This window comes from Proteus vulgaris, from assembly GCF_016239305.1.
GTDB lineage: Bacteria > Pseudomonadota > Gammaproteobacteria > Enterobacterales > Enterobacteriaceae > Proteus > Proteus vulgaris_C.
In genome coordinates, this window is sequence record NZ_JAEHOQ010000009.1 from 1 (window position 1) to 57671 (window position 57671).

The 57671-nt window shown below is 39.3% G+C and carries 49 protein-coding genes, 1 tRNA gene and 1 pseudogene (1 of these 51 running past the window's edge); 29 read left to right on the top strand and 22 right to left on the bottom strand.

What is annotated here, in order from left to right:
• Positions 1-64: 64 nt before the first annotated feature.
• From dppF to JEP40_RS08435, 6 genes are all read right to left on the bottom strand, one after another.
• Positions 65-1066, bottom strand: coding sequence for a dipeptide ABC transporter ATP-binding subunit DppF (dppF, locus tag JEP40_RS08410; RefSeq protein ID WP_198623186.1), 1002 nt, complete (start codon positions 1064-1066; stop codon positions 65-67).
• A complete protein-coding gene (gene dppD, locus JEP40_RS08415) occupies positions 1059-2042 on the bottom strand; it encodes a dipeptide ABC transporter ATP-binding protein (RefSeq protein WP_198623187.1) in 984 nt (327 codons plus the stop codon). The genes dppF and dppD overlap by 8 nt, the downstream gene beginning before the upstream one ends.
• Positions 2043-2054: 12 nt before the next feature.
• The gene (dppC, locus tag JEP40_RS08420; protein ID WP_072068807.1) at positions 2055-2957 is read right to left on the bottom strand and encodes a dipeptide ABC transporter permease DppC; all 903 of its coding nucleotides are present in this window, start codon (positions 2955-2957) and stop codon (positions 2055-2057) included.
• 10 nt (positions 2958-2967) lie between these two features.
• Positions 2968-3987, bottom strand: a complete 1020-nt coding sequence (dppB, locus tag JEP40_RS08425) for a dipeptide ABC transporter permease DppB (protein ID WP_198623188.1) — start codon at positions 3985-3987, stop codon at positions 2968-2970.
• A gap of 153 nt (positions 3988-4140) precedes the next feature.
• Entirely contained in the window at positions 4141-5748 is a 1608-nt protein-coding gene (gene dppA, locus JEP40_RS08430; RefSeq protein WP_198623189.1) for a dipeptide ABC transporter periplasmic-binding protein DppA, read from the bottom strand.
• A gap of 871 nt (positions 5749-6619) precedes the next feature.
• Positions 6620-6696, bottom strand: a tRNA-Pro gene (locus tag JEP40_RS08435).
• A 299-nt stretch (positions 6697-6995) separates the two neighbouring features.
• Here JEP40_RS08435 and JEP40_RS08440 point away from each other — a divergent pair.
• Positions 6996-7301: a DUF5339 family protein gene (locus JEP40_RS08440; protein WP_198623190.1), complete on the top strand. Its 306-nt coding sequence runs from the start codon at positions 6996-6998 to the stop codon at positions 7299-7301.
• 74 nt (positions 7302-7375) lie between these two features.
• Here the strand turns inward: JEP40_RS08440 and JEP40_RS08445 are convergent, their stop codons facing one another.
• Positions 7376-7711 (bottom strand): YceK/YidQ family lipoprotein, encoded by a 336-nt coding sequence (locus JEP40_RS08445; RefSeq protein ID WP_198623191.1) that lies wholly within the window; start codon positions 7709-7711, stop codon positions 7376-7378.
• Between the two features lie 388 nt (positions 7712-8099).
• Between JEP40_RS08445 and JEP40_RS08450 the strand changes: the two genes are divergently transcribed.
• A complete protein-coding gene (locus JEP40_RS08450; protein WP_198623192.1) occupies positions 8100-9758 on the top strand; it encodes a putative transporter in 1659 nt (552 codons plus the stop codon).
• A 265-nt stretch (positions 9759-10023) separates the two neighbouring features.
• Here JEP40_RS08450 and JEP40_RS08455 read toward each other — a convergent pair whose 3' ends face one another.
• Both JEP40_RS08455 and JEP40_RS08460 read right to left on the bottom strand, forming a co-directional pair.
• Positions 10024-11283 (bottom strand): valine--pyruvate transaminase, encoded by a 1260-nt coding sequence (locus tag JEP40_RS08455; RefSeq protein WP_198623193.1) that lies wholly within the window; start codon positions 11281-11283, stop codon positions 10024-10026.
• A gap of 170 nt (positions 11284-11453) precedes the next feature.
• Positions 11454-12038, bottom strand: coding sequence for a DNA-3-methyladenine glycosylase I (locus tag JEP40_RS08460; protein ID WP_198623194.1), 585 nt, complete (start codon positions 12036-12038; stop codon positions 11454-11456).
• Positions 12039-12275: 237 nt separating this feature from the next.
• Here JEP40_RS08460 and glyQ point away from each other — a divergent pair, with 237 nt between their 5' ends.
• Together glyQ and glyS are read left to right on the top strand one after the other, a co-directional pair.
• Positions 12276-13181, top strand: a complete 906-nt coding sequence (gene glyQ, locus JEP40_RS08465; RefSeq protein ID WP_004246832.1) for a glycine--tRNA ligase subunit alpha — start codon at positions 12276-12278, stop codon at positions 13179-13181.
• A 9-nt stretch (positions 13182-13190) separates the two neighbouring features.
• Positions 13191-15263: a glycine--tRNA ligase subunit beta gene (gene glyS, locus JEP40_RS08470; protein ID WP_198623195.1), complete on the top strand. Its 2073-nt coding sequence runs from the start codon at positions 13191-13193 to the stop codon at positions 15261-15263.
• A 296-nt stretch (positions 15264-15559) separates the two neighbouring features.
• Here glyS and JEP40_RS08475 read toward each other — a convergent pair whose 3' ends face one another.
• On the bottom strand, positions 15560-16846 hold the full coding sequence (locus JEP40_RS08475; protein WP_198623196.1) for a DUF3748 domain-containing protein: 1287 nt from the start codon (positions 16844-16846) through the stop codon (positions 15560-15562).
• Between the two features lie 136 nt (positions 16847-16982).
• Between JEP40_RS08475 and JEP40_RS08480 the strand changes: the two genes are divergently transcribed.
• The 6 genes from JEP40_RS08480 to recG all read left to right on the top strand — a co-directional run bounded on the left by JEP40_RS08480 (position 16983) and on the right by recG (position 23830).
• The gene (locus JEP40_RS08480) at positions 16983-17600 is read left to right on the top strand and encodes a trimeric intracellular cation channel family protein (protein WP_072068818.1); all 618 of its coding nucleotides are present in this window, start codon (positions 16983-16985) and stop codon (positions 17598-17600) included.
• Positions 17601-17903: 303 nt separating this feature from the next.
• The gene (gene gmk, locus JEP40_RS08485) at positions 17904-18527 is read left to right on the top strand and encodes a guanylate kinase (RefSeq protein ID WP_198623197.1); all 624 of its coding nucleotides are present in this window, start codon (positions 17904-17906) and stop codon (positions 18525-18527) included.
• A gap of 54 nt (positions 18528-18581) precedes the next feature.
• Positions 18582-18857, top strand: a complete 276-nt coding sequence (rpoZ, locus tag JEP40_RS08490; RefSeq protein WP_006534607.1) for a DNA-directed RNA polymerase subunit omega — start codon at positions 18582-18584, stop codon at positions 18855-18857.
• A 29-nt stretch (positions 18858-18886) separates the two neighbouring features.
• Positions 18887-21013, top strand: coding sequence for a bifunctional GTP diphosphokinase/guanosine-3',5'-bis pyrophosphate 3'-pyrophosphohydrolase (spoT, locus tag JEP40_RS08495; protein ID WP_198623198.1), 2127 nt, complete (start codon positions 18887-18889; stop codon positions 21011-21013).
• A gap of 2 nt (positions 21014-21015) precedes the next feature.
• Positions 21016-21738 carry a tRNA (guanosine(18)-2'-O)-methyltransferase TrmH gene (gene trmH, locus JEP40_RS08500; protein WP_198623199.1) on the top strand — a complete coding sequence of 241 codons (723 nt, stop codon included), beginning with the start codon at positions 21016-21018 and terminating at the stop codon, positions 21736-21738.
• 4 nt (positions 21739-21742) lie between these two features.
• Entirely contained in the window at positions 21743-23830 is a 2088-nt protein-coding gene (recG, locus tag JEP40_RS08505) for an ATP-dependent DNA helicase RecG (RefSeq protein WP_198623200.1), read from the top strand.
• Between the two features lie 150 nt (positions 23831-23980).
• Here recG and gltS read toward each other — a convergent pair whose 3' ends face one another.
• Positions 23981-25195, bottom strand: a complete 1215-nt coding sequence (gene gltS, locus JEP40_RS08510) for a sodium/glutamate symporter (RefSeq protein WP_198623201.1) — start codon at positions 25193-25195, stop codon at positions 23981-23983.
• 241 nt (positions 25196-25436) lie between these two features.
• Here gltS and JEP40_RS08515 point away from each other — a divergent pair, with 241 nt between their 5' ends.
• The 3 genes from JEP40_RS08515 (at position 25437) to JEP40_RS08525 (ending at position 29031) form a co-directional block, all read left to right on the top strand.
• Entirely contained in the window at positions 25437-26828 is a 1392-nt protein-coding gene (locus JEP40_RS08515; RefSeq protein ID WP_198623202.1) for a uracil-xanthine permease family protein, read from the top strand.
• Positions 26829-27027: 199 nt separating this feature from the next.
• A complete protein-coding gene (locus tag JEP40_RS08520) occupies positions 27028-28704 on the top strand; it encodes an AsmA family protein (RefSeq protein ID WP_198623203.1) in 1677 nt (558 codons plus the stop codon).
• Between the two features lie 87 nt (positions 28705-28791).
• Positions 28792-29031, top strand: coding sequence for a hypothetical protein (locus JEP40_RS08525; RefSeq protein ID WP_198623204.1), 240 nt, complete (start codon positions 28792-28794; stop codon positions 29029-29031).
• Between the two features lie 81 nt (positions 29032-29112).
• On the opposite strand, the gene rluF is transcribed toward JEP40_RS08525, so the two are convergent.
• From rluF to typA, 6 genes are all read right to left on the bottom strand, one after another.
• Positions 29113-29994 carry a 23S rRNA pseudouridine(2604) synthase RluF gene (gene rluF / locus JEP40_RS08530; RefSeq protein ID WP_198623205.1) on the bottom strand — a complete coding sequence of 294 codons (882 nt, stop codon included), beginning with the start codon at positions 29992-29994 and terminating at the stop codon, positions 29113-29115.
• A 194-nt stretch (positions 29995-30188) separates the two neighbouring features.
• Positions 30189-31103: a fatty acid biosynthesis protein FabY gene (gene fabY, locus JEP40_RS08535; protein WP_198623206.1), complete on the bottom strand. Its 915-nt coding sequence runs from the start codon at positions 31101-31103 to the stop codon at positions 30189-30191.
• Between the two features lie 36 nt (positions 31104-31139).
• Positions 31140-31577, bottom strand: a complete 438-nt coding sequence (gene dtd / locus JEP40_RS08540) for a D-aminoacyl-tRNA deacylase (RefSeq protein WP_198623207.1) — start codon at positions 31575-31577, stop codon at positions 31140-31142.
• A 67-nt stretch (positions 31578-31644) separates the two neighbouring features.
• A complete protein-coding gene (gene yihX, locus JEP40_RS08545) occupies positions 31645-32262 on the bottom strand; it encodes a glucose-1-phosphatase (protein WP_198623208.1) in 618 nt (205 codons plus the stop codon).
• A 247-nt stretch (positions 32263-32509) separates the two neighbouring features.
• Positions 32510-32821 (bottom strand): helix-turn-helix domain-containing protein, encoded by a 312-nt coding sequence (locus JEP40_RS08550; RefSeq protein WP_198623209.1) that lies wholly within the window; start codon positions 32819-32821, stop codon positions 32510-32512.
• Between the two features lie 391 nt (positions 32822-33212).
• Entirely contained in the window at positions 33213-35048 is a 1836-nt protein-coding gene (gene typA, locus JEP40_RS08555; protein ID WP_166539122.1) for a ribosome-dependent GTPase TypA, read from the bottom strand.
• A gap of 359 nt (positions 35049-35407) precedes the next feature.
• Between typA and glnA the strand changes: the two genes are divergently transcribed.
• From glnA to glnG, 3 genes are all read left to right on the top strand, one after another.
• The gene (gene glnA / locus JEP40_RS08560) at positions 35408-36817 is read left to right on the top strand and encodes a glutamate--ammonia ligase (protein WP_072068833.1); all 1410 of its coding nucleotides are present in this window, start codon (positions 35408-35410) and stop codon (positions 36815-36817) included.
• Positions 36818-37001: 184 nt separating this feature from the next.
• Entirely contained in the window at positions 37002-38048 is a 1047-nt protein-coding gene (gene glnL / locus JEP40_RS08565; protein ID WP_198623210.1) for a nitrogen regulation protein NR(II), read from the top strand.
• Between the two features lie 10 nt (positions 38049-38058).
• On the top strand, positions 38059-39483 hold the full coding sequence (gene glnG, locus JEP40_RS08570; RefSeq protein ID WP_198623211.1) for a nitrogen regulation protein NR(I): 1425 nt from the start codon (positions 38059-38061) through the stop codon (positions 39481-39483).
• Positions 39484-39501: 18 nt separating this feature from the next.
• Here the strand turns inward: glnG and hemN are convergent, their stop codons facing one another.
• The 5 genes from hemN to JEP40_RS08595 form a co-directional block, all read right to left on the bottom strand.
• Positions 39502-40875, bottom strand: a complete 1374-nt coding sequence (hemN, locus tag JEP40_RS08575; RefSeq protein ID WP_198623212.1) for an oxygen-independent coproporphyrinogen III oxidase — start codon at positions 40873-40875, stop codon at positions 39502-39504.
• Positions 40876-41737: 862 nt separating this feature from the next.
• The gene (locus JEP40_RS08580) at positions 41738-42394 is read right to left on the bottom strand and encodes a DUF799 domain-containing protein (protein WP_198623213.1); all 657 of its coding nucleotides are present in this window, start codon (positions 42392-42394) and stop codon (positions 41738-41740) included.
• Positions 42391-42750, bottom strand: a complete 360-nt coding sequence (locus tag JEP40_RS08585; protein ID WP_332873077.1) for a DUF4810 domain-containing protein — start codon at positions 42748-42750, stop codon at positions 42391-42393. The genes JEP40_RS08580 and JEP40_RS08585 overlap by 4 nt, the downstream gene beginning before the upstream one ends.
• Positions 42751-42768: 18 nt before the next feature.
• Positions 42769-43443 (bottom strand): CsgG/HfaB family protein, encoded by a 675-nt coding sequence (locus JEP40_RS08590; protein WP_166539125.1) that lies wholly within the window; start codon positions 43441-43443, stop codon positions 42769-42771.
• Positions 43444-43925: 482 nt separating this feature from the next.
• Entirely contained in the window at positions 43926-46262 is a 2337-nt protein-coding gene (locus tag JEP40_RS08595; RefSeq protein ID WP_198623215.1) for a Tex family protein, read from the bottom strand.
• Between the two features lie 180 nt (positions 46263-46442).
• Between JEP40_RS08595 and greB the strand changes: the two genes are divergently transcribed.
• The 13 genes and pseudogenes from greB to JEP40_RS08660 all read left to right on the top strand — a co-directional run.
• Positions 46443-46922, top strand: coding sequence for a transcription elongation factor GreB (gene greB / locus JEP40_RS08600; RefSeq protein WP_006534574.1), 480 nt, complete (start codon positions 46443-46445; stop codon positions 46920-46922).
• A gap of 149 nt (positions 46923-47071) precedes the next feature.
• The gene (gene ompR / locus JEP40_RS08605) at positions 47072-47794 is read left to right on the top strand and encodes a two-component system response regulator OmpR (protein ID WP_036933800.1); all 723 of its coding nucleotides are present in this window, start codon (positions 47072-47074) and stop codon (positions 47792-47794) included.
• Positions 47791-49131 (top strand): two-component system sensor histidine kinase EnvZ, encoded by a 1341-nt coding sequence (gene envZ, locus JEP40_RS08610; RefSeq protein WP_198623216.1) that lies wholly within the window; start codon positions 47791-47793, stop codon positions 49129-49131. Before ompR ends, envZ begins: the two co-directional genes overlap by 4 nt.
• A 207-nt stretch (positions 49132-49338) precedes the next feature.
• Positions 49339-50379 (top strand): phosphate ABC transporter substrate-binding protein PstS, encoded by a 1041-nt coding sequence (gene pstS, locus JEP40_RS08615; RefSeq protein WP_198623217.1) that lies wholly within the window; start codon positions 49339-49341, stop codon positions 50377-50379.
• 76 nt (positions 50380-50455) lie between these two features.
• Positions 50456-51415, top strand: a complete 960-nt coding sequence (gene pstC / locus JEP40_RS08620) for a phosphate ABC transporter permease PstC (protein WP_098941662.1) — start codon at positions 50456-50458, stop codon at positions 51413-51415.
• A 1-nt stretch (position 51416) separates the two neighbouring features.
• Positions 51417-52319, top strand: coding sequence for a phosphate ABC transporter permease PstA (gene pstA / locus JEP40_RS08625; protein ID WP_198623218.1), 903 nt, complete (start codon positions 51417-51419; stop codon positions 52317-52319).
• Between the two features lie 30 nt (positions 52320-52349).
• Complete coding sequence (gene pstB / locus JEP40_RS08630) at positions 52350-53126, top strand: phosphate ABC transporter ATP-binding protein PstB (protein ID WP_088494316.1); 777 nt, start codon at positions 52350-52352, stop codon at positions 53124-53126.
• A 14-nt stretch (positions 53127-53140) separates the two neighbouring features.
• Positions 53141-53875 carry a phosphate signaling complex protein PhoU gene (phoU, locus tag JEP40_RS08635; RefSeq protein WP_198623219.1) on the top strand — a complete coding sequence of 245 codons (735 nt, stop codon included), beginning with the start codon at positions 53141-53143 and terminating at the stop codon, positions 53873-53875.
• 212 nt (positions 53876-54087) lie between these two features.
• Positions 54088-54927: an ABC transporter substrate-binding protein gene (locus JEP40_RS08640; protein WP_036933789.1), complete on the top strand. Its 840-nt coding sequence runs from the start codon at positions 54088-54090 to the stop codon at positions 54925-54927.
• Positions 54928-55033: 106 nt separating this feature from the next.
• Positions 55034-55771, top strand: coding sequence for an amino acid ABC transporter permease (locus tag JEP40_RS08645; RefSeq protein WP_198623220.1), 738 nt, complete (start codon positions 55034-55036; stop codon positions 55769-55771).
• A gap of 1 nt (position 55772) precedes the next feature.
• A complete protein-coding gene (locus JEP40_RS08650) occupies positions 55773-56525 on the top strand; it encodes an amino acid ABC transporter permease (protein WP_198623221.1) in 753 nt (250 codons plus the stop codon).
• 42 nt (positions 56526-56567) lie between these two features.
• Positions 56568-56759: pseudogene (locus JEP40_RS08655) on the top strand (Txe/YoeB family addiction module toxin); the annotation flags it as partial.
• Positions 56760-56915: 156 nt separating this feature from the next.
• On the top strand, positions 56916-57671 hold the 5' portion of the coding sequence (locus JEP40_RS08660) for an NCS2 family permease (protein WP_198623222.1). 603 nt of this gene lie beyond the right edge of the window; only the first 756 of its 1359 coding nucleotides appear in the window; it begins with the start codon at positions 56916-56918; the stop codon falls past the right edge of the window.

The window sequence follows — 57671 nt, forward strand, 5'->3', positions numbered from 1 at the left end:
ATTAAAAAAGGAACAATATATTTCAATCTATTGTTCCTTTTTAATTAAATATATTCTTTTTTATTTAAGGCACCATGTTATCTTGTTCAACAGCAAAACAAGCAATAAGTTGGCCATTATAATCTTTTAACGTTGGCTGTAATTGGCTACATGGGCCAAATGCACGACGGCAACGTGCTGCAAAAGCACATCCTGGTGGTGGATTTAACGGGCTTGGTAATTCTCCAGTTAACTTAATGCGTTCACGTCTTAATTCAGGTGTTAATCTTGGCGTTGCTGATAGCAAAGCTTGTGTATAAGGATGCTGAGGATTTTCAAAAATTTGTGCCTTAGTGCCTTTTTCTACACAACGGCCTAAATACATCACAATAACTTCATCTGCAATATGCTCAACAACGGAAAGATCATGGGAAATAAAGACATAAGAAAGCCCCATATCCTGTTGAAGATCCATCATTAAATTCAGAACTTGAGCACGCACTGAAACATCAAGAGCAGAAACAGGTTCATCCGCCACCACAATATCTGGCTCAAGCATTAAACCACGAGCAATAGCAATACGCTGACGTTGACCACCAGAAAACATGTGAGGGTATCGGCTATAATGCTCTGTTTTCAATCCTACTTTTGCCATCATTGATAACACTTTTTCTTTACGTTCAGATACGTTAAGTGTCGTATTGATCAAAAGTGGCTCTTCTAAAATTTGCCCCACCTTTTTACGAGGGTTTAATGATCCATAAGGATTTTGAAATACAATTTGGATCTTTTGGCGACGCAATTTCTCAGCCGATTTATCTTTAATTAACAGATTTTGTCCACGGTAAGAAAGCTCCCCTGAAGTGGGAATTTCAATCATGGTTAACAATCGACCTAATGTCGATTTTCCACAGCCTGATTCACCGACAACCGCTAAGGTTTTACCACGCTCTAATTCAAACGAAACACCATCAAGTGCTTTCACTGTTTTCTCTTTTGAAAACAGCCCCCCTTTAACATTGTAATACTTAGCTAAATTGACCGCCTTTAATAAGGGAGTCGTGACATTTGGATTAACTTCAGCCATGAGTGGGTCTCCCTGTATTATCTAACGGTGTATGGCATTTCACGCGATGTGTTCCCAATTCTCTTAAGGCAGGTTCGGTTTTATAGCACTCATCATGAGCATAAGGGCAACGAGGATTAAGTAAGCATCCCGTTGGCCGATCATAACGACCTGGTACAACACCGGATAATGAAGCTAATCGTGCTTTATTGCTGGCAAATTCAGGTAATGCTCTTAATAACGCCTGTGTATAAGGATGACGAGGCGATTTAAAAATCTCTGAAGCCTTCCCTGACTCCACTACTTGTCCCGCATACATTACAATAATGGTGTCGGCAGCTTCTGCCACTAATGCTAAATCGTGAGTGATAAGCACTAGCGCCATATTTTCTTGCTTTTGTAAATCAAGCAATAGTTCTATGATCTGCGCCTGAATAGTCACATCCAGTGCCGTTGTAGGTTCATCAGCAATCAATAATTTAGGACGACAAGCAATCGCCATTGCAATCATTACTCGCTGGCTCATACCGCCAGAAAGTTGATGTGGATACACCTCTAAACGGGAAGCAGGATCAGGAATACCCACCAGCGTTAAAAGGTCTATAGCACGTTGTTTACGTGTTTTTCGGCTTCCGCCTTGATGAACTTTTAATGCTTCCATGATTTGATAGCCAACCGTAAAGCAGGGATTTAGACTGGTCATTGGATCTTGGAAAATCATCGCAACATCAGCACCGACCAAATTACGTCGCTCTGATTCAGAGATTTTCATTAAATCTCTACCATCAAAATAAAGCTCTTGAGCACTCACTCGCCCCGGAAAATCAATCAGCCCCATAATAGCTAATGAGCTCACAGATTTACCTGAACCAGACTCTCCAACAATACCTACAACTTGCCCTTCTTCAACTTGATAGCTAATTCTGTCTACCGCTTTAAACGGAGTATCTTTATCACCAAAGTGAACAGATAATTGATTAATATTTAATAATGCCATCTTCTTACTCCGTTACTGCTTTAATTTCGGATCAAGCGCATCTCGTAAACCGTCACCCATTAAGTTAAAGGCAAGTACAGTAAACAAAATAGCAAGACCAGGGAACGTCACAACCCACCAAGCACTTTGCGTAAACTGCAACACATCAGATAACATGGTTCCCCACTCAGGAGTTGGTGGCTGAGCGCCCATACCTAAAAAGCCCAATGCCGCCATATCTAAGATGGCATTAGAAAAACCTAAAGAAGCTTGAACAATTAAAGGCGCGAGACAATTAGGTAAGATATTGATAAACATTTGACGCATTGACCCCGCACCAGCGACGCGAGAAGCAATAACATAGTCACGATTTACTTCAATTAAAACAGCCGCGCGTGTTAATCGAACATAATGGGGTAAAGCAACAAAAGTCAGTGCAATAGATGCATTGACGATAGAAGGCCCAAAAATTGCTACCAGCACTAATGCCAATAATAAACTTGGTAATGCCAGCATAATATCGACCACTCGCATAATGCCGATATCCACAAGACCACCGAAATAACCCGCAGCTAGCCCTAGAATAATTCCTAAGATAAGTGACAGTACGACAACAATACAGCCAACTAATAATGAAAGGCGAGCACCAAACATTAAGCGAGAAAGAATATCCCGGCCAACATCATCAGTACCTAGAATAAATTGCCAACTTCCCCCTTCTTGCCAAACAGGAGGCGCTAATAAGAAATCACGAAATTGCTCATTCGGTGCGTGAGGTGCGAGAAAGCCTGCAAATAACGCAATCAGCAACATAATTACGATATAAATTAACCCAACAACTGCGCCCTTATTTTGTTTAAAATAGTGCCAAAATTCTTGGAAGGGTGTCATGGGAGCCGGTGCATTGATGACCGGTGTAACTTTATTTTCAGTCATTATGCATTCCTTATTTTTTATGGCGAATACGTGGATTCACAATGCCATAAAGAACATCAACCAACAGATTGACAAAAATAATCATCGTTGCAATTAAAAGCACACCACCTTGAACAACGGGGTAGTCTCGTCGTTGCAAGGCATCGATTAGCCAGCGACCTAAACCCGGCCATGAGAAAATGGTTTCCGTTAAAATTGCACCAGCCAGCATCGTTCCAACTTGTAATCCAATAACAGTGACAACAGGTAACATTGCATTGCGTAATGCGTGAATAAGAATGACACGAACACGGCTCAAACCTTTTGCTCTTGCCGTACGGATATAATCCTCACCTAATACTTCAAGCATAGATGAGCGAGTCATACGCACAATAACGGCTAAAGGAATAGTTCCTAATACAATGGCGGGTAAAATAATATGATGTACAGCATCAATGAAATCGCCTTCTTCTCCCCAAATAAGAGTATCAATAAGCATAAAACCCGTTAATGGATTGCTATCATCTAAAAAGACACTATCAGCAAGTCGCCCTGATACGGGAGTTAAATCTAATTTCACAGACACCAGCATGATAAGCATAATTCCCCACCAGAAGATTGGCATGGAGTAACCTGCTAATGACACACTAATCGCAGTATGATCAAAAATAGAACCACGTTTAACCGCAGCCAGAACCCCCACAGGAATGCCGACAGAAACCGCAAAAATCATGGCGCAAACGCCAAGTTCTAAAGTGGCTTTAAAACGAGGTAAAAATTCATCCCAGACAGGAATACGGCTTTTTAATGAAATGCCTAAATCACCATGGAGAATGCCATTTAGGTAATTAAGATATTGTTGCCATAACGGCTTATCCAACCCTAATTCAGCCATTAAATAAGCATGGCGCTCTGGAGATAGACCACGCTCACCCGCCATAATCATGACCGGATCACCGGGAATAAGATGCACGAAAATAAACGTAAGTAATGTAATTCCGATAAACGTAGGGATCACAAGTCCCAAACGTTGAAGGATAAATTGCAGCATATCCTAATTCTCTTTTCAAACATCAGCTAAAAGATAGCGCTGATAAATCAGGAGAAAATCCCCTGCGCCCACAGTGTACTGAATGTATTCTTTATTATGGAATAGCGGTGCCTTTCACGAAGAAAGACACCGTACTTAAGTAAGGTATTACTATTATTTCAGAGAGACATTCTCGAAGTGATGTTTACCCAATGGATCAACCACATAGTTCTCCACTTTTTTGCTCACTGGCTCGTATACCGTAGAGTGAGCAATAATCAGTGCAGGGGCTTGATCGTGCATAACGACTTGAGCTTGTTTATAAAGCTCGACACGTTTGTCATGATCAGATGCTACTCGTGCAGGTTGGATCAGATCTTCAAATGGCTTATAGCACCACTTAGAATAGTTTGAACCTTGCTCTTTCGCAGCACAGCTAAATAATGTCGCAAAGAAGTTATCTGGATCCCCATTATCACCAGTCCAACCCATCATTACCGCTTGGTGTTCACCAGATTTAGCACGTTTGAGATATTCGCCCCACTCGTAACTTACAATTTTGGTTTTAACGCCAATTTTTTCCCAATCCGCTTGTACCATTTCAGCCATACGGCGGGCATTTGGATTGTAAGGGCGCTGTACTGGCATTGCCCATAAATCGATAGTAAAGCCATCTGCAAGACCCGCTTCTTTTAGCAGTGCTTTGGCTTTTTCAGGGTTATATTCGTAATCAACGATATCGTCGTTATAACCCCACATTGTAGGAGGGATGAGGTTTTTCGCTTTCTGGCCTGCACCTTGATAAACAGCTTCAATAATGGCGTCTTTATTCACTGCCATACTTAATGCTTGGCGAACCTTTTGGTTATCCAGTGGTTTTTTCTCAACGTTAAACGAGATATAACCCACATTTAAACCAGGCTGTTCTAACAAATTGATATCGCTATTTTGTTTCATTTTCGCAATATCAGCAGGATTTGGGAAAGGCATTGCCTGACACTCACCTTTTTGCAGTTTTGCATATCGTACAGAGGCATCAGGTGTAATAGAGAAGACTAAACGGTCAATATCTGGTTTTTTACCCCAATATTGGTCATTCGCTTTATAAAGAATACGAGAGTCTTTTTGATATTGCTGTAATTGGAAAGGCCCTGTACCGATAGGATCTAAGTCCACTTTTTCAGGTGTACCTGCTTTCATCATATTATCCGCATATTCAGCAGATAATATAGAAGCAAAGTCCATTGCCATATCAGCAATAAAAGGGGCTTCTGAACGCGTTAAAACAAAGCGAACGGTATGATCATCAACTTTCTCGATTTTCTCGATCATGTTGTTCATATCCATTCCTGAGAAGTATTCATAACTTCCGCCAGACACTTTATGGTAAGGATGTTGTGGATCCATTTGACGCATAAACGTATACATTACATCATCTGCATTAAATTCACGGGTTGGCTTGAAAGTTTTGCTACTGTGCCAATTCACGCCTTTACGCAAATGGAAGGTATACACCTTACCATCATCACTCACATCCCAACTTTCAGCGAGTCCTGGAATGATTTCCGTTGTACCCAGTTTAAATTCGACTAAACGATCATAAATAGGTACTGAACTTGCGTCATAGGTTGTTCCTGAAGTAAATAGCTGAGGGTTAAATCCCTCAGGTGAACCTTCGGAGCAATATACTAATGTTTTTGCCTGCACGCCCGCAGAAACAGCTAATGCAAGTAGCCCGATTGTTGCGGTTAAAATTCCTGTCTGTTTTTTGGAGCTTTTCATCATTACTCTCCGAAATTGTTCTGTTGTGTTTTGGCTTCCTGTTTAAAAACGGAATGCCTTTTTATTTTGTCATTGTTCAATTAACCAACTGTATCCCCTTACGTCAATAAGGGTCTACTCCGTAAAAAGAACAAGTTATAAACATAAATGAAACGAATATCGAACAAAATCAGAATAAAAAAATAAGTCTTTGACTAATATCTAGTCAATAAAACCACATATTAAGAAATCCTTAAGTGAAATGACTGTTTAAAAAAAAGCTATGATTTGTGATTAACCGCTTAAATATTGAACGAATATTTTGAAATGAAACAAAGAACTTGGTGCTTTATTCTGTTATAGAAGAAAAATAATCATATGATTAGAGGATCCTGACTTTGGCACAAATAAGGCCATTAGAGTGAAAAATCCCAAAGCATCGTACTTAACAAATCACTAAACTAGACAAGCCCAGTAGATTCAGTGTGTTATTAATAGTTTTGATTCTTTAATAGTAGAAAATTCATATTTTTTGATAATTATCAGACGTTCCATTGCCCATTAAAAATGAATTGAACGGATGGTTTTTTAGGTTTTCTTATTAGAAGTTAATAAAACTATTTTCAAATAAGCCTAATAACTGAGTGGCTTTACCATCCTTTCTAAATCAAAAGCAGAACCTATCAAGTATTTCTCTTCATTATGGAAAATATTTCCATGGGTTTTTGTTCTTGAGCTTAATAAGAAAATGGAGTGCCAGACTAAAGATAAGCCAGAGAGAATACCATTATGGCGAAAAAGTAAGGTGAAGACTGATACATTTTAGTGCATCAACCTATTTTGGAAGGGCTAAAACGACAAAACCCCGCTTTAAAAGCGGGGTTTCTTAATATGGTCGGCGAGAGAGGATTCGAACCTCCGACCCACTGGTCCCAAACCAGTTGCGCTACCAGGCTGCGCTACTCGCCGAAAACGAGGTGCATCTTACTGCCAGAAACCCACTGCGTCAATACTTTTTTAGTATCTCCTGACTGTTCGTATGGTTTTCAACCAAAATGATTGATTTTTAACTTTTTTATCATAAAAACCACCCACTTTTAGCGTAACTATAACAATCAACTTCTTCTATTTCTCTGCAAATTCTGTTTTTCTTTACGTTACTGATAAAAAACAAGAAAAAATAACAAATTTATTCACTAATACTATCGTTTATTTTATATGCTTTTTATATAATTTACTTATGTAAAATAAGGTGGGTAGTTTAGAGAATGAAACAATGTTGGTGGAGTCTCACATTACTCCTGTTGTTAACCACACTTCCAGCCCAAGCATCCACAGCACATGCTTGCCGAGTGTACTTTAAAGAAGCAGACAAATTTATTCAGTATATTTCTCAACGAGAAGACTTAAAGCATAATATACCTGAAATTAAAGGAAATTTTGAACAAAGCAAAAAACAGATAATGGCGGCGTCGCTAACAGAACAAAAAGTAATATGTGAAAAAGAAATGCAAGAGCTTAATAGCCTTAATAAAATGTTTGGCCCTAAAGAAGAAGCAGTATTAAATAAATAGCTCTATAAATAGTTAAATAAACAGATAATGACTAAATAGAATTACTTATTTGTTATTTAGTCATTATTTTGATACTAATTTTTATTTTCATAATTATTATTTGCCGTTGTACTTTCTAATCTTTTTACTCGTTCTTTCGGTGAGTTATCACTTTTATCATCACTCTTGGTATAATAATCGTAAGGTAGTAATAAAGTATCTAATACTGCACTAAAAGGAAAGTCTAAAAGAACTAAGGGTTTCATTGCCCACCCTGTTTCATCATCTTTTATCATTGCCATATTATTTTTTGTCCCTGAATAAAGTTCTTTATTGGGGCCAGCATGTGTCATAACACTAGAGCACCCCGTCAACAGAGTCATTAAAAGTGTGATTAATGTTAAATTTTTACTCGTCTTTCTAAATATCATAGGGCACCTATAAAACAAGATCAGGAGTCAACACCTTTTATCATATAGTTAAACCTGTTTTCTCTTATAGGACAAGAGAAAGATGATATAAAATAGCTGAATTTTTCAATAATTAAATAAATAAGCATGTGCAAAAAACCTTATTTATCTAATTAAAAGAAACATAATAATATAACTAAGTATTATGTTTCTCTGATATTAAAATTCAACCCTCTTTATTTTAAAGAAATATTTTAACTCTATATTTATCTTTCTTATTTTTTTGATCTTTATATATGCCGAATCTGTGCGATAAGACACAGCGACTTTCTTTGTTCTTTGCCAAAATAGGTTTATCGTTTTAGCTCAATTTTTTAATTTTTATTTTTTTGAGTATAGGATCTTTTTTATGAGTGATATTGCATTAACAATGGTGATGTTGTCATTAGCAGGCGCTCTAGGTCTTTGGATTGGCAATATCAAAATCTATCGAGTCAGCCTAGGGATAGGTGGTGTTCTTTTTGGTGGCATAATTATTGGGCATTTTGCTCAACACTATAACCTTTTACTCAACGCACAAACTCTTCATTTTATTCAAGAATTCGGTCTTATTCTTTTTGTTTATACCATTGGTATTCAAGTTGGCCCAGGCTTTTTCTCTTCATTACGTGTTTCTGGATTAAAACTCAACGCCTTTGCAATTTTGATTATTCTTCTTGGCACTATCATCACCGCCTCAATTTATCGTTTATTTGATGTTCCTTTGCCTATTATTTTGGGTATTTTTTCTGGTGCTGTCACCAATACCCCGTCTTTGGGTGCAGGGCAACAAATACTCACTGATTTGCATATTGATCCCGCTTTAATAGGGCAAATGGGGATGGGCTATGCGATGGCTTATCCTATGGGAATTTGTGGCATTCTGTTAGTTATGTGGCTTATTCGTGTATTTTTTAAAATCAACATTGATGAAGAAGCGAAAACCTTTAGTAACCAGCAAAATAGCACTAAAGAGGCGCTACATACCATTAATATTGCCATTAGAAACCCCAATTTAGATGGTTTATTAATGCAAGATATTCCACTACTCAATGAAGATGCCATTGTGTGCTCTCGTTTAAAACGAGGTGATAACATTATGGTACCAATGCCATCAACGATTATTCAGCTAGGCGATTTATTGCATATTGTCGGTTCGAAAGAAGATCTTAATAAAGTACGCCTTGTATTAGGCGAAGAGGTTGATGCTTCACTTTCAACATCAACCAATTTACTACAATCAGTGCGGATAGTTGTAACGAATGATTCTGTACTCAGTAAGCGTTTAAAAGATCTTGATCTTAAAAGAAAATACGATGTTGTCGTAACTCGATTAAACCGTGCTGGTATCGAACTAATTCCAAGTAATAACAGTATGTTGCAGTTTGGGGATATTCTTAATGTTGTTGGTCGTCCTGAATCTATTGAAGCAATTACTGTCCTGTTAGGTAATGCTCGTCAAAAATTAGAGCAAGTTCAAATGCTACCCGTTTTTATTGGTATTGGATTAGGGGTTTTACTTGGCTCTATTCCTATTTTCATTCCCGGTATTCCTGTGGCATTAAAACTAGGATTAGCCGGTGGTCCTCTCGTTGTTGCCTTAATTTTAGGGCGTATTGGGACATTCGGTAAGCTCTATTGGTTTATGCCCCCAAGTGCAAACTTAGCATTACGTGAATTGGGCATTGTCATGTTTCTTGCCGTAGTAGGACTAAATTCTGGTGGTGAATTTGTTGAAACCTTAATTTATGGTCAAGGACTGAGTTGGATTGGCTACGGTATTCTTATTACACTATTACCGTTACTAATTGTGGGAGTCATAGCCAGGATCTTCTTTAAACTTAATTATTTAACTCTTTGCGGAATGTTAGCCGGTTCAATGACCGACCCACCTGCGCTGGCCTTTGCAAACTCAATACATAACTCAAGTGGAGCTGCGGCGCTTTCTTATGCCACCGTTTATCCTTTAGCGATGTTTTTACGCATAATAACACCACAATTAATGGCACTTATTATCTGGAGTTTGTAGCAAAAATAATAAATATATTAATCAGTTGAACCAAATATGTTACTAAAATCCACATTTTGCTTAGCAGAGGGATAATTAAGGCCATGAATGGCTCTTATTTAAGCCATAGATTTTATAATTGTCTGTTTTAATAGTTCTCGTGCTAAGAAATTTAGATTGAGACGGATTGCTAAATGTTTAGTAATCAATTTCTTTCCGTCAAACTTATGCTCAAAAGTCCTCGTTATTGTCTTTGCCCCTTCTTCTCGCTGAAGGGGCATTTTTATTAGATATTCACTGGCTGATAGATGTTCTCGATTTCTTCAGCCAGAATTTTTATTCCTTTCTCTATTAACTCAGGCTCAGGTACGTAATTCATACGCATACATTGATGAGCGTGATCCCATGAATCCTCTAATCCCGGAAAGAAGTAATGTCCCGGAACCATTAACACACCGCGTTTTTTCAAACGACGGTATAGCTCTTCACAAGAAACAGGTAAGTCTTTAAACCACAGCCACAAGAAAATAGCGCCTTCTGGTTTATGAATAAGGCAACGTTCTTCAGGCAAGTAACGGCGAATAATATCAATGGTTTCAAGCACACGCTGATGATAAAAAGGCCCAATTACTTCTTGTGATAATCGCATTAAATCATCACGTTTTAGCATTTCTAATGCCATTGCAGGTCCAATTCCACCGGGTGCAAGACTAATAATGCCATTCACATTTGTAATGGCTGAAATCAGTTCTTCATCGGCGATAATAATTCCACAACGTGCGCCGGGTAAACCTAACTTAGACAGGCTCATACAAAGAATAGTATTGTCATTCCAACGTGGTGTTGCTTGAGTGAAAATAATACCCGGAAAAGGAACACCATAAGCATTATCTATAATCAGAGGGATATTGTGCCGTTTAGCTAAAGCCTCTAGCTTTTCAACTTCGTCATCGGTAATCACATTACCCGTTGGGTTTGTTGGTCTAGAAACGCAAATAGCCGCAATATCATCACCAATTTCAAGATGAGCAAAATCAACATGGTATTTGAATTGCCCATTTGGCAACATTTCTATAGTGGGTTTATTCGCAACAAACAGATCTTCTTCTAATCCAGAATCGGCATAACCGATATATTCAGGCGCTATAGGAAAAAGAATTTTACGTTTCTTACCTTCTGGAGTTGTTCCACCTAATAAATTGAACAAATAGAAAAAAGCACTTTGGCTACCATTGGTTAATGCAATATTTTTTGCCGAAATGTTCCAGCCTAGCTTCTCTTTTAAACAGGTCGCCAACGCTTGCAGCATAGCATCTTTACCTTGCGGCCCATCATAGTTACAAACTGCATCACTTAACGTGCCATTTTCTGTCATCTCTTTAAGTAACTGACGAAAATAATTGTCCATTTCAGGAATATGCGCAGGATTACCGCCTCCCAACATCACGGCACCCGGTGTCCGTATTCCTTCATTTAAATCTTGCATCAAGCGAGCAATGCCTGAATGTTGAGCAAATTTTTGCCCGAATTGTGATAGTTGAGTCATCTTTGCAGGTATCTTCTATGTTGCTTTCTCGTTAAGAAATACCATACCGCGAGCTTTAATCTGCATCAATAGTTATAATAGAAATGATAAAATAGGAATATTAATACAGATTTGAATATTGAAATATAAAACCAATAACTTCTTAAATTAAAGATAACTCAACTCACATTTTACTTTTTATTGATGCTTTTACTCTCTTCTTGGCGACAAAAACAAGAAAGAATATGATCATTCACCATACCAACGGCTTGCATAAAAGCGTAGCAAGTTGTTGTTCCAACAAATTTAAAACCTTTTTTCTTTAACGTTTTTGCCATCTTATCTGAGATTTCAGTGGATGCAGGTACTTGAGATATATCATCCCACTGATTAACTATTGGTTTATTATCAACAAATTGCCAAATAAACTGACTAAAATCTTCACCTTGTTCTTCCATTGCTATAAAAATACGCGCGTTATTAATAATGGCGTTAATTTTTCCTTGATGACGAATAATAGCGGGATTTTGTAATAGAGCTTCGACATCTTTTTCTGTCATTTTGGCAATTTTTTCAGGCAAAAAACCAAAAAAACAGCGACGATAACCTTCTCTTTTTTTGAGTACGGTATACCAAGATAGCCCGGCTTGTTGCCCTTCAAGGCAAATCATTTCGAAAAGCTTATATTTATCTCGTTCAGGCTTTCCCCATTCATCGTCGTGATATGCCAAATATTCAGGATCATTGGTCACCCAATCGCAACGTTGTTGACTCATTCTCTCATTCCTTGTTATTAATAACTTTCAATAGTACTACTTATATACTGTATAAATATACATGTAAATAGGTGAAAAAAAATTCAATCTAATTTTTTGAGCATAGTCATAAAGTCAATTAGAGGGTTATTTTTTTGATCGAGGGAAAATTGCCCGCATTCCTTGCTGTATATCTTTCGTCTAGAAGGTATACTGAAACCTTTCTTTTTATTCTATGTATCGCCATGCGGATATAACATGCAAAAGTTTGATACCAAAACCTTTCAAGGTCTTATCCTGACACTACAGGATTACTGGGCTCGCCAGGGCTGTACCATTGTCCAACCATTAGATATGGAAGTGGGTGCAGGCACATCACACCCAATGACTTGTTTACGAGCATTAGGGCCAGAGCCTATTGCTGCGGCTTATGTACAACCTTCACGTCGCCCAACTGACGGACGTTACGGTGAAAACCCTAACCGTTTACAGCACTATTACCAATTCCAAGTTATCATTAAACCATCACCTGATAACATTCAAGAACTGTATCTTGGCTCATTAAGAGAATTAGGTTTAGACCCAACTATCCATGATATTCGTTTTGTAGAAGATAACTGGGAAAACCCAACACTGGGTGCTTGGGGCTTAGGCTGGGAAGTTTGGCTCAACGGCATGGAAGTTACGCAATTTACCTACTTCCAACAAGTAGGTGGATTAGAATGTAAACCGGTTACAGGCGAAATTACTTACGGCTTAGAGCGCCTAGCCATGTATATTCAAGGCGTAGACAGCGTCTATGATTTAGTTTGGTGTGATGGTCCATTAGGTAAAACCACTTACGGTGATATCTATCATCAAAACGAAGTTGAGCAATCAACCTATAACTTTGAATATGCTGATGTTGACTTCTTATTCTCTTGCTTTGAACAATATGAAAAAGAAGCTCGCGAGTTGTTAGAGTTAGAAAAACCTCTGCCTTTACCTGCCTATGAACGTATCTTAAAAGCAGGACACACCTTTAACCTATTGGATGCACGTAAAGCGATTTCAGTGACAGAACGTCAACGTTATATTTTACGTATCCGTACTTTAACCAAAGCGGTTGCTGAAGCATATTATGCTTCTCGTGAAGCGCTTGGTTTCCCTATGTGTAAAAAGTAAGAGGCTATCATGACAACTGAGACTTTCCTCGTGGAAATCGGCACGGAAGAATTACCGCCGAAAGCGCTTCGTTCTTTAGCCGGATCTTTTGCTGCCAATTTTACTGCAGAACTGGATAACGCCAATATCACTCATGGTGATGTATCTTGGTTTGCAGCCCCTCGCCGTTTAGCCATCAAAGTGGCTAATATGGCAAAATCACAAGCAGATAGAACTATTGAAAAACGTGGTCCTGCCATTGCTCAAGCATTTGACGCTGAAGGTAAACCAACCAAAGCTGCTGAAGGTTGGGCTAGAGGTAATGGCATTACTGTTGACCAAGCAGAGCGTTTATCAACAGATAAAGGCGAATGGTTATTTTATCGTGCAGAAGTAAAAGGTGAAGCTGTTAACCAATTACTGATTGGCATGGTAAGTACTGCATTATCAAAATTACCAATTCCAAAATTAATGCGTTGGGGTGATAAAGAAACTCACTTTGTACGCCCTGTTCATACTGTCACCTTATTATTAGGTGATACTGTTATTGATGGTGAAATTTTAGGTATCCAAAGCGATCGCGTTATTCGTGGTCATCGCTTTATGGGTGAAGCTGAGTTCACAATTGATAATGCGGATCAGTATCCTGAAATTCTTTATGAGCGCGGAAAAGTTATTGCTGATTACGAAACGCGTAAATCAATTATTCTTCATGACGCTCGTCTTGCCGCTGAAAAACTTGGCGGTATCGCAGATTTAAGCGATAGCTTGGTGGAAGAAGTCACTTCATTGGTTGAATGGCCAGTTGTGTTAACAGCAAAATTTGAGGAAAAATTCCTTGCCGTTCCTGCTGAAGCACTGGTCTATACCATGAAAGGTGACCAAAAATACTTCCCTGTTTATGATAAACAAGGTGGATTGTTACCTAACTTTATTTTCGTCACTAATATTGAATCTTCTGATCCACAGCAGATCATTAGTGGTAACGAAAAAGTGGTTCGTCCCCGCTTAGCTGATGCTGAATTCTTCTTTAAAACTGACCGTAAACAACGTTTAGAAGATAATTTACCTCGTCTTGAAACTGTATTATTCCAGAAAGATTTAGGCACACTGCGTGATAAAACAGACCGTATTCAAGCATTAGCTGGCTTTATTGCAGGTAAAATGGGTGCTGACGTTAATAAAGCAACTCGCGCAGGTTTACTGTCAAAATGTGACTTAATGACCAATATGGTGTTCGAGTTCACTGATACCCAAGGTGTTATGGGTATGCATTATGCGCGTCATGATGGTGAAGCCGAAGAAGTCGCTGTTGCACTGAAAGAACAATATCAACCTCGTTTTGCAGGTGATGAATTACCTTCTAATCCTGTTGCTAGCGCCCTCGCTATCGCAGAGAAGATGGACACCCTTGCAGGTATTTTCGGTATTGGTCAACATCCGAAAGGGGATAAAGATCCGTTTGCTCTACGTCGTGCATCACTGGGTGTTTTACGTATTATCGTTGAGCAAGATTTACCATTAGATATTGAAGAATTAACGCAAGAAGCCGTTCGCCTTTACGGCGACAAACTGACTAATAAAAATGTCGTCAGTGATGTGGTTGAATTTATGTTAGGTCGTTTCCGTTCTTGGTATCAAGAATTGGGGTACAGCATTGATACTATTCAAGCTGTATTAGCACGTCGCCCAACACAACCTGCTGACTTCAATGCTCGTGTTAAAGCAGTAACTTATTTCCGTACATTAGAAGAAGCCTCTGCGTTAGCAGAAGCGAATAAGCGTGTTTCTAATATCTTAGCGAAATCTGCTAATGTAACACTAAACGACACCGTTTTAGCGTCTGTATTAAAGGCCCCAGAAGAAGTTCAATTAGCCGCTAATCTTTCTGTATTACAAGATAAATTGGCACCATTATTTGCAGAGCGCAAATACCAAGAAGCATTAGTTGAACTGGCTTCATTACGTGATGTGGTCAATAACTTCTTTGATAAAGTCATGGTAATGGATGAAGACGAAGCGGTTCGTATCAACCGTTTAACCATGTTAAGCCAATTACGTGAACTATTCTTAAAAGTCGCGGATATTTCTGTTTTACAATAAGTTGTAAACCTCAGAAAACATAAACCGGCATCGTGAAAGCAATGCCGGTTTTTTTTTATCCATTTTTAATAGGATCGATATAAAAAGAGTTTGTGAATAAAATAATATTTCACCATCTTCTCTTGCTTTAATACTCAATATGACAAAAGAGAGTGTATCAAATGGGCGCGCAACGAAATTAAACCCAATAAAGCTACTCTGAGACACCTGAATTTGATTGCTCAAAAATCACTTATCATCTAATTCATTCTATTTATAGAGCCTATATAGTATAGGCTCTATTTTTAGCATAATAATTACAGCCCCGTCTCTACTGTAAATATCTGACGATAACCATCAACATCACGCATAAATGCAATATATTGGTCATCCGGAGAGAACACGACAGCATCGCTACTTGGTGCTTGTGCAGTTTTTTCTGTTAATCGTGTTAGTTCACCCGTTTTTGCATTACATAACATCACGCTGTTATCACAAATAAAGGTGAGATATTGTCCGTTACTATTCCATGTAAAGGCTGACTGAATATTCCAATCCTGCGAGGTGATCTGTTTTATTTCTTTCGTACTTGGCGAAACGGTATATAACTGCACAACACCATCATCATCTTTCATTAAAAAAGCAATGGCATCACCTTTTGGGGAGCTTCTTAACCAATGACGAGGCTGATTTAAAACACCTGCATATTTTCTATTGGCTGTATTTGTTAGACGAGTTTGATGAATACCTTTCGCGACAGCTGGTATTGTTGTATCAGTTCCTGCTAATGGTTTATCACCTTCAATGCTGAAAGCATGATTATCATCAGGTAAATCCACTAAGAAAATATCAGAAACTTTATCACCAGTTTCACTCACGGTATCGCCGATAAATGCAATAGCCCAACGTTGCTGTGAACCATCAGCCTTTGTATACCCCTGAGTACCCACCCAACACTCTTCATAGGCTTTATTAATTTCGTCGCTTCCCTTTTGTGGATGAGCAACAGTTTGGCTTATTACAGTGCAAAAATATTCACCGTCATATTCACGAGGATGTTTTTTAGCAACATTTACCGCTTTTAGTGGCACAGCAACTGCCACATTACGTTGATCATATTCGCTACCCAATTCATGCATAATATGATCGTTATAAGTAAAGCTTAAACGCGTGCCGTCAGGGCTAAAGACATGAACATGCGTTCCGCCACGTAATGCACCAACTTGATATGGGGAGGTCAGTGAGCATGCATCAATATTAAAAACACGATTTTGCTCTGACTCATCCACAATCACCCCGCGACGATGATGAAAATCATAATGCCATTCATCATCTGGGTTTTCAGGTCCATGAATAAAAGCATAACGCACCGGCTCGGTTGGGCATACTGTAGCCACACCAACATGCGCCCCTTGTGTTGCAGTGTAAATTATCTGTTGCTGTTTTGTTTTCGCATGAATTTTTTCTATGGTTAGACCTGTAAAAGATCCCCCATTGGGACGTACATCATAGACTAACCACTGGCTATCTGGTGTCCAAACATTTATATTGGTTAACTGATGATGACGGCTATCAGACGTAATCTGGTGTTCCTGAAAAGACATATTTATCCTTATCGGGAAATAAATTTCCACATTATAAAAACTAATTAATTTTACCTGGCACTAAAAAAATTCAGTCGAGACTTTTTCGCAAGGTAATTACTCTATCCTCACTAAATAGTCAGAAAATTAGAAAATCATGTTACTTAGTGTTCTCTATATTATTGGTATTACTGCAGAAGCCATGACGGGTGCGCTTGCTGCTGGCCGTCGTAAAATGGATGTTTTTGGCGTAATTATTATCGCCTCTGCAACTGCCATTGGTGGTGGCTCTGTCAGAGACATTCTACTCGGCCATTACCCCCTGGGTTGGGTAAAACACCCTGAATATATCGTCACTGTTGCATGTGCTGCTGTTATTACCATGTGGGTTGCTCCCATGATGAAACACTTACAGCGACTCTTTCTTATCCTAGATGCCATCGGTCTAATGGTTTTCTCTATTATCGGCGCACAAATCGCACTCGATATGGAGTATGGCCCAATTATTGCAGCTATTGCCGCGGTGATTACGGGTGCTTTTGGTGGTGTATTAAGGGATATGCTCTGTAATACCATTCCTCTGGTTTTCCAAAAAGAAATTTATGCCGGTATCGCTTTTGGTGCTGCATGGCTTTACATGGGATTACTGTTTTATACACCATTACCAAGAGACGTTATCATCATCATTACCCTTGTTGCTGGGTTAACGGCTCGACTTCTCGCTATTCGTTATAAATTGGGCCTACCCGTCTTTAATTACGAGAATCAAGATTAACGAATCGCTGTTTTAACGACAGCGGTTATTTTTGATTCTGTGGGGTATCTCAAAATATAATCTCTTTTCACTATTGTGATAAAAGGTAATTCCTATCACTGAGCCTTTAATTGTATGTTAATATTGGCATAGTTTAATTTTTCTCTTATTTCCCAATAAAAAAGAGAACGCAATAAGAAAAAAATAGCTCTGTATTAAACATGGGCACTGTATGTCATTCATTGTATGTGTATACTATATGGGGGATTTGCTCCCTAAACATGTATTTATACTTAATTCTCCAGTCAAATTCAGAAAGTCATCATGATCCAAGGAACTCTTTATATTGTTTCCGCTCCAAGCGGTGCGGGTAAATCAAGTCTTATTCAAGCGCTGTTAAAAACACAGCCTTTATATGACACGCAGGTTTCTGTCTCCCATACCACTCGCCCTATGCGACCGGGAGAAAGCCATGGTGAACATTACTTCTTTGTTACTGAAGAAGAATTCAAAAGCATGATAGAAAGTGGGGATTTCCTCGAACATGCTTGTGTTTTTGGTAACTACTACGGCACATCCGGTAAAGTTATCAAAGAAATCTTAGCCAGTGGTGTTGATGTTTTTTTAGATATTGATTGGCAAGGCGCACAACAAGTGCGTAAAGCGATGCCAGAAGCTCGCAGTATTTTTATTCTGCCACCGTCAAAAGAAGAGCTTTACCGCCGACTTCGTGGACGTGGCCAAGATAGCGAAGAAGTGATTACAAAACGTATGTCACAAGCTGTATCGGAAATGGAACATTTTAATGAGTATGATTATTTGCTGATTAATGATGATTTCAATACTGCGCTTGCTGATTTACAATCAATTATTCGTTCAGAAAAATTACGCCTTGATCGTCAAGCACTACGACATGGTGATTTAATCAGCAAATTATTGGCAGACTGAGTTAACTTTCAGTATTATGCCCAGTCATTTCGTTAATGGTGGAGTAACACAAATATGGCACGCGTAACCGTTCAAGACGCTGTAGAAAAAATTGGTAACCGTTTTGACCTCGTTCTGGTCGCAGCACGTCGTGCGCGTCAGTTACAAGTTGGCGCTAAAGATCCTTTAGTTCCAGAAGAAAATGATAAAATGACTGTTGTCGCGCTACGTGAGATCGAAGAAGGCCTGATTAACGGTAAAATTCTTGATGCTCGTGAACGTCAAGAGCAGCAAGAGCAAGAAGCAGCAGAATTACAAGCTGTTTCAGCGATTGCGGAAGGTCGTCGTTAATCGTTTTATAAAATAGGGGTAGGTCTGCCTTGTACCTGTTTGAAAGCCTGAATCAAATCGTTCAAAAATACTTGCCATCGGAGCAAGTTGAACAACTCAAAAAAGCCTTTATCGTCGCCCGAAATGCCCACGAGGGGCAGACTCGTTCAAGTGGTGAGCCTTATATTACTCACCCTGTTGCGGTTGCGTGTATTCTCGCAGATATGCGATTAGACCACCAAACGCTTATGGCGGCGTTGTTGCATGATGTTATCGAAGATACACCTGCAACCTTCCAAGATATCGAAAACCTATTTGGTAGTACGGTAGCCGATCTTGTTGAAGGTGTTTCTAAACTGGATAAATTAAAGTTTAGAGACAAAAAAGAGGCTCAGGCTGAAAACTTCCGTAAAATGATTATGGCGATGGTAAAAGATATCCGCGTCATTTTAATCAAACTGGCAGACCGAACTCACAATATGCGCACACTGGGTTCATTACGCCCAGATAAACGTCGCCGTATTGCTCGCGAAACACTCGAAATCTATAGCCCTCTCGCACATCGTTTAGGTATACATCATATCAAAACAGAGCTTGAAGAGCTGGGTTTCGAGGCGCTACACCCTAATCGTTACCGTGTTATAAAAGAAGTCGTTAAGGCTGCTCGAGGTAACCGCAAGGAGATGATTAATAAAATCCTCTCTGAAATTGAAGGTCGCCTGACAGAAGCACATATCGAATGCAAGGTTAACGGTCGCGAAAAACACCTCTACTCTATCTATCGTAAAATGTTGCTAAAAGAACAACGTTTTCATTCGATTATGGATATCTACGCCTTTCGCGTTATCGTGAAAGAAGTCGATACCTGTTATCGCGTATTGGGTCAAATGCACAGTCTTTATAAACCACGTCCGGGGCGAGTTAAAGACTATATTGCCATCCCTAAAGCCAACGGCTATCAATCCCTTCATACATCACTCATTGGCCCTCATGGCGTGCCAGTTGAAGTACAAATTCGTACTGAAGATATGGATCAAATGGCTGAAATGGGGGTTGCAGCGCATTGGGCTTATAAAGAGCAAGGTGAACAGCCGGGCACAACCGCACAAGTAAGAGCTCAACGCTGGATGCAAAGTCTACTTGAATTGCAACAAAGCGCAGGTAGCTCATTTGAATTTATCGAAAACGTAAAATCAGACCTTTTCCCTGATGAAATCTACGTTTTCACCCCAGAAGGTCGTATTGTTGAATTACCAACGGGCGCGACTCCTGTCGATTTTGCTTATGCTGTACATACTGATATTGGTCATGCGTGTGTGGGTGCAAGAGTTGATAGACAACCTTATCCACTTTCACAATCACTACGCACAGGACAAACAGTTGAAATTATTACTGCTCCGGGTGCAAGACCGAACGCTGCTTGGCTAAACTTTGTTGTCAGCTCAAGAGCTCGCTCTAAAATTCGCCAACTTCTGAAAAATTTAAAACGCGAAGATTCTATTAATTTAGGTCGCCGTTTATTGAATCATGCTTTAGGTGAGCATAAGCTCGCGGATATTTCAGCCGAGAATATTGAGCGTGAACTGAAACGAATGAAGCTCCATTCCATTGATGACTTAATGGCTGAGATTGGTTTAGGTAACACCATGAGTGTTGTTGTAGCGCGTAATTTATTAATTGATAGCCAAAATCAAGATGATAACGCACAAACAAATACAACTAATGATGAAACACCAAAACTGCCAATTAAAGGTGCCGATGGCGTATTAATCTCCTTTGCTAAATGTTGTCGCCCTATTCCGGGTGATCCTATCGTGGCACATATTAGCCCAGGAAAAGGTTTAGTTATTCACCATGAATCTTGTCGTAATATTCGTGGTTATCAGAAAGAGCCTGAAAAATTCATGCCTGTCGAGTGGGATAAAGAGATCAACAGTGATTTCATTACTGAAATCAAAGTCGATATGATTAACCACCAAGGCGCATTAGCAAACTTAACCGCTGCAATTAATGATGCAAACTCAAGTATTCAAAGTATGAATACAGAAGAGAAAGATGGTCGTGTGTATTGTGCTTTTATTCGCTTAACTGCGAAAGACAGAGTTCAATTAGCCAATATCATGCGTAAGCTTCGTATCATGCCTGATGTTCTGCGCGTTAGCCGTAATAAAAACTAGTCATGAATTCAATTCGATATGCCCGCATCTGCCAAATGATGGCAATGCGGCAACCTGACCTAACGGTTTGCCTTGAAGAGGTGCATAAATCCCATAATGTGGCGGCCGTTATAAGAACAGCTGATGCCGTGGGTATTCCTAAAATTCATGCTATTTGGCCTGAAGAAAAAATGCGGATGCTCGTATCACCGGCAGCAGGAAGTAACAGTTGGGTAAATGTAGAAACACACCCCTCAATCACTGATGCCGTAGGCTCCTTTCGTACTCAAGGTATGCAAGTTCTTGCGACACATCTCTCAGATAAAGCCGTCGATTTTCGTGAGATTGATTACACTCGCCCAACTTGTATTATTATGGGACAAGAGAAAACAGGTATCTCACAAGATGCGATAACACTTGCCGATCAAGATATCATTGTTCCTATGATGGGTATGGTGCAATCACTGAATGTTTCGGTTGCCAGTGCTTTAATTTTATATGAAGCACAACGACAACGTCAGGCTGCGGGTATGTATAATCGAACAGAAAGCACCTTAACAAAAGAAGAACAACAAATTCTACTATTTGAAGGTGGATACCCAGTATTGGCAGAAGTTTCTCGTCGAAAAGGTCTGCCTCGCCCATACATTAATGAGCATGGTGAAATTGAAGCACCCGACTCATGGTGGGCAGAAATGCAAATGACACAAAAGCAACTTAGGAAATTAAAAAAGACGGAGTATTGATCTCATGAAAGGAAAACTGCTTGATGCAATCCCCTTAACCACTCTTCACGGCGTAGGTGCAAGTCAGGCAGACAAGCTGGCAAAAATAGGGCTTGTGACTATTGAGGATTTGTTACTTCACCTTCCTTTGCGTTATGAAGATCAAACGCACCTCTATGCTATTAGTGACCTCCTTCCCGGTATTCCTGCCACCGTTTCTGGTGAAATATTAAGAACTGAAGTCAGTTTTGGTCGTCGAAAAATGATGACCTGCCAAATTTCTGATGGCTCAGGTATTTTAACGCTTCGCTTTTTTAATTTTACTGCCGCAATGAAAAATAATCTTGCTCAAGGTAAACAAGTCACTGCCTATGGTGAAGTTAAACGGGGAAGTCGGGGTCCAGAAATTATCCATCCTGAATACAAAATTAAAGTGGCAGGAGCTGAGGTTAAACTGCAAGAAACGCTCACTCCAATTTATTCAACAACCGAAGGCTTACGCCAAACATCATTGCGTAAACTGATAGAACAAGCGTTAGAGTTACTTGACACCTGTGCTATTAATGAATTATTACCCGAGCAATTTATTCATGGTTTACCCCCATTAGCCACTGCATTGCGCACTTTACATAATCCACCTCCCGATATCGCCTTCACAGAGCTTGAAAAAGGGCAACATCCTGCACAAAAAAGGCTTATTCTTGAAGAATTACTGGCTCATAATTTAGGCATGCTGAATGCCAGAGCGGGTGCGCAATCTTATCGCGCAGAACCGCTTTTTATGCCAAACACTTCCACATTACGCCAACAATTTCTCGCAATGCTACCTTTTACCCCTACTAATGCTCAGCAACGCGTCGTCAATGAAATTGAAAATGATTTAGAAAAAAACTACCCAATGATGCGACTTATCCAAGGGGATGTGGGATCAGGTAAAACGCTCGTTGCGGCATTAAGTGCGTTACGCGCCATTGCGAATGGTAAACAAGTGGCGTTAATGGCCCCAACAGAATTATTGGCAGAACAACATGCATTGACGTTTAGAAAATGGTTTGAGCCTTTTGGTATTCAAGTGGGTTGGTTGGCTGGAAAACAAAAAGGGAAAGCACGTGAGACTCAACAAAACGCCATTGCGAATGGTGAAGTTTCTATTATTATTGGTACTCATGCTATTTTCCAAGAACAAGTAAAATTTCACTCCCTTGCCTTAGTCATTATTGATGAGCAACATCGTTTTGGAGTGCATCAACGCCTTGCATTATGGAAAAAAGGTGAAGAGCAAGGTTTTCATCCTCATCAATTGGTGATGACAGCAACACCAATTCCACGAACACTAGCAATGACTGCTTATGCCGATATGGATACTTCTATTATTGACGAATTACCTCCCGGACGAACACCAGTCACTACGGTTGCCATCCCCGATACTCGTCGTAATGATATTATTGAACGTATTAGACTCGCCTGTACAGAAGAAAACCGCCAAGCTTATTGGGTCTGTACATTAATTGAAGATTCAGACGTACTTGAAGCACAAGCAGCCCAAGTAATTTACGATGAACTTACACTCGCACTTCCTGAAATTAAAGTCGGTCTTGTACACGGTCGAATGAAACCCGTTGAAAAACAATCTGTTATGTCAGCGTTTAAGGAAAATAAATTACACCTTCTGGTTGCAACAACCGTTATCGAAGTTGGCGTTGACGTACCTAATGCAAGCTTGATGATTATTGATAACCCGGAAAGACTAGGCCTTGCACAATTACACCAACTACGGGGTCGTGTTGGTCGTGGTGCAATCGCCTCTCATTGCGTTTTACTTTATAAAACACCTCTCACGCAAACAGCACGTTTACGATTACAAGTATTAAGAGATAGCAATGATGGCTTTGTTATTGCCCAAAAAGATCTCGAGATCCGTGGCCCAGGCGAGCTTTTAGGTACCAAGCAAACGGGTAATGCGCAATTTAAAGTAGCTGATTTATTACGCGACCAAGGCCTCATTCCTGAAGTACAACGTATTGCTCGTTACTTACATCAACACTACCCTAAGCATTCACAAGCCTTAATCGAACGCTGGCTACCTGCTAAGACACAATATAGCCAAGCGTAAGATCACTCTTTGCGTCGCCTTAGCATGTCGTTAAACGCGATTTTGCATGATATTAAAATAGAACATGCCAAAGAAAAACACCCCAATGCTGAAAACCAACATTGGGGTGCGATTTAATAGAGAAATATTTCTCAAGTTATAACAGTAAAACTATCCTGCTATAGGCGTAAAGAATGGCAACAATAGATACAGTTTGATCACTATCGCATTCACAATATCAATAAAGAACGCCCCAACCATTGGTACGACTAAGAACGCAAGATGAGAAGGACCAAAACGATCCGTAACGGCTTGCATATTAGCAATCGCCGTTGGTGTTGCCCCTAAACCAAAACCACAGTGGCCCGCAGCTAAAATCGCCGCATCGTAGTTTTTACCCATCACACGGAATGTCACAAAAATAGCGTATAGCGCCATAACGCCCGCTTGAACACCAAGAATAACCAGCATTGGGATCGCCAGTGAAGCCAGTTCCCATAATTTCAGGCTCATTAATGCCATCGCTAAAAATAACGATAAACTCACGTTACCTAAAACTGATACAGCTCTATCAAAAACACGATAAAAACCAAGCATTGAAAGACTGTTACTTAAAATGACACCAATAAATAGGACACACACAAAAGTTGGTAATGAGAATGCAGTGCCTTCTAATAATTGAGAAAGGAATGTACCCGCCATTAAACAAATAGCGATCATCGCAATAGTTTCTAACAATACCATTGAAGTAATCATTCTACCTGTGGTGGGTTTCTCAAACGCCGTTGGCATTTCATGATCATCCGCACCAAGTCCTGGTGTTGGAATATTTTTGATTAGGTAACGCGCAACTGGGCCACCAATCAATCCACCTAAAACTAAACCAAAGGTTGCACACGCCATTGCAACTTCAGACGCACTCATGAAACCATAACTTTCAACGAACGTTTTACCCCAAGCAGCCCCTGTACCATGACCACCCGATAATGTAATCGAGCCTGCAAGTAATCCCATTAAGGGATCAAGGCCTAACATTTTCGCCAATGCAATACCGACTGTGTTTTGCACTAGCAACAACCCAACAACAACAAAGATGAAAATAAAAAGCGCTTTTCCTCCCGCTTTTAAGCTCGCGAGGTTTGCGTTTAAACCGATCGTTGCAAAGAAGGCTAGCATTAATGGATCTTTAAGTGAGAGATCAAAACTCACTTCCCAATCCATAAAAGACTTAAATGCTAATAAAAGAACTGCAACAAGTAGTCCACCTGCAACAGGTTCTGGGATCGTATACCGTTCTAAAAAAGGAACAGATTTCACTAACTTACGTCCGATCAAGAGAACCAAAGTGGCCGCAACCAGCGTGCCATAAACATCAAGATGATACATTTATGTACCCCGTCTTATTTGTTAATTTTATATAAAAATACTACGACGCTAAGTTCATCCATAAACAACGCCAAAAGCAGGTATCCCCGATTAGAAAAAAAAATGACGACAAACACAAGTTAAAACATATAAAAATGTGAGCACCTCTTATGCATTTTGATAACATCATTTTCACGCAAACGATTGCTTTTGTGGCACAGATCATTAAAATACTGTTTTTGTCGAATAAGAAATTCACACCATGGTTACTTCAGAAAATCAAAAATTGCCTAAAGATAGTGATGTTTCAGTTAAAAAAAATAGCGAACTTCTTTTTGCTTTAGAAGAAAAACCGCCATTAGCCCAAACGCTTTTTGCCGCATGTCAGCACCTTTTAGCCATGTTTGTTGCAGTTATTACTCCCGCAATTTTAATTTGCCAAGCATTAGGATTACCTGCACACGATACCCAGCGCATTATCAGCATGTCTTTATTTGCATCAGGTATTGCTTCTTTAATACAAATTCGTGCATGGGGGCCAATTGGTTCAGGATTATTATCAATTCAAGGAACTAGCTTTAACTTTGTTGCTCCTTTAATTATGGGGGGATTAGCACTTAAAAATGGGGGGGCCGATATTCCAACAATGATGGCAGCCCTTTTTGGAACATTAATGGTCGCTTCATTAACAGAAATTGTCCTTTCTCGTGTGCTTCATTTGGCAAGACGTATCATAACGCCTTTAGTATCGGGTGTGGTCGTGATGATTATTGGTCTTTCATTAATTCAAGTGGGATTAACCTCTATTGGTGGTGGCTATGCAGCTATTGAAAATAATACTTTTGGTTCACCACAGAACTTATTATTAGCAGGCTCGGTCCTCATTGTTATTATTTTACTGAATCGACAAAAAAATCCTTATTTACGTGTTGCCTCTTTAGTCATTGCCATGGCTGTGGGTTATATTCTTGCTTGGGCACTGGATATGTTGCCAACACCAGTAGAGCATCAAGAAATGCCAATGATGACTATTCCTGAGCCGTTTTATTATGGTTTGTCATTTGATTGGCATCTGCTTATTCCCTTAATGCTCGTGTTTATGATCACCTCATTGGAAACCATTGGTGATATCACCGCCACGTCTGATGTCTCAGAACAACCTGTTAGTGGCCCTATTTATATGAAACGTATTAAAGGTGGCGTGTTAGCTAATGGAATTAATTCCATGGTATCGGCATTTTTCAATACCTTTCCAAATTCCTGTTTTGGTCAAAATAACGGTGTTATTCAATTAACGGGTGTTGCCAGTCGTTATGTGGGCTATGTTGTAGCTGCTATGTTGGTTGTTTTGGGTTTATTTCCTTTTGTTGCAGAATTTGTGCAACGAATTCCTGAGCCTGTATTAGGTGGTGCTACGCTTGTTATGTTCGGCACCATAGCGGCATCAGGCGTACGCATTGTTTCTAAAGAAGCGTTAAATCGCCGAGCAATTATGATCCTTGCAATTTCACTAGCAGTAGGATTAGGGGTTTCTCAGCAACCTCAAATATTACAATTTGCCCCTGATTGGCTAAAAACCTTACTGTCATCAGGTATTGCTGCTGGTGGATTAACTGCAATTATTTTAAATCTGATTTTCCCACCAGAAAAATAACCCGCAAAACAGAATAGCGAAAAACACAAGCGCCATTTTTCTCACTACGAAATGGCGCTTTATTTTTATCTTGTCTATATCGCCTATATTAATAAACGAGTGAAATAACGTAGATTATCCCGATGAATACTTGAGCATCGCTTAGTTTTCAGGCATAACTGTATAATGTTTTGATGGAGTATAAAACAGGAGAAGGGCGATGCGCTGGCTGATGAAAAGTTTGGTATCTCTGATACTTATCGTTATTTTATTTATTATTATAATTTACGCTTTTATTCAGACTCAGTGGGGAGCGCAAAAGACAAGTGAATGGCTAACACAATATACTGATTACGATATTCGCTTCTCGGGCATTGAGCACGATCTTATGCAACCCGAACAAGTTATTGTCCATGATCTCTCTGTTAACCCTAAGCAAGATAAAACAACTGTCTTCGCAAAATCAGCGCAAATTCGATTTAACTGGCAGTTTTTTACCGCGCCTTCTCACCTGCAAAAAATTACATTAGAAAATGGCAATATTGAATTTACCAATAAGGCCCCATCAATACCGTTAAGTGCTGATATTCTGCAATTCAAAAATATGATTTTAAACAGCACCAATGCAGATTTTTCTTTCGAAGCAAAAAAAGTGACGGGTGGCATTACACCTTGGGTACCGACATCGGAAGATTTTATTGGAGCTGGCCATTTTCAATTTTCTATTGCTAATGGCATGATAAATAATAATGAATTCAGTAACTTCATTATTTCTGGTCAATATCAACCCAATAATATTCAAATAGAAAAACTAGGAACGCGTTTACTCAATGGTTCACTTTCATTAAGTGGTCAGTATCAAGATAATCAATGGAAGTTTAATGAAGTTTATATGAATGGCTTACGTTGGCAATCCTCTCAAACCTTCAGTGATTTAATGCAATCAATCTCTAAATACCCACGTATTAGCATAAGATCGCTTAATATTGTTGATTTTACGGCTGAAGGGAAGCAGTGGGCAGTGAGTGGCTTTGATGGTCAATTTTCTCAGTTTGATTGGGATAAAAAACTAACATTCACAACCGGTGAGCTCAACGCAAATGACATTGTTTTTCAAGATGAGCATTTCACTGATCTTATTGCAAAACTAAATCAGCAAAACAATCAGCTCAATCTCGATAATCTGAGTTTACGTTATGAAAAAGGCCTAATTAAGCTTGCAGGTAATTGGAATAAAGACACAAAAACTATTTCTATTCAAGAAGCGACGCTTTCAGGCCTTTTATACACACTGCCTGAAAATTGGCTTACTTTTTTAGCTAAACCTATTGATAATAATAGTGATATTCAAAACATTACTGTCGAACAGTTATCCGTAAATCAATCAATTTTAATTGATATCACACCAGAGTTTCCTTTCCAATTCACCGGATTAACAGGCAAACTGCAAAATTTAATTATTGCAAAAGAAGGTGAATGGGGATTATGGCAAGGTTCAGCTATATTAAATGCAGATAGTGGAACATTAAATAGAATTGAATTACGTCGTCCTGATTTAAACATCGTCACCCAGCAAGATAACGCAATTGTTGAGCAATATTCGGCTTTTATTGGTGATGGCATTGTACGAGGTTCAGCAGCTTTAGTGCAATCTAACCAACAGCGTCAATTCTCACTCATTGCTAATGGACTCAATGTGCCTTTATCAACGCCTTATACCTTGGGTTTAAAAACAACCTACTCTGATGAAATAGGTCAATTTACACTAAAACTGAAAGGTGATTTACGTGCAAGCCCAGTGATATCAACACTCAATGGTACCTTAACTGGAAGTAAAGGTGAGCAACAAATACTCAATTCAGTAATACAAAATGGTGAAATAATTAATCACCTATAAGATTGATCTTTCGCAGGAGCACGGATTGCTCCCTTAGTAAAAAGCGTTACAATGCGCTATTGCCTTTTTCTTTATTGTGGAGTTTTCATGTCTGACGAAGATTTTTCCCCTGAAAAAATATCTTTAAACACGTTTCAACAATCTCCTTTAACTGCACTTGAAGATAACAGCACACTACTTGTGTGTGATGACAACAAAACTCCGTTGTTCTATTGCCTCTCTAAAGAAGACTATGAAGCCTTAATTGAACGCGTTATGGATGCCGAACTTGCCGCAATTGTACTTGAACGTCGTCAAAATAAATTAGATGAGTTGAATTTAGATTAGTTTTATCGATGCATAAATAGAACAAACAAAAAACACCCTTTTAGGTGTTTTTTTGTTTTTATCGCATCTACAGAGATGAAATTAGCGTTTTTTCTTTTTTCGTCCTGGTTGAACAAAGCGCTTACGAGAGTTATTTTCCGTTTCTTTGGTTTTTGTTTGAGGAATATGAATACCCAAGGCTTTTGCATTACTACTGATTTGTTTTTTGGGTTTACTTTGTTTTGGTTTTGGTGGCGCTTCGGACGTTGATTTTTCAATCGCTTCAAATAAGGTAATCAGTTCATCATCTGTCAGATCACGCCATTCACCAACAGGCAATCCTGATAAACTCACATTCATAATACGAATACGTTCAAGCTTAGTAACTTCATAACCAAAATATTCACACATACGGCGAATTTGGCGATTTAAACCTTGAACTAAGGTAATACGAAACACCATTGGCGCTTCTTTCTTGACCTTACATTTTTTGGTTTTTTGTCCCATGATAGGAACGCCAGCACCCATTCCATGAATAAATTCATCAGTGATCGGTTTATTCACTGTCACAAGGTACTCTTTTTCGTGATCATTACCTGCACGTAAGATTTTATTAACTAAATCACCGTGGTTAGTCAGAAAAATCAATCCCTGTGAATCTTTATCTAAACGCCCTATTGGGAAAATACGGGTACTGTGGTTAACATAATCAACAATATTATCTTTTTCGCCATCATCTGTGGTACTGACAATACCTACAGGCTTATTCAGCGCAATCAGTACCAGCTCAGAGTTATCCTGCGCTTCAATTAATCGACCATTAACTTTGACTTCATCGCCAGCAAATACTTGGTCGCCAATACCGGCACGTTTGCCATTAATAAGGACAAGTCCTTGCTCAATATAACGGTCAGCCTCACGACGTGAGCAGATCCCGCTTTCACTGATATATTTATTAAGACGAGTAGATAAATTGGTGTCCATGCTTCCCTCCGTAAATTGCGAAATATACATCAATTGGATAGCGATAGAAACACTTTGGCATTCTCCTCGCCCTAAAGGACGGGATTTTGTGGCACACCTAATAAGATAAGCATTAAAGTATAGATTAATTATCCCCATGCTTTAACGCAAAAAAGATAAAAACCAATTAAATTCAATCAATTAACTTCAATTGCCTAACATTGCTTATTTTGTGAAGGTAAAACAATATAAGTACCACTAAAAACAGCGCCAACCCCTTCATCACCACAAATATCGACATCTAACTTAATACGAGCCTTACTCCCCTTCGCTAATCGTCCTAAATCACCACTTAGATTTTCCATATCAGCAACGGCAGCAGGACGCCCAGAAACAGGTTTTCGATAACGAATATGGGCATCCACCAGCACAATGTCACCTTGTAATTTATGCTCTTGCATTAATAACCAAATCAATCCCCAACCTGTTAAGGTAGCAAGTGAAAATTGGCTACCAGCAAAAATAGTGTGATGAGGGTTTTGATTTCCCGCTTCTGGGATAGTGGTATAAAAACGTGTTCCCGTATATTGAGTAATGCGTAACCCCATTTTTTCACTTAATGGGATATGTTGATGCCACTGTTTTTGTAATTCAGCGCACCAATCAGGTCGATGAAGAATATCATCTAAAGACTCAATACTTTTTTTCATAAAGAAGTGCTTTATGGGTGTCGTTTGTGGGCCTGTGACTAGACCACAATTTTCATAACCCAATTTTTCAAAGAAGCTTACAGACTCTTCTCTTGCGCTACACACGATCCGTTTTATACCGTCTTGACGAGCCAATGACTCTAGCGCCATGGCAACAAGGGTGCCTAAGCCTTTACCTTGCACATCAGTGCGTACTGCCATAAAGCGAATAGCACCTTCGTTATCCGCATTAATATAAAGTCGCCCAATTGCAACGGGTTGCCCTGTTTCATCAACAACCATTTGATGATGAGCAAAGGTATCATACCCATCTTTTTCAGAGCCTTCAGGTTGATGTAGAGGTTTACGAAGCATTTCCCAGCGAAAAGCATAATAGGCATCAAATTCAGCCTCTGTTTTTGGGGTTCGTAAATGGTACATATCTGAGCTCCTTTTAACATCACTGCACGTTTGACGTTATACCTGCAACCAGAAGGTAACAGGGCCATCATTAGTCAGTGTGATTTGCATATCTGCGGCAAATTGGCCTGTTTGCGTTTCTAAGCCTTGTAGCTGACACTGTTTAATAAAGTAGTGATAGAGATTTTTCGCTAATTCTGGGGGCGCACCGTTCGAAAATCCAGGGCGCATTCCTTTTTGTGTTTCTGCGGCAAGTGTGAATTGAGAGACAACTAATAAACTGCCACCTACTTGTTGCACATTTAGGTTCATTTTGTCGTTTTCATCACTAAATATGCGATAACCACATACTTTTTCACATAGTCTTTTGGCTTTCTGTTCGTTATCGTCTTTTTCTACACCTAATAAAACCAATAAGCCTTGATTAATAGCGCCGACTGTTTCACCGGCAATATCCACGTTTGCCTGTGTCACTCGTTGAATTAACGCGATCATACTCTCTCCAAAATAAATCAATAAAAAAGGATAACAAATTCAATATATTGTTATCCTTACAATAGCATTATTCTTCTATCGGGAGAGAAAAATCATAATCTTTAAAATAATCAATGACGGTTTGTTTATCAATGACATGCACACCTTTCATTCCCACCGCAATGGCGGCATCAACGTTGGCTTTTACATCATCAAAGAAAACGGCATCTTGTGCTTCAATGTCTTCAGACTGTAAAACATATTTATAGATTTCAGGATCAGGCTTTCTCATTCCAATATCTTGAGATAGATAGAGAAAATCTGCGGAAGCTGCAATTTCAGGATAGTGTTCTGGCCAATAATCTTGGTGTAAACGATTAGTATTTGATAACACCACAACCCGATGTCCTTGCTCTCTTAACTTATTCATTATATCAATGACTTCAGGGCGTAATGCGACGAAAATAGCTTGCCATCCTTCAGCAAATTGTTCAAAGCTTAAACTCATTCCTAATTCTGAACTGATTTCTTCTGCAAATTCGATGTCTGTAATATTGCCGCGTTCGTGTAATTTAAAGATCTCTCCTGTGGTGAAATTCTTTTTTATGTTCGCTAATGGAACACCACTGAGCTTACTCCATACTGCGAATACCCGGTTAAAATCGATATCAATAATCACATTACCCATATCAAAGATATAAAGCATAAATCCTCTCCATAATAGAAAACTCATTTTACTTTAATCATAAATCGCTTTACTGAACAGGCTTAAACGCTAAAAAAGTACAATAATCACACTTAATTTTTTTGTAAAACATAAAACCTGAATAAGGAGAGAGGAAAAATGAGGATTAAACGTCAGTATATTTTTCCCACCAGCATAATGTGCAATAATCGCAATATCAATGCCATGTAGATGAATATTAAGACCTTCCGCTTTCTCAACCTGTTAATCATTGGGTATTCCCCTTTTTAAACCAAAAATCGAGGTCATCCACATCATCGTCCAAGTCAACTCTGCTTTTGTTAGCTATCTCCATGTTTGCAATTGCCAAGTTTACATTAGAATATTTAGCCTTAATTGATAACGCTAAACCTAATCCTTCTAACATTCTTTGTAAGGTAGAGAATTTAATATCATTGCCTGATTCTATGCGTTGGTATTGTTGTTTCATACCAATACGTAAATACATATCTTTTTGCTCAATACCTAATTTTTTACGTTGTTTAGCTATTAAATTAGCAATTTCATCAATCGTTTTCATATGTACTTCGACATGATATTAATGACTTGTACAACACTTTGGTTGTATTTGGCCTCAAAAACAGCTTCTAAGTTATATTTGAAGCGATAAACAACCCTTAAGTTGTAAATGCAAATCAAGGAATAAAAGATAAGAAAAGATAGGAAGGAAGGAAGGAAGGAAAAGAAAAACTTATGCGATGGCAAGTACTCCACCGCATTCGTCTTATAGTGCCATATACTCAAAATAATTTGAGTTACAGATAGGCGACAAGTGAAAATAGGCGGGAAACATAGATAAACTATGTGACTCGGCTAGTTGAGCGTGGTCAGCATTCCTGTAACTTGAAGTATGACGAGTATAAACTCAGGGCGCTAACGCGCCCTAAGAATTATGTTATCAGAATAACGAATTAGTCTTTGCTACGGTAAGCACGACGACGATCATTTTCTGACAGATAACGCTTACGCAGACGGATAGACTGCGGAGTTACTTCAACTAACTCATCGTCATCAATAAATTCTAATGCTTGTTCTAATGTTTGTTTCAGGTGTGGAGTCAGCGTTGTCGCCTCATCTGTACCAGAAGCACGCATGTTAGTTAGCTTTTTACCTGTTAAGCAGTTTACTGTTAAGTCATTAGAGCGAGTATGAATACCAATTACTTGGCCTTCATAAACTTCTGCACCATGAGTAACGAATAATTTACCGCGATCTTGTAAGCTATACAGTGCGTAAGCAACGGCTTTACCTTGGCCATTAGAGATCATAACACCGTTATTACGGCGACCGATTTCACCTGGACGAACATCGTCATAATGACTGAATGTTGCATACAGTAAACCAGTACCTGATGTCATGGTCATAAATTCAGTACGGAAACCAATCAGACCACGGCTAGGGATAATGTAGTCTAAACGTACACGTCCTTTACCATCTGGTTGCATATCACGCATTTCGCCTTTACGCTCACCCATCGCTTGCATCACATCACCTTGGTGCTGTTCTTCAATGTCGATAGTGACTTGTTCAAAAGGCTCTTGTTTACGACCGTCAATATCACGGAAGATAACTTTAGGGCGAGATACACCTAATTCGTAACCTTCACGACGCATATTTTCAATCAGAACTGACAGGTGAAGCTCACCACGACCTGATACACGGAATGCATCTGGATCTTCAGTTTCTTCTACGCGTAATGCAACGTTATGGACTAACTCTTTTTTCAGACGATCTAAAATCTGACGAGAAGTCACGAATTTACCTTCACGACCACAGAATGGTGAAGTATTAACACAGAAATACATGCTAACAGTTGGTTCATCAACGGCTAGTGCAGGTAGCGCTTCAACAGCACCCACTTCACAAATCGTATCAGAGATATTCAGTTCACCTAACCCAGTGATTGCGATGATATCGCCAGCTTCAGCAACATCAACTTCGATACGTTCTAAGCCTAAATGGCCTAAAACTTTACCGACTTTACCGTTACGGGTATTACCTTCACTATCGATAATAGTCACTTGTTGGTTAGGTTTAACCTTACCACGCTTGATACGACCGATACCGATAACACCCATGTAGTTGTTGTAGTCCAACTGAGAAATTTGCATCTGGAATGTACCTTCCAGATCCACTTTTGGTGGCTCTACATATTTGACAATAGCTTCATATAACGGAGTCATATCTTCAGCCATGTCATTATAATCTGTTCCCGCAATACCGTTTAATGCAGATGCATAGATAATTGGGAAATCAAGTTGTTCGTCAGTTGCACCTAAGTTTACGAACAGGTCAAATACCTGATCAACAACCCAGTCTGGACGCGCACCAGGGCGGTCAACTTTATTGATAACAACAATAGGTTTTAAGTTGTTAGCAAACGCTTTTTGTGTCACAAAACGAGTTTGTGGCATTGGGCCATCCATCGCGTCAACCAGCAATAGAACGCTGTCTACCATAGACATAACGCGTTCTACCTCACCACCGAAGTCGGCGTGTCCTGGGGTATCTACGATATTGATACGATAGTCATTCCATTTAATCGCTGTATTTTTCGCAAGAATAGTAATTCCGCGCTCTCTTTCGAGATCATTTGAGTCCATCACGCGCTCAGCAACGGTTTCACGTTCACCGAACGTACCAGATTGCTGTAGTAATTTATCGACGATAGTTGTTTTACCATGGTCAACGTGGGCGATGATGGCGATATTACGCAAGTTTTCGATCACAAAATTTGCCTCAGGCATTGTAGAAATAAGCGCAGTATTGTACACGCTTTAGACGAGAGACTAAACAAGATCACAATAATGATTGCTTAACAATATGCAATTAATTGAATTGTGATCCTTTTCACGCCTCAGAATTTAGTAGCATCCGTTCGATTGCACCAAAATAGTGCAACTAATTAGGCTTAACTTGCACCAACTTTGTGCAATAATTAAAAAATCACAGGAGATATTCTACACTAAACTTCATCAATACAGTATATATCCCTTTTTAGATAAGTTGGCATGCTTTTCGCAATAGAATTTAGGTGAGCAAAAAATTCACCGAAAAATGTGTAAGGCCACTGCACTCAATAAAACCATTCGCCAGGAGAGTTCCTATGTCCCTTGAACATGTGTTATCCATGATTGAAGAACATAAAGTTAGATATATTGACTTACGTTTCACTGATACCCGCGGTAAAGAACAACATCTTACTATTCCGGCTCATCAGGTTAACGATGATTTCTTTGAAGAAGGAAAAATGTTCGATGGTTCCTCTATTGGTGGCTGGAAAGGCATTAACGAATCAGACATGGTACTGATGCCTGATGCAACAACCGCAATGCTCGACCCATTCTTTCAAGATCCAACCCTGATTATTCGTTGTGATGTGTTAGAACCGGGCACAATGAAAGGTTATGACCGCGACCCACGCTCTATTTCAAAACGTGCTGAAGATTATTTAAAATCGAGTGGTATTGCAGACACGGTATTATTTGGACCAGAGCCTGAGTTCTTCCTGTTTGATGATATTCGTTTCAAAAACGATATTTCAGGTGCCTCTTACGCTATCAACGATATTGAAGCGGCTTGGAACACTAACACCAAATATGAAGATGGCAACAAAGGCCATCGCCCTATGGTTAAAGGCGGTTATTTCCCGCTTCCACCTGTTGATTCATCACAAGATATTCGTTCTACCATGTGTAACATTATGGAAGAAATGGGCTTAGTGGTTGAAGCGCATCATCATGAAGTGGCGACAGCTGGTCAAAACGAAGTAGCAACTCGCTTCAATACCATGACCAAAAAAGCAGATGAAACCCAAATTTATAAATACGTGGTACAAAACGTAGCTCACGTATTTGGTAAAACAGCGACCTTTATGCCAAAACCTCTTGTGGGTGATAATGGCTCAGGTATGCACTGCCATATGTCTCTGTCTAAAAACGGTGTAAACCTATTTGCAGGCGATAAATACGGTGGATTATCTGAAATGGCGCTGTATTACATCGGCGGTATTATCAAACATGCTCGTGCATTAAATGCGTTCACTAATCCAACGACTAACTCTTACAAACGTTTAGTTCCGGGTTTTGAAGCCCCTGTTATGTTGGCTTACTCCGCACGTAACCGTTCGGCATCAATTCGTATTCCAGTGGTTGCCAGCATGAAAGCACGTCGTATTGAAGTGCGCTTCCCTGATCCTTTAGCAAACCCTTATCTTGCGTTTGCGGCTCAATTAATGGCTGGTCTTGATGGTATTATCAATAAAATTCACCCTGGTGATGCTATGGATAAAAACCTCTATGACTTACCACCAGAAGAAGCAAAAGAAATCCCAACTGTCGCAGGTTCATTAGAAGAAGCATTAAATACGCTAAATGCCGATCGTGAATTCTTAACCCGCGGTGGCGTATTTACAGATGATGCTATTGATGCTTATTTAGAATTATTACGCGCAGATGTTCAACGTGTACGTATGGCTCCACATCCTCTTGAATTTGAAATGTATTACAGCGCTTAAGATAAATTTTACTGATAAAACTTAAGCCAAGATGTAAAACTGTTTTTTTTGCCGTGAAGCTATTTTGCCCATCTTCGGATGGGCACTTTTCTCCCTATTAAGGAGTCCGTCTATTCACTTACGCATTGGTTCATTAATGCAATAAAGGTAAGATGCACTAAAATGGTGCAACGAGGTATTCAATATGGAAACGGCAGACTTACCTGATAACACATTAATTTTGGACTCATTGATACACTCAGTATTAGTTATCAACAAAGAGTTTATTATTTGTTATGCGAATCATTCTGCGTTACAGGTTTTAGCACAAAGCCGTCGAAAATTATTTGAAACACCTTTTACTGCTTTATTCAGTTATTACTCTTTTGATGCCGATTTAATGCGTGAAACGTTAGCGAATGGACAAAGCTTTACCGACAATGAAGTGATATTGGTTGTTAATAACCAATCACATACAATGTCGCTCAGTGCCCAACCTATTTCCGAGCAACACATTTTGCTGGAACTGGCGCCTATGGATAGTCAACGCCGGTTAAGCCAAGAGCAGATACAACAAGCACAGCAAATGGCCGCAAGGGAATTGGTTAGGGGGCTGGCACATGAAATTAAAAATCCGTTAGGGGGATTAAGAGGCGCCGCGCAATTACTGGCAAAATCATTGCCCGATCCTGCCTTAACGGAATATACGCAAGTCATTATTGAACAAGCTGATCGCCTTCGTGTGCTGGTGGACAGACTACTTGGTCCACAACACCCAGGAACAAAAACATATCAGAGTATTCATCATGTTGTTGAGCGCGTAGCTCAACTTATTTCACTCGAATGTCCTGACAATGTCACCTTGTTAAAAGATTACGATCCCAGTTTGCCTGAGTTATCACATTACCCAGATCAAATAGAACAAGTACTCTTAAATATTACACGCAATGCCTTACAAGCTGTTGAAAAAACAGGTGGAACGATTATCTTGCGTACCCGTACTGCTTTTCAAGTCACACTCCATGGTGAACGTCACCGCCTTGTTGCCCGTATTGATGTGATTGATACCGGCGATGGGATCCCTTCTCACTTACAAGATACACTTTTTTATCCCATGGTAAGCGGTAGAGAAGGGGGAAATGGATTAGGATTATCAATTGCACGTAATTTAGTGGATCAGCATGCAGGTAAAATTGAATTTACCAGTTGGCCTGGAAATACCGAATTTTCTATTTATTTACCAATTAAGTAGGAGATAACTAATGCAAAAAGGAAATGTGTGGGTTGTCGATGATGATAGCTCTATTCGCTGGGTACTTGAACGTGCAATTTCTCGTGAAGGCCTTGTATGTAAAACCTTCGAGCATGCAAATGATGTACTTAATGCTCTCAATACAGAAATGCCAGATGTTTTACTATCCGATATTCGTATGCCTGATGTCGATGGTTTATCGCTTCTTAAAATTATTAAAGAAAACTACCCTACTTTACCCGTCATCATTATGACTGCGCATTCTGATCTGGATGCAGCAGTGAATGCTTATCAACAAGGGGCTTTTGATTATTTACCGAAGCCCTTTGATATTGATGAAACCTTAGCATTAATTGATCGTGCAATTACACATTATCGTGAGCAAAAACAGCCCAATACGACTGAATCTCCCCTGCAATCTGTCTCTGATATGATTGGTGAAGCGCCTGCAATGCAAGAGGTTTACCGTATTATTGGTCGACTTTCTCGTTCCTCAATCAGTGTGCTTATTAATGGGGAATCGGGTACGGGAAAAGAGCTAGTCGCACATGCATTACATCGCCACAGCCCAAGGGCATCCTTTCCATTTATTGCTCTCAATATGGCGGCAATCCCTAAAGATTTAATTGAATCAGAGCTTTTTGGTCATGAAAAAGGAGCATTTACAGGTGCTTCCCAAGTACGCCAAGGACGATTTGAACAAGCAAATGGCGGTTCTCTTTTTCTTGATGAAATTGGTGATATGCCCCTCGATATTCAAACACGGTTGCTACGAGTGCTTGCTGAAGGACAATTTTACCGTGTAGGCGGTTATGCTCCCGTTAAAGTTGATGTGCGTATTATCGCGGCTACACACCAAGACTTAGAGAAACGCGTTCAAGCCGGTGATTTTCGTGAAGATCTCTATCATCGACTCAATGTAATACGTATTCAATTGCCCCCTTTACGCGATAGAACAGAAGATATTCCAAGTTTGGCGCGTTATTTTCTGCAAAAAACAGCAAAAGAACTTGGTGTGGAAGCAAAAGTACTTCATCAGCAAAGTTTGCAAACAATGATGGAATACAACTGGTCAGGTAACGTAAGACAATTAGAGAATGTGTGTCGCTGGCTAACGGTAATGACGGCAAGCCAAGAAATTATGCCCCAAGACTTACCACAAGAAATTCGCCAACCCGATGAGAAAGCAAAAAACATCAACCGATTGGCTTCCTCTCAACATTGGTCACAACATCTTTCATTATGGGCAGATGAAGCATTAGCTGAAGGAAAGGACAATATTCTAACGAATGCATTACCTCAGTTTGAACGGACACTTTTACTCAGCGCCTTAGCCTATACACAAGGCCATAAACAAGATGCCGCACGATTATTAGGTTGGGGAAGAAATACATTAACCCGAAAATTAAAAGAATTAGGGATAGAAGAGTATTAATCCTCTACCCCTATTTATTTAAATAACACGAGAGAATTGACGTTGGCGCATTTGATTTCGTAAATAAGTATCAAAACACATGCAGATATTACGAATAAGCAAACGTCCTCTTGGCGTCACTTGAATGCCGTCTGTTGTTATTTCAACTAAACCATCATCTTTCATTGGCACAAGTAATTCTAAATCTTCTTTAAAATAGTCATGGAAGACAATGCCGTGCATTTTTTCAATATCAGAAAAATGCAGATTAAAATTACAAATTAAAGTTTTAATTACATCACGGCGAATACAATCATCATTAGTCAGTGATAAACCTCGCCATAGTGCATTACCTTCACTATTTACACGCGCATAATACTCTTTCAATACCTTTTCATTTTGCGCGTAGTTATCGCCTAACATACTAATGGCAGAAACACCCATACCTAATAAATCACACTCTTCATGAGTGGTATATCCTTGGAAATTACGATGTAAAATACCTTTGCGCTGAGCCACAGCTAATTCATCATCAGGCTTAGCAAAATGATCCATTCCAATAAATTGATAGCCATTTGACGTTAGCGTAGAAATAGTTTCTTGTAATATTTCTAATTTTTCTTCCGCTAAAGGGAGATCTTCATCTTTAATTTTACGTTGAGCCGCAAATAAATTAGGCAAATGAGCATAATTGAATACACTTAATCTATCTGGTGATAATTCAATAACACGTTTTAATGTAAAGGCAAAACTCTCTTTGGTTTGCTTAGGTAAGCCATAAATTAAGTCAATACTTGTGGAGTGAAAACCCACTTCACGCGCACGCTCTACTAATGCAAAAATAAACGTTTCATCTTGCTCACGATTTACTTTTTGTTGTACTTCTTTATTGAAATCTTGCACTCCCATACTCAGGCGGTTAAAACCTTCATTATGCAAATGATCAATAACATCTAATTCAATCTCACGCGGGTCGATTTCAATAGAAAGCTCTGCATTATCGACAAAATGAAAATGCTGACGTAATAGCGAAACTAATCGACTAATTTGTTGCTTATCCAGAAAAGTAGGCGTACCACCACCCCAATGCATTTGAGTCACTTTTCGGTCTTTAAAATAACGAGCTCTATTAATAATTTCTTTTTCTAAAACATCAAGATACTCATCTGCTTTATGTTTATGCCGTGTAATAATTTTATTACAACCACAGAAATAACACAGCTTATGGCAGAAAGGAATATGGATATAAAGTGATAAAGGACGCTCAGGATAACGTTGAGTCGCTTTGATAAAATCAGCATCACCATATTGTTGATTGAATTCCAATGCTGTTGGGTATGATGTATAGCGAGGACCTGAATAGTTATACTTATGGATCAGGTCAAGATCCCAAATAATTGTTTGTTCTGACATGCCTCTACCTTCCAAAAGTGAACCGCTGATATCTCATACCAGCAAACAGACATTATGAATATCTGAAATAATAGTGTAACCAATAAATCGACAACTGAATATGATCGAAAAGGGTATCGTATAAATCCCCTTATCTTCTTATTGATAGGCTATACTACTCGAATACAAGATGTGATATAAATCACATTACACAAAAATAGTCTTACTCATTAAAGATATTCATGAATAAATTAAGTTTATTCAATACGTTAGTTGAGGTTTATTATTTTAAAATAACGCTTATCAACTTTTACCCAGTGTTTAAAACGATATATTACTCAAAATACGATTTAAATTAATGAAATATCTCGTTATATTAATTTTATTATTTTTTTATTCTCTCATAATTCGATGATTATAATAATAGTAATAATTATACCTTTACCTAAATTATAATATTACATACCCTAGATCAAAACATTGATTAATATCCAACTCAGTCGTGTTTTGATTTAAATTTGAGAGTCATTTAAAGAATAAAGGTCGCTATATTACAAGGAAAGATAGCATCCCCCATACCTTATCTTATTCTAATTGACTATTCTCTTATTTTATCAGTCTCTTTTATATACCCGAATTATGGATTATTAACCATGGAAGGAAACGGACTAGCAACCAAGGATGGTTTCTCTTTTCAATATGAATAACCCTCTATTTTATTTTCTTTGTTATTAATCTAATTCCTTTGATAAAGATATCTGCATACCATTAATGGCTAATAAGAATAATTATTATTTGATAATAACAAATAGAAAGGCTCTGTTTATTATGTTCACATAAAACAGAGCCTTTTTCTTTATTATGGTTAATTTATAGCATTAAATTACTCTGCTTCTTTTCCATAATTAGGTGAGCGAGGGCCGTATAAAATACCATTGACTTTACCTGCTGAAAGTAACCGTACACTGGTTATTCCTGCAATTTGATAACTTTTATCTGAAACGGTATTAACGATTTGATTCACAACAGCAGAAACCAGCATGCCCACTAAACTACCTGATGAATTTTCTGTCTCTGTACTTGAGGCTGTTGCTGAACTGCTCCACAACACACCGCCATTACGGAGATCAACAAGTTTGGCGCTAACAGTGACTCGTGTATCACTGGAAATAACTTGGTATGACGTGCCAAATTCAGTGATATCTAAATATAAAACCGCATCAGCACCAAAGATTTCACGCAATTTATTAGGGTTTACTGCGTGAATATCTCCAGCCATTGATAAACCATTTTGCTTAAATGTCTCTTCAACCACCGCAACAGGGAAAACATAATAGCCCGCTTCAGCCAAAGGATACGTCACTTGAGATAAGAAACTATGTCCCGCACCAACCTCTGTCGTGTGGTTTTGTGGCACTAATACTAAAATACTTTTTGGCTTACTTTGTTTAAAGGCGGTGTAATCTGTTTTGACAGGTTGAGCACAGCCCGTTAATACCAACGCAAACGCAAAACACATTAAAGCAAGTAAACGACTCATTTTTGCATTCCTTTGTTTTTCATCAGGCGATCCATAAATTCTGCTGATTCAGGGTAAAGTGCTTTTTCCTCATTAAATTCAGCCATCGCTAAATCTAATGCGCCTGTTGCGCCATATAACATGCCTAAATGTGCATGTAATCCCGGTGGAATACCTAATGATTTAGCACGAGAAAGTTCGATACTTTTCTTTAATGCATCGATCTGTGCTTGGGGATCACTTTCACTTTGTTGATAATGTTGATAAACCACTTGCTGATAACTATCCCAGTTATAAAGTGGTTTAGGGCCACTTGCACATCCAGTCAATAATAGCGCACCAACAGCAAGGCTCATTAATGATTTTAACATTGTTATATCCTTATAAAATGAGCATTATTTCGAAGGTTGCCAAGCATTGCTCTCAATACCAGCGACTAAATTATTAACCGCTTCACGAATAGCTAAATCAAGCACTTTACCGTTAAGTGTTGAGTCATAGCTTGCTGTTCCACCAAACCCAATGATTTCACGGTTAGAAAGTTCATATTCACCTGCACCTTGAGATGAGAACACGACTTCTGATGTGTTTACATTCACAACGTTTAAATTCACTTTGGCATAAGCAACTTGGGTTTTACCGCGACCTAAGATACCGAATAATTGGCGATCACCCACTTCTTTACGACCAAATTCAGTGACATCACCCGTAATAACATAGGTTGCACCTTTTAATTGCTGACTTTGGCCTTTAATACCCGCTTCTTCTTTTAATTCAGATAAATTAGCTCTATCTAATACATTAAAACGCCCAGTCTGTTGTAAATGCGTCATCAAAATAGTTTTTGATTGATTACCTAATCTATCAACACCATCAGAAAATATTCCATTCATATAACTAGAACGGTTATCAAACTTACCAATTGAAATAGCGCTTTTTGTTCCAGTATAAGTCGTGTTATAGGTTGCGACTTTAGCAACATCTAAAGAGCGTGAAGACTCTGAAGCACACCCTGCAAGTAAGGTTGCAGAAACTAAAATCAAGCCAAGCGATAATTTATTTAAATTCATATTAATAACCTAATAAAGGTGAAATAAACCTATAGATATTCATTCTATTAATTAAAATAGAGTTGATATAAACAGAAACAATGATTTTTCAGTTTTAGCTCATAGGAGTTCACTTAAAAACCTTATTAGCAATAAGGTCATAAGGCGATCAACTCATATTTATAATATAAAGGTAATCAGCGATGGGGAGAATAGAAGATGGAGGATAAAAACAATAATAAATAAATATAGAGATGAAATAGAGAATATTTTATTTATTATTTTTTTAATATCGCTTAAGTCAGATTAAAACCAAACCGATTAAAAATGAAAAATAAATGAGAGAAGATTTAGGCTACTCCCTTCTTTATCAGTATTTTGTTATTAGAAAATAAACTTGAGTAAGATGAAATAAAAAATGTGATGCCATCAATATCCAATGACACCACATTCAATAACGTTAACGCTTTTTACTTATTAACACTGTAGCTATAACTGTGTAATTAACGTTTTTTTCCAAATGCAGCAGCTAACGCGTCACCCATTGCACTATTTCCCGCATTATTACCACTATTTGTTGATTGGCGGTTATTACGAGCAGGCTTCTGCCCTTTATTATTTCTAGAGTGATTATTACTTGGTGATGATTGTCTATTTTCACTATCGCCAGCAACTTCATCTAAACGCATAGTTAATGCAATACGTTTACGAGCTAAATCAACTTCAAGAACTTTGACTTTAACAATATCACCCGTTTTTACCACAGTATGCGGATCTTCAATAAATCGGTCTGCTAAAGAGGAGATATGAACCAAACCATCTTGATGTACACCGATATCAACGAATGCGCCGAAATTAGTCACGTTAGTTACAGTTCCTTCAAGGATCATGCCACTAACTAAGTCATTCATCGTTTCGACACCTTCAGCAAAAGTCGCAGTTTTAAACTCTGGACGAGGATCGCGCCCTGGTTTTGCTAACTCTTTTAAGATGTCATTAATTGTTGGTAAACCAAACTGGTCTGTAATAAACGCTCTTGCATCAACTTGTGAGAGTAAAGCGCTATTTCCCATTAAATCGTCAATCTTTTGCTGCGTAGATTGCAGAATATTTTCAACAATTGGATATGCTTCAGGGTGAACCGTTGACGCATCCAGCGGGTTTTTACCATCACGAATACGCAAAAACCCTGCACATTGCTCAAAGGCTTTTGGCCCTAAGCGTGCAACTTTGAGTAACTGTTTTCTATCAATAAAGCGACCGTTCTCATCACGCCAATTAATAATATTTTGAGCGATAGATTGGCTAAGTCCCGCAACTCGCGTTAATAACGGTACTGATGCTGTATTTAAATCCACGCCAACACCATTCACACAGTCTTCGACAACAGTATCAAGCTTTCTGGCTAATAATGTTTGGCTAACATCATGCTGATATTGGCCAACCCCAATTGATTTAGGATCAATTTTTACAAGTTCAGCCAATGGATCTTGTAAACGACGAGCGATAGACACCGCGCCACGAATAGACACGTCTAAATCAGGGAATTCATTAGCAGCAAGCTCTGAAGCGGAATATACAGACGCCCCCGCCTCGCTCACAATTACCTTTTGCGCTTTGACGTCTGGGTAACGTTTTACAGTTTCAGCAAAAAAGCGTTCGGTTTCACGAGAAGCAGTACCATTGCCAATCGCCACCAGCTCAACATTATGCTTAATACATAACGCCGCGACACTGGCAGCCGCTTTATCAGCTTGGCCTGTATGTGGATAAATCGTATCTATTGCAATTAACTTACCCGTGCTATCTACAACGGCAACTTTCACACCAGTACGTAAACCGGGATCAAGACCCATAGTGGCTCGCATACCCGCAGGTGCCGCCATCAATAAATCATTTAGGTTCCGCGCAAAAACATTAATGGCTTCTTCTTCCGCTTTTTCTCGTAATTGGCTCATCAATTCTGTTTCAATATGCATTAAAACTTTAATACGCCAAGTCCAGCTTACAACCGCTTTGCGCCAGCTATCTGCCGGTTGGTTATTTAAGCGTAATCCTAAATGCTCTGTGATCAGTTGTTCACCGTAGCTTTCTTTAGGTGCTTCTTCAAATTGCGGATCAGGATTAAGCGATAATTGCAAAATGCCTTCGTTACGACCACGAAACATGGCTAACGCACGATGAGAAGGAACATTGGCAATAGGTTCATGACTGTCAAAATAATCGCTAAACTTCGCCCCTTCGGCTTCTTTTCCTTCAACAACTTTTGAAACAAGGTGTGCATTTTTCCATAAATATTGACGAACTTTCGCCAATAATCCAGCGTCTTCTGAAAAACGCTCCATTAAAATATAACGCGCACCATCTAAAGCCGCTTTAGTATCATTCACGCCTTTTTCTGCGTTAATATAAGCCGTTGCTGCCTCTTCTGGGTTATTTTGTGGCTCATTCCACAACAAGTCTGCTAAGGGCTCTAACCCATTTTCAATAGCGATTTGCCCACGAGTACGGCGTTTCGGCTTATAAGGAAGATAAAGATCTTCAAGCTCTGTTTTACTTTGCGTTTCATTAATTGAAGAACGTAACTCAGGTGTTAATTTTCCTTGATCTTCAATTGATTTTAAAATGGTTTGGCGGCGATCATTGAGTTCTCGTAAATAACTAAGGCGAGTTTCTAGCTGACGTAATTGCGTATCATCTAACCCACCAGTGACCTCTTTACGGTAACGGGCAACAAATGGCACCGTATTCCCTTCATCCAGTAACGTTATGGCCGAAAGGACTTGCTGAGGCTTAACCGTGAGCTCTTCTGCAATAATTCGGCTTAATGATTCATTCATAATATATTTACCTACCGAGAGGAATAATTTTAAAGAGGGCTATTATACACACGCCACACTAAAAAAATTTGGCAAATTTCCGATTACACTCGACAATTATGAGGAAAATAACAGATTAATTTATCATTCACGCTATAGTATCTTTATGAAATTCAATGTTGATGATAGTTTTAATTCGTAATGGCAAAAAGTAACTATATTACTCGTGATGGCTGGTATGCCTTAGATAAAGAGCTAAAATATCTTTGGAAAGAAGAACGTCCTCGTGTCACACAATCCGTTTCAGAAGCTGCGGCACAAGGTGACCGTTCAGAAAATGCTGAATATATTTATGGAAAGAAGCGATTACGTGAAATTGATAGACGTGTTCGTTTTTTATCAAAACGTCTTGATGAGCTAAAAATTGTTGATCCCGATCCTCGCCAAGAAGGAAAAGTTTATTTTGGTGCTTGGGTCACGCTTGAAGATGATGACGAAAATGTCAAAACCTTCAGACTTGTAGGGCCTGATGAGTTTGATCCGGCAAAACAGTGGATTTCTATTGATTCTCCTGTTGCCCGAGCACTCATCGGTAAACAAGTTGATGATGAAATTAGTGTGCAAACACCAGGTGGTGAAGTTAATTACTGCGTATTATCTATCAAATATCATTCGGAATAAGACAAATAAATAGATTTATTACCTTTATTATCACCAAAGAACAAGTTTTATCTATAAATTATTAACATTTATTCTTTGGTTTTGGTTTAATATTCTTAACGATGATAGAATTCGCTAACAAAAGCATTTGCACTTCGGGAGCTTAAAAAATGCAAGAAAGTTATAAAGTGCTAATCGTGGATGATGATTTACGTCTACGTTCACTACTAGAGCGCTATTTGACAGAGCAGGGTTTTCAAATCCGTACTGCTGCAAACGCTGATCAAATGGATCGTCTCCTCACTCGTGAATCTATCCACCTTATCGTGCTCGACTTAATGCTTCCTGGTGAAGATGGCTTATCTATTTGCCGTCGCTTAAGAAGCCAAAACAACCCTATACCTATTATTATGGTTACAGCAAAAGGGGAAGAGGTTGATAGAATTGTTGGGCTTGAAATTGGTGCTGATGATTACATCTCAAAACCATTTAATCCAAGAGAATTACTGGCTCGTATTCGCGCAGTACTTCGTCGCCAAGCGAACGAACTACCGGGTGCTCCTTCACAAGATAATGCCATTATCTCTTTTGGTAAGTTCAAGCTAAACCTTGGTACACGCGAAATGTTCCACGAAGAAGAGCATATGCCTCTGACTAGTGGTGAATTTGCTGTATTGAAAGTGCTGGTATCTCACCCTCGTGAGCCACTTTCTCGTGACAAACTAATGAGCCTTGCTCGTGGTCGTGAATACAGTGCGATGGAACGTTCAATTGACGTTCAAATTTCTCGTTTACGCCGAATGATTGAAGAGGATCCAACACATCCTCGCTATATTCAAACAGTTTGGGGTCTTGGTTACGTCTTTGTTCCTGATGGAACTAGTGCTCAATGAGAAGGCTGAGGCTTTCCCCCCACAATAAACTGACACGTTCGTTATTTCTGGTTATTTCGTTACTTTTTTTTAGCTTGATAGCCAGTTATATCGTTGTGCAGCACCTTATTGTTGGGCCAAGCCTTCAGCAATTTAATAAAGTTTTAGCGTATGAAATACGCACATTAATGCCTGAAGAACTTATTTTAGTTGATGGCACTCCACTCAAAATCTCCCCGGCTTTACGCAATAAAATCTATAGCGAATTAGGCGTCTCTTTTTTTGATAAAGAGGCCGCGCTTGAAGAAGGACTCTATTGGGCTAAAATCGATGATGATTTAAGTGAACAGATGTCTGAATATCTAGATGGAGAAACAGAAATCTGGATTGAGAACACGCTAGAATACCCTGTTTTATGGGTCAATACGCATATTTCCCCTTCTCTTTGGATCCGTGTTCCACTCACTGAACTAGGGCAAAATTTCTTACTGCCCGTTTATCGACAAGCGATTATTTTTATTATCATCGTTGTCGCTTTTTTCTGGCTCTATAACCGTTTTCAAAATCGCCCACTCAATGAAGTGGAATATGCTGCACGTCGTATTGGTAAAGGGGTCATTCCGCCACCTATTCCTGAATCTGGCTCTTCTGAAATGCGATCAATCATTCGCGCGTTTAATCAGATGTCATCGGGCATTCGTTCATTAGATAATGATAGAACGCTCGTTATGGCTGGTGTCAGTCATGACTTACGTACACCACTTACCCGCATTCGCCTTGCCACTGAAATGATGAGCCCAGAAGATAGCTACCTTGCTGACTCTATCAACAAAGATATTGAAGATTGCGATGCTATTATTGGCCAGTTTCTAGACTATATGCGCACGGGTAAAGAGATGTCTTTAGAACTGTGCAATATGAATAATCTATTACAAGAAGTCATTTCGGCTGAATCTAACTCAGGCAAAATAAGTGAAGATCACCTTCATCCCGAACCCATTAATATCACAGCTAATCCTATCGCTGTAAAACGAGCACTTGCTAATATGATTGTAAATGCGACTCGCTATGGCAATGGCTGGATAAGTGTTTCAAGTGGGAAAAATGAAGAATATGCATGGTTTCAAGTCGAAGACGACGGCCCCGGTATTCCACAAGAAGACCGACAACGTCTTTTCCAACCTTTTGTTCAAGGCGAACAAGCGCGTAGCTCAACAGGTGCGGGTTTAGGGTTATCCATTATTCGCCGTATTATGGATGCTCACGGCGGTTATGTTGAACTTGATGATAGCGTTAAAGGCGGATTACTTATCCGTGCTAATTTCCCATTAAAAGAGCGTGATGACGAGGATGATTAATTTTTCTTTCTGATAAAGCGCTTTTTATTCCACTGCTTCTGCTCTATTTTTCTTCTTCCTCTAAATATTTCATCATTTTTTTACTTTGTCATAAAACTGTCACAATTAAGACATTTAATTGTCATCTAACTGACCTATTGTCTGTGCGTACCGTAACCGAAGTTGATAGATGTCGAAAATTATTCTACCTATCCCACAGGAGGGATTATGAAACTGATGCGTACCACCCTGACTAGTGTCATTGCCGCTGCGTTTTCAATGACCGCTCTTTCTGCGCAGGCAACGACCTCGCTGACTGGTGCTGGCGCAACGTTCCCTGCCCCAGTTTATGCTAAATGGGCAGATTCCTATCAGAAAGAAACGGGTAACAAAATTAACTACCAAGGCATTGGATCCTCTGGTGGTGTAAAACAGATTATTGCAAATACCGTTGATTTTGGTGCTTCTGATGCTCCATTAGCGGATGACAAGTTACAAGCTGACGGTTTATTTCAATTCCCAACCGTGATTGGTGGCGTTGTTATGGCGGTCAATATTCCTGGTATCAAATCAGGTGAACTGACCTTAGATGGCGACACTATCGGTAATATCTATTTAGGCAAGATCCAGAAATGGAACGATCCCGCCATCACCAAACTTAATCCGGGCGTAAAATTACCAGACCAGAATATCGCAGTTATTCGCCGTGCTGATGGTTCAGGTACATCTTTCGTTTTCACTAGCTACTTATCAAAAGTCAATAATGCATGGAAAGATGAAGTAGGCGCTGGATCTACCGTTAAATGGCCAACAGGTTTAGGTGGTAAAGGGAATGATGGTATCGCCGCATTCGTTCAACGTGTACCCGGTTCAATTGGTTATGTTGAATATGCTTACGCGAAACAAAACAATCTTGCTTATACTAAATTAGTCACAGCTGATGGCGAAGCAATTGCACCAACTGCAGATAGCTTTAGTGCCGCAGCCAGAAAAATTGATTGGAGCAAAAGCTTTGCACAAGACCTGACTAACCAGAAAGGTGAAAACGCATGGCCGATTACTTCAACCACCTTTATCTTAATGCATCAAAAACAACAAAATGCAGAAAAAGGTAAAGAAGTGCTGAATTTCTTCAACTGGGCTTATGACAAAGGTAATCAAGAAGCGAAAAATCTAGATTACGCAGTATTGCCTGCAGAAGTTGTAGAACAAATTCGTGCTGCATGGAAAACAAGTATTAAAGACAGTAATGGCAAACCGATTTACTAATAAAACCGGTAACCATTAAGAGATAAGTTAACGTTCACCCCCTGCTAACAGGGGGTAATAAATTAAAAGAGGCTTTATGGCCGAGCACACAACGGTAATAAAGGCCCCTAGTAAACGAGGGGACGTTATTTTCAGCGCACTAGTCCGCCTAGCTGCGTTGATTACGCTTTTGCTTTTAACAGGTATCATTGTTTCGCTGATTTTTGCCTCATGGCCAAGTATTCAGCAATTTGGCCTTTCATTTTTATGGACAAAAGAGTGGGATCCACCTGCACAGGAGTTTGGTGCATTAGTACCTATTTACGGCACCATTGTAACGTCAATCATCGCACTGGTTATTGCTGTTCCTGTCAGCTTTGGTATTGCCCTTTTCCTAACTGAATTAGCACCTAATTGGCTAAAACGCCCATTAGGCATTGCGATTGAGTTACTCGCGGCTATCCCAAGTATTGTTTATGGTATGTGGGGACTGTTTGTCTTCGCACCGCTGTTTGCAACCTATTTCCAAGAACCTGTCGGTAATGTGCTTTCATCCATCCCTATTGTTGGTGAGCTTTTCTCAGGCCCGGCTTTTGGTATTGGTATCTTAGCTGCGGGTGTGATCCTCGCTATCATGATCATTCCTTATATCGCTTCTGTGATGCGTGATGTGTTTGAACAGACACCTGTCATGATGAAAGAATCAGCCTACGGTATTGGCTGTACAACATGGGAAGTGATTTGGAATATCGTTCTACCTTATACCCGTAACGGTGTCATTGGTGGCGTTATGTTGGGATTAGGCCGTGCCTTAGGTGAAACCATGGCGGTGACCTTTATCATCGGTAATACCTACCAGTTAGACTCCGCCTCGCTATTTATGCCAGGTAACAGTATTACGTCTGCATTAGCCAATGAGTTTGCCGAAGCAGAAACGGGATTACACACTGCGGCATTAATGGAATTAGGACTTATTCTGTTTGTCATCACCTTTATCGTACTTGCGATTTCTAAGTTTATGACATTACGTTTATCTAAGAATGAAGGAGCACGTTAATATGTCTAAAACATCCTCTTCTTCATTACAAGTTCAAACAGAGAGCGAACTGCGAGTACGTCATAAACGCCAACTTTGGCGTCGTCAAAAAAATCGTATCGCACTGTTTTTATCTGTCTCTACTATGGCATTTGGTCTTTTCTGGTTAACGTGGATTTTATTCTCGACAATCACAAAAGGCGTTGATGGCATGTCCCTTGCACTTTTCACTGAAATGACACCGCCGCCAAATACTGATGGGGGTGGATTGGCAAATGCCATTGTCGGTAGTGGATTACTCATCCTTTGGGCCACAGTGATTGGTACACCATTAGGTATTCTTGCGGGGATTTATCTTGCGGAATATGGTCGTCGCTCATGGCTTGCTGAAACCACTCGCTTTATTAACGATATTTTGCTGTCAGCACCGTCTATCGTTGTCGGACTCTTTGTCTACACCATTGTGGTCGCACAGATGCAACACTTTTCAGGATGGGCTGGTATTATTGCACTTGCCTTACTGCAAATTCCTATCGTTATTCGTACCACTGAAAATATGTTGAAGTTAGTGCCTGATAGCTTACGCGAAGCTGCTTATGCATTAGGAACACCAAAGTGGAAGATGATCTCTAAAATCACCTTAAAAGCCTCGGTATCAGGCATCATTACAGGTGTGTTATTAGCGATTGCACGTATTGCGGGTGAAACTGCACCACTGTTATTTACTTCACTATCCAACCAATTCTGGAGCACAGACTTAAACGAACCGATAGCTAACTTACCTGTGACTATCTTTAAGTTCGCCATGAGTCCTTTTGCACAGTGGCAAGAACTTGCCTGGGCTGGCGTATTACTTATCACCCTCTGTGTTCTATTTATCAATATTATCGCGCGCGTGCTGTTTGCTAAACGCAAGCACGGTTAACGCAGAAAGTTAAGCAAGAGAGAACGTTGAATGATTATGGCTAATGATAACGCAGGAAATAAAATCCAAGTTCGTGATTTGAACTTCTATTACGGTAAATTTCATGCGCTGAAAAATATCTCTTTAGATATTGCCAAAAATAAGGTGACCGCCTTTATCGGACCTTCTGGCTGTGGTAAATCCACCTTACTGCGTACTTTTAATAAAATGTATGAGCTTTATGGCGAACAGCGTGCAGAAGGCGAAATTCTGCTAGATGGCAACAACATCTTGACTGATAAGCAAGATATCGCGCTATTACGTGCCAAAGTCGGTATGGTGTTCCAAAAACCAACCCCATTTCCGATGTCAATTTATGACAATATCGCTTTTGGTGTACGCTTATTCGAAAAGTTATCTCGTGCCGATATGGATGAGCGCGTTCAATGGGCTTTGACAAAAGCCGCATTATGGAACGAAACCAAAGATAAATTACATCAAAGTGGATATAGTTTATCAGGCGGTCAGCAACAGCGTTTATGTATTGCACGCGGTATTGCTATTCGCCCGGAAGTATTATTGCTTGATGAACCTTGCTCAGCACTTGACCCAATTTCTACGGGTCGTATTGAAGAGCTTATCAGTGAACTCAAATCAGAATATACCGTGGTTATCGTGACGCATAACATGCAACAAGCCGCACGTTGTTCTGATCACACTGCATTTATGTATTTAGGCGAATTAATTGAGTTTAGCGATACGGATACGTTATTTACGCGTCCTGCAAAAAAACAAACTGAAGATTACATCACTGGGCGTTATGGCTGATAACGAGGCAATTAATGGATAATTTAAATCACAATAAGCATATTTCTGGTCAATTCAATGCTGAGTTAGAACATATCCGTACTGAGCTGATGGTTATGGGTGGGCTTGTTGAAGAGCAACTGAAAAAAGCCATTATGGCAATGCATAACCAAGACCAAGCATTAGCCAATGAAGTTATTCAAGGTGACCATAACGTCAATATGATGGAAGTCGCCATTGATGATGCATGTATGCGAATTATTGCTAAACGTCAGCCAACAGCAAGTGACTTACGTTTAATAATGGCGATATCAAAAACAATCGCTGAGCTAGAACGTATTGGTGATGTCGCTGAAAAAATCTGTAAAACAGCACTTGAAAAGTTTTCACACCAGCATCAGCCATTATTAGTCAGTTTAGAATCTTTAGGTCAACATGCGATACAAATGCTTCATGATGTTCTTGATGCGTTTGCACGTATGGATTTAAATGAAGCGGTACGCATTTATCGTGAAGACGCCAAAATTGATAACGAATATGAAGGTATCGTTCGTCAATTAATGACTTACATGATGGAAGATCCTCGCACCATTCCTAGTGTGCTAACCGCCTTATTTTGTGCGCGTTCTATTGAGCGTATTGGCGACCGTTGTCAGAATATCTGTGAGTTTATTTTCTATTACGTAAAAGGTCATGATTTCCGCCATTTAGGGGGCGACCAAGTAGAAAAAATGCTAACAAAAGGTGATGGCAACAATACCACTAAATAAATTTCTCTCTTATTTTTCTCTTACAAACAGCGATAATTATGTCGCTGTTTTTTTATTCCTTCATAAATTCATACCGTGCTAGCTCAACACTTTTTCTCATCTTATTCCTTAAAAGCATATCCATATCAATTTTTATTATTTTATGAACTTAGAACAACTTGATAGCGTGATATCCAACATAACGATGATAATTCTTTTCTTTGGGGTGAATAATGAAACTACGTGTTTTGGCAACCGCATTAATTGCAGGCTCTGTGCTTTTCTCTGGTATTGCAAAAGCAGATAAACTTGATGATATAAAAAAAGCAGGTGTAGTACGTATCGCGATTTTTGATAGCAATCCTCCTTTTGGATTTATTGATCCTCAAACCAAAAAACTCGCAGGTTATGATGCAGATATCGCTAATGAGATCGCCAAAGATTTAGGTGTAAAACTGGAGCTACGTCCTACAAACCCAGCAAACCGTATTCCACTGTTAAGCTCTAAAAAAGTCGATTTAATTGCAGCCAACTTCACCATTACCGATGAACGCGCTAAGCAAGTTGACTTCTCTGTTCCTTACTTTGCGACTGGACAAAAATTTATTGCACGTAAAGGAGTTTTAACTAATCCTGAACAAATCCACTCACTTCGTATTGGTGCAGATAAAGGCACCGTTCAAGAAATTACGCTACGTGAACGTTATCCTGATACCAAAGTTATTTCTTATGACGATACACCACTGGCTTTCGCCGCATTGCGTAATGGTAACGTACAAGCTATCACACAAGATGATGCAAAATTAGTCGGTTTATTAGCAAATCTTCCTGATGCCATAAAAGCAGATTTTGAAGTGTCATCATTTAGTATCACCCGTGAATACCAAGCAGTTGCAGCAGCTAAAGGTGAAGAGCGTTTAATTAACGAAATCAATAACACCCTATTAAGATTGGAAAAAGAAGGTAAAGCAGACGAGATCTACAATCGTTGGTTTGGCCCTGAAACAAAATCAGCTCAACCTCGTGGTGATTTTAAATTTGCCCCACTATCAGAGCAAACACCACAATCTTGATCTTTAAAGCGTAATAACTTTCTTCTTTCATCAAAATAAAGTTATTCCTTTACTAAAATACCTACCCCGCTTTTGCGGGGTTTGGTGTCTACAATAGGCCTATTATATGTTTGAGCAATTTCTATCACATTACCTTCTTGAACCACACTATTTAAGCTGGCTATGGAAGGGATTTCTAATTACTTTGCTTATCTCTTTTTGGACTATTGTCATTGCAACATTAATGAGCTTTGCCCTTAGTGCTGCAAGAGATAGCACTTTTTCACCATTACGCTGGTTAGCAGCGGCTTATACATCGCTATTTCGTAATACTCCACTGTTAGTACAACTATTTTTTTGGTATTTCGCATCTGGAGAAATTCTGCCACAAAGCGCCATGATATGGTTAAACACGCCTCATGAGATTACATTCTTAGGCGTAACACTTTCTTGGCCTTCTTTTGAGTTTTTAGCGGGTATTGTGGGTCTGACATTTTACTCAACACCATTTATTGCCGAAGAGCTAAGAGCAGGTATTCAAGGTGTTAAACAAGGGCAAAAATATGCTTCGTTGGCATTAGGTTTAACGCAGTGGCAATCTATGCGTTATGTGATTTTGCCTCAAGCCTTTCGTATTGCTCTTCCCCCCTTACTGGGTCAATACATGAATGTGATAAAAAACTCGTCACTAACTATGGCTATCGGTGTTGCAGAGCTTTCTTATGCATCAAGGCAAGTTGAAACCGAGTCTTTACGCACCTTTGAGGCCTTTGGTGTTGCAACGGTTCTCTATATTGCAGCAATAGCATTAATGGAAGCTTGGGGACAATGGCATCAACAACGTAAATTAGCACAAGGATATTAAAATGGACTTTACTGTTATTGCTGACAATTGGCAGTACTTACTCTTTGGTGCTTATCCTGATGGGCCTTTAGAAGGTGCAGCACTGACCGTCTTTATCAGTATCATTGCCGGTATTGCATCCATTATTTTGGGTACATTAGGTGGCATTGCTTTGGCTATGCTCAGAGGTATCTGGGTTAACCTTTTCGCGGCTTTTTTAGGTTTTTTCCGCGCTATTCCTGTCATTATGTTGATATTTTGGGTCTATTTTTTATTGCCCGTTGTATTGGGTATGGAAATACCTGAAATCACCACCGTTATTTGTGCATTGGCTTTAATTACATCGTCTTATATTGCGCATGGCGTTAAAGCAGGTATTTTAGCGATAGGGAAAGGACAATGGCAAGCAGGGTTATCGTTAGGTTTTAATCGCTGGCAAGTGTTGTGGTATATCGTCTTACCACAAGCATTACGCATGATGGTGCCTTCATTTATTAATCAATGGATAGCCTTAATTAAAGATACTTCATTAGCTTATGTAGTGGGTGTAGGTGAACTTTCGTTTTTAGCGACACAAGTCAATAACCGTAGCATGGTTTACCCAATGGAAGTCTTTCTGTTCGTTGCATTTATCTATTTTGTTCTCTGTTTCTCATTAGAAGTTATTGCCAATAGAATTGCGAAATTATTTTCCACACAAAAAGAAAAGCGCCCTTTTTGGCAAATGGTGTTGCCGATAAAAAAGAGACAGTTTGTTGAGAAGAGTTTAGGTTAATGCAAAGAAGGCTAAAAATATTTAGCCTTCTTTAAATAATAGAAAATAATAAAACGCATTAACGAACTCATAACAGATATTAAAAGAACACCGTTTAGCGGAATAGATAAACCAGAGTCCTTGAAACATAATTTAGCAGGTTTTTGGTCAAGACGGATCACTGATGAACATCGCCTCATCTACCGTATAACTGATTTCGCTATAGAAATTGCATCATGTCGAGACCATTATTAGCCTCCTTACATTTATCCAGTTTAACTCTTAAAGGATCTCAATGTATTTTTAAGCTTTAGATTTCCCCCCTGCGCAATCGATTACTTTTTTAGGTGCAGTTATTGTTTTATTTGTGTAGGATAAAGCGAAAAACATTTTTTTTGGGATCTTTTGTCTATGAGCATGTCATCACCAAATTCTGGTTCACAGGGTTTGCTCCAACGCCTGTTTAAGCTACAAGAACACGGCACAACCGCTCGCACCGAACTGATTGCGGGTATCACGACTTTCTTAACGATGGTTTATATTATCTTCGTTAACCCTCAAATCCTTGCAGCTGCCAATATGGATATCAAAGCCGTCTTCGTGACAACCTGCTTAATTGCGGCTTTTGGCAGTATTTTAATGGGATTAGTAGCAAATTTACCGATAGCAGTTGCACCCGCTATGGGCCTTAACGCCTTCTTTGCCTTTGTGGTTGTTGGTGCAATGGGTTATTCATGGGAAGTCGCTATGGGTGCGATTTTCTGGGGTGCTGTAGGTCTATTTTTACTGACTCTCTTTCGTATTCGTTACTGGATCATAGCTCATATTCCGCTAAGTTTACGAGTGGGTATTACTAGCGGTATCGGCCTTTTTATCGCCATGATGGGCTTAAAAAACTCCGGTATTATTATTCCTAACAACGATACCATCGTTACTATTGGTAATTTTGCCTCTCATAACGTGTTATTAGGTGCATTAGGCTTTTTTATTATTGCCATTCTTGCAGCTCGTAATATTCACGCTGCTATTCTTATTTCTATCGTTATCACCACAGTAATTGGCCTATTATTAGGCGATGTTACCTACCAAGGTATTTTCTCTCTGCCTCCGTCTATTACCACTGTTGTTGGTAAAGTTGATATTATGGGCGCCTTAGATATCGGCCTT

Coding starts and splice junctions, on each gene's coding strand:
- dppF (WP_198623186.1), bottom strand. CDS start 1,066: ATGGCTGAAGTTAATCCAAATGTCACGACTCCCTTATTAAAGGCGGTC.
- dppD (WP_198623187.1), bottom strand. CDS start 2,042: ATGGCATTATTAAATATTAATCAATTATCTGTTCACTTTGGTGATAAA.
- dppC (WP_072068807.1), bottom strand. CDS start 2,957: ATGACTGAAAATAAAGTTACACCGGTCATCAATGCACCGGCTCCCATG.
- dppB (WP_198623188.1), bottom strand. CDS start 3,987: ATGCTGCAATTTATCCTTCAACGTTTGGGACTTGTGATCCCTACGTTT.
- dppA (WP_198623189.1), bottom strand. CDS start 5,748: ATGAAAAGCTCCAAAAAACAGACAGGAATTTTAACCGCAACAATCGGG.
- JEP40_RS08440 (WP_198623190.1), top strand. CDS start 6,996: ATGAAACAATGTTGGTGGAGTCTCACATTACTCCTGTTGTTAACCACA.
- JEP40_RS08445 (WP_198623191.1), bottom strand. CDS start 7,711: ATGATATTTAGAAAGACGAGTAAAAATTTAACATTAATCACACTTTTA.
- JEP40_RS08450 (WP_198623192.1), top strand. CDS start 8,100: ATGAGTGATATTGCATTAACAATGGTGATGTTGTCATTAGCAGGCGCT.
- JEP40_RS08455 (WP_198623193.1), bottom strand. CDS start 11,283: ATGACTCAACTATCACAATTCGGGCAAAAATTTGCTCAACATTCAGGC.
- JEP40_RS08460 (WP_198623194.1), bottom strand. CDS start 12,038: ATGAGTCAACAACGTTGCGATTGGGTGACCAATGATCCTGAATATTTG.
- glyQ (WP_004246832.1), top strand. CDS start 12,276: ATGCAAAAGTTTGATACCAAAACCTTTCAAGGTCTTATCCTGACACTA.
- glyS (WP_198623195.1), top strand. CDS start 13,191: ATGACAACTGAGACTTTCCTCGTGGAAATCGGCACGGAAGAATTACCG.
- JEP40_RS08475 (WP_198623196.1), bottom strand. CDS start 16,846: ATGTCTTTTCAGGAACACCAGATTACGTCTGATAGCCGTCATCATCAG.
- JEP40_RS08480 (WP_072068818.1), top strand. CDS start 16,983: ATGTTACTTAGTGTTCTCTATATTATTGGTATTACTGCAGAAGCCATG.
- gmk (WP_198623197.1), top strand. CDS start 17,904: ATGATCCAAGGAACTCTTTATATTGTTTCCGCTCCAAGCGGTGCGGGT.
- rpoZ (WP_006534607.1), top strand. CDS start 18,582: ATGGCACGCGTAACCGTTCAAGACGCTGTAGAAAAAATTGGTAACCGT.
- trmH (WP_198623199.1), top strand. CDS start 21,016: ATGAATTCAATTCGATATGCCCGCATCTGCCAAATGATGGCAATGCGG.
- recG (WP_198623200.1), top strand. CDS start 21,743: ATGAAAGGAAAACTGCTTGATGCAATCCCCTTAACCACTCTTCACGGC.
- gltS (WP_198623201.1), bottom strand. CDS start 25,195: ATGTATCATCTTGATGTTTATGGCACGCTGGTTGCGGCCACTTTGGTT.
- JEP40_RS08515 (WP_198623202.1), top strand. CDS start 25,437: ATGGTTACTTCAGAAAATCAAAAATTGCCTAAAGATAGTGATGTTTCA.
- JEP40_RS08520 (WP_198623203.1), top strand. CDS start 27,028: ATGCGCTGGCTGATGAAAAGTTTGGTATCTCTGATACTTATCGTTATT.
- JEP40_RS08525 (WP_198623204.1), top strand. CDS start 28,792: ATGTCTGACGAAGATTTTTCCCCTGAAAAAATATCTTTAAACACGTTT.
- rluF (WP_198623205.1), bottom strand. CDS start 29,994: ATGGACACCAATTTATCTACTCGTCTTAATAAATATATCAGTGAAAGC.
- fabY (WP_198623206.1), bottom strand. CDS start 31,103: ATGTACCATTTACGAACCCCAAAAACAGAGGCTGAATTTGATGCCTAT.
- dtd (WP_198623207.1), bottom strand. CDS start 31,577: ATGATCGCGTTAATTCAACGAGTGACACAGGCAAACGTGGATATTGCC.
- yihX (WP_198623208.1), bottom strand. CDS start 32,262: ATGCTTTATATCTTTGATATGGGTAATGTGATTATTGATATCGATTTT.
- JEP40_RS08550 (WP_198623209.1), bottom strand. CDS start 32,821: ATGAAAACGATTGATGAAATTGCTAATTTAATAGCTAAACAACGTAAA.
- typA (WP_166539122.1), bottom strand. CDS start 35,048: ATGCCTGAGGCAAATTTTGTGATCGAAAACTTGCGTAATATCGCCATC.
- glnA (WP_072068833.1), top strand. CDS start 35,408: ATGTCCCTTGAACATGTGTTATCCATGATTGAAGAACATAAAGTTAGA.
- glnL (WP_198623210.1), top strand. CDS start 37,002: ATGGAAACGGCAGACTTACCTGATAACACATTAATTTTGGACTCATTG.
- glnG (WP_198623211.1), top strand. CDS start 38,059: ATGCAAAAAGGAAATGTGTGGGTTGTCGATGATGATAGCTCTATTCGC.
- hemN (WP_198623212.1), bottom strand. CDS start 40,875: ATGTCAGAACAAACAATTATTTGGGATCTTGACCTGATCCATAAGTAT.
- JEP40_RS08580 (WP_198623213.1), bottom strand. CDS start 42,394: ATGAGTCGTTTACTTGCTTTAATGTGTTTTGCGTTTGCGTTGGTATTA.
- JEP40_RS08590 (WP_166539125.1), bottom strand. CDS start 43,443: ATGAATTTAAATAAATTATCGCTTGGCTTGATTTTAGTTTCTGCAACC.
- JEP40_RS08595 (WP_198623215.1), bottom strand. CDS start 46,262: ATGAATGAATCATTAAGCCGAATTATTGCAGAAGAGCTCACGGTTAAG.
- greB (WP_006534574.1), top strand. CDS start 46,443: ATGGCAAAAAGTAACTATATTACTCGTGATGGCTGGTATGCCTTAGAT.
- ompR (WP_036933800.1), top strand. CDS start 47,072: ATGCAAGAAAGTTATAAAGTGCTAATCGTGGATGATGATTTACGTCTA.
- envZ (WP_198623216.1), top strand. CDS start 47,791: ATGAGAAGGCTGAGGCTTTCCCCCCACAATAAACTGACACGTTCGTTA.
- pstS (WP_198623217.1), top strand. CDS start 49,339: ATGAAACTGATGCGTACCACCCTGACTAGTGTCATTGCCGCTGCGTTT.
- pstC (WP_098941662.1), top strand. CDS start 50,456: ATGGCCGAGCACACAACGGTAATAAAGGCCCCTAGTAAACGAGGGGAC.
- pstA (WP_198623218.1), top strand. CDS start 51,417: ATGTCTAAAACATCCTCTTCTTCATTACAAGTTCAAACAGAGAGCGAA.
- pstB (WP_088494316.1), top strand. CDS start 52,350: ATGATTATGGCTAATGATAACGCAGGAAATAAAATCCAAGTTCGTGAT.
- phoU (WP_198623219.1), top strand. CDS start 53,141: ATGGATAATTTAAATCACAATAAGCATATTTCTGGTCAATTCAATGCT.
- JEP40_RS08640 (WP_036933789.1), top strand. CDS start 54,088: ATGAAACTACGTGTTTTGGCAACCGCATTAATTGCAGGCTCTGTGCTT.
- JEP40_RS08645 (WP_198623220.1), top strand. CDS start 55,034: ATGTTTGAGCAATTTCTATCACATTACCTTCTTGAACCACACTATTTA.
- JEP40_RS08650 (WP_198623221.1), top strand. CDS start 55,773: ATGGACTTTACTGTTATTGCTGACAATTGGCAGTACTTACTCTTTGGT.